46 protein-coding genes and 2 pseudogenes are annotated in these 48,717 nt (G+C 67.1%); 25 read left to right on the top strand and 23 right to left on the bottom strand.

What is annotated here, in order from left to right; translation table 11 throughout:
• The 5 genes from L810_RS35505 to L810_RS35490 form a co-directional block, all read left to right on the top strand.
• Positions 1 to 191 (top strand): SHOCT domain-containing protein (locus tag L810_RS35505; protein ID WP_042977524.1); only part of this gene is annotated, 191 nt, incomplete at its 5' end.
• 9 nt (positions 192 to 200) lie between these two features.
• The gene (locus L810_RS35500; protein WP_042977522.1) at positions 201 to 1,718 is read left to right on the top strand and encodes a DUF4178 domain-containing protein; all 1,518 of its coding nucleotides are present in this window, start codon (positions 201 to 203) and stop codon (positions 1,716 to 1,718) included.
• Entirely contained in the window at positions 1,715 to 1,864 is a 150-nt protein-coding gene (locus tag L810_RS47730; RefSeq protein WP_153489189.1) for a hypothetical protein, read from the top strand. Before L810_RS35500 ends, L810_RS47730 begins: the two co-directional genes overlap by 4 nt.
• On the top strand, positions 1,861 to 2,256 hold the full coding sequence (gene speD, locus L810_RS35495; protein ID WP_021163001.1) for an adenosylmethionine decarboxylase: 396 nt from the start codon (positions 1,861 to 1,863) through the stop codon (positions 2,254 to 2,256). The genes L810_RS47730 and speD overlap by 4 nt, the downstream gene beginning before the upstream one ends.
• 14 nt (positions 2,257 to 2,270) lie before the next feature.
• Complete coding sequence (locus L810_RS35490) at positions 2,271 to 2,657, top strand: hypothetical protein (RefSeq protein WP_021163000.1); 387 nt, start codon at positions 2,271 to 2,273, stop codon at positions 2,655 to 2,657.
• Between the two features lie 173 nt (positions 2,658 to 2,830).
• Here L810_RS35490 and L810_RS44210 read toward each other — a convergent pair whose 3' ends face one another.
• The 3 genes from L810_RS44210 to L810_RS35470 all read right to left on the bottom strand — a co-directional run bounded on the left by L810_RS44210 (position 2,831) and on the right by L810_RS35470 (position 5,294).
• Positions 2,831 to 3,619 (bottom strand): lysozyme inhibitor LprI family protein, encoded by a 789-nt coding sequence (locus L810_RS44210; RefSeq protein ID WP_021162999.1) that lies wholly within the window; start codon positions 3,617 to 3,619, stop codon positions 2,831 to 2,833.
• A 121-nt stretch (positions 3,620 to 3,740) separates the two neighbouring features.
• Entirely contained in the window at positions 3,741 to 4,628 is an 888-nt protein-coding gene (locus L810_RS35475; protein WP_021162998.1) for a DUF4261 domain-containing protein, read from the bottom strand.
• 213 nt (positions 4,629 to 4,841) lie between these two features.
• Complete coding sequence (locus L810_RS35470) at positions 4,842 to 5,294, bottom strand: type II toxin-antitoxin system RatA family toxin (RefSeq protein WP_021162997.1); 453 nt, start codon at positions 5,292 to 5,294, stop codon at positions 4,842 to 4,844.
• A gap of 181 nt (positions 5,295 to 5,475) precedes the next feature.
• Here L810_RS35470 and L810_RS35465 point away from each other — a divergent pair, with 181 nt between their 5' ends.
• Positions 5,476 to 6,516, top strand: coding sequence for a bifunctional nicotinamide-nucleotide adenylyltransferase/Nudix hydroxylase (locus L810_RS35465; protein ID WP_021162996.1), 1,041 nt, complete (start codon positions 5,476 to 5,478; stop codon positions 6,514 to 6,516).
• Positions 6,517 to 6,590: 74 nt separating this feature from the next.
• Positions 6,591 to 8,024, top strand: coding sequence for a nicotinate phosphoribosyltransferase (locus L810_RS35460; RefSeq protein ID WP_021162995.1), 1,434 nt, complete (start codon positions 6,591 to 6,593; stop codon positions 8,022 to 8,024).
• Between the two features lie 165 nt (positions 8,025 to 8,189).
• On the opposite strand, the gene L810_RS35455 is transcribed toward L810_RS35460, so the two are convergent.
• Complete coding sequence (locus L810_RS35455; RefSeq protein WP_021162994.1) at positions 8,190 to 9,647, bottom strand: aminotransferase-like domain-containing protein; 1,458 nt, start codon at positions 9,645 to 9,647, stop codon at positions 8,190 to 8,192.
• A 126-nt stretch (positions 9,648 to 9,773) separates the two neighbouring features.
• Here L810_RS35455 and L810_RS35450 point away from each other — a divergent pair, with 126 nt between their 5' ends.
• Positions 9,774 to 10,661, top strand: coding sequence for a DMT family transporter (locus L810_RS35450; RefSeq protein WP_021162993.1), 888 nt, complete (start codon positions 9,774 to 9,776; stop codon positions 10,659 to 10,661).
• Between the two features lie 58 nt (positions 10,662 to 10,719).
• Here L810_RS35450 and L810_RS35445 read toward each other — a convergent pair whose 3' ends face one another.
• On the bottom strand, positions 10,720 to 11,088 hold the full coding sequence (locus L810_RS35445; protein ID WP_021162992.1) for a VOC family protein: 369 nt from the start codon (positions 11,086 to 11,088) through the stop codon (positions 10,720 to 10,722).
• Positions 11,089 to 11,165: 77 nt separating this feature from the next.
• On the opposite strand from L810_RS35445, the gene L810_RS35440 reads away from it, so the two are divergent.
• Positions 11,166 to 11,672, top strand: coding sequence for a helix-turn-helix transcriptional regulator (locus L810_RS35440; RefSeq protein WP_306415739.1), 507 nt, complete (start codon positions 11,166 to 11,168; stop codon positions 11,670 to 11,672).
• A gap of 27 nt (positions 11,673 to 11,699) precedes the next feature.
• The gene (locus L810_RS49675) at positions 11,700 to 11,867 is read left to right on the top strand and encodes a WYL domain-containing protein (protein WP_441294015.1); all 168 of its coding nucleotides are present in this window, start codon (positions 11,700 to 11,702) and stop codon (positions 11,865 to 11,867) included.
• A gap of 46 nt (positions 11,868 to 11,913) precedes the next feature.
• Here the strand turns inward: L810_RS49675 and lysA are convergent, their stop codons facing one another.
• Positions 11,914 to 13,152, bottom strand: a complete 1,239-nt coding sequence (lysA, locus tag L810_RS35435; RefSeq protein ID WP_042977520.1) for a diaminopimelate decarboxylase — start codon at positions 13,150 to 13,152, stop codon at positions 11,914 to 11,916.
• 109 nt (positions 13,153 to 13,261) lie between these two features.
• Here lysA and L810_RS35430 point away from each other — a divergent pair, with 109 nt between their 5' ends.
• Positions 13,262 to 14,176, top strand: coding sequence for a LysR family transcriptional regulator (locus L810_RS35430; RefSeq protein ID WP_021162990.1), 915 nt, complete (start codon positions 13,262 to 13,264; stop codon positions 14,174 to 14,176).
• Positions 14,177 to 14,238: 62 nt separating this feature from the next.
• A complete protein-coding gene (locus L810_RS35425) occupies positions 14,239 to 14,838 on the top strand; it encodes a GNAT family N-acetyltransferase (protein WP_021162989.1) in 600 nt (199 codons plus the stop codon).
• A 119-nt stretch (positions 14,839 to 14,957) separates the two neighbouring features.
• Here L810_RS35425 and L810_RS35420 read toward each other — a convergent pair whose 3' ends face one another.
• The gene (locus L810_RS35420; RefSeq protein ID WP_021162988.1) at positions 14,958 to 15,530 is read right to left on the bottom strand and encodes a DUF4142 domain-containing protein; all 573 of its coding nucleotides are present in this window, start codon (positions 15,528 to 15,530) and stop codon (positions 14,958 to 14,960) included.
• A 382-nt stretch (positions 15,531 to 15,912) separates the two neighbouring features.
• Positions 15,913 to 16,536, bottom strand: coding sequence for an HAD hydrolase-like protein (locus L810_RS35415; RefSeq protein ID WP_021162986.1), 624 nt, complete (start codon positions 16,534 to 16,536; stop codon positions 15,913 to 15,915).
• A gap of 205 nt (positions 16,537 to 16,741) precedes the next feature.
• Here L810_RS35415 and L810_RS35410 point away from each other — a divergent pair, with 205 nt between their 5' ends.
• Positions 16,742 to 17,185: a GNAT family N-acetyltransferase gene (locus L810_RS35410; RefSeq protein WP_021162985.1), complete on the top strand. Its 444-nt coding sequence runs from the start codon at positions 16,742 to 16,744 to the stop codon at positions 17,183 to 17,185.
• Between the two features lie 52 nt (positions 17,186 to 17,237).
• Positions 17,238 to 17,456 (top strand): DUF1653 domain-containing protein, encoded by a 219-nt coding sequence (locus L810_RS35405; protein ID WP_006480837.1) that lies wholly within the window; start codon positions 17,238 to 17,240, stop codon positions 17,454 to 17,456.
• Between the two features lie 73 nt (positions 17,457 to 17,529).
• Here L810_RS35405 and L810_RS35400 read toward each other — a convergent pair whose 3' ends face one another.
• Together L810_RS35400 and L810_RS35395 are read right to left on the bottom strand one after the other, a co-directional pair.
• Positions 17,530 to 18,741 carry a winged helix-turn-helix domain-containing protein gene (locus tag L810_RS35400; RefSeq protein ID WP_021162984.1) on the bottom strand — a complete coding sequence of 404 codons (1,212 nt, stop codon included), beginning with the start codon at positions 18,739 to 18,741 and terminating at the stop codon, positions 17,530 to 17,532.
• Between the two features lie 381 nt (positions 18,742 to 19,122).
• Positions 19,123 to 20,511 (bottom strand): MFS transporter, encoded by a 1,389-nt coding sequence (locus L810_RS35395; protein ID WP_021162982.1) that lies wholly within the window; start codon positions 20,509 to 20,511, stop codon positions 19,123 to 19,125.
• A 364-nt stretch (positions 20,512 to 20,875) separates the two neighbouring features.
• On the opposite strand from L810_RS35395, the gene treA reads away from it, so the two are divergent.
• Entirely contained in the window at positions 20,876 to 22,639 is a 1,764-nt protein-coding gene (gene treA / locus L810_RS35390) for an alpha,alpha-trehalase TreA (RefSeq protein WP_021162981.1), read from the top strand.
• A gap of 76 nt (positions 22,640 to 22,715) precedes the next feature.
• On the opposite strand, the gene L810_RS35385 is transcribed toward treA, so the two are convergent.
• Together L810_RS35385 and L810_RS35380 are read right to left on the bottom strand one after the other, a co-directional pair.
• The gene (locus L810_RS35385; protein WP_042977515.1) at positions 22,716 to 24,203 is read right to left on the bottom strand and encodes a carbohydrate porin; all 1,488 of its coding nucleotides are present in this window, start codon (positions 24,201 to 24,203) and stop codon (positions 22,716 to 22,718) included.
• Positions 24,204 to 24,311: 108 nt separating this feature from the next.
• On the bottom strand, positions 24,312 to 24,581 hold the full coding sequence (locus tag L810_RS35380; RefSeq protein ID WP_021162979.1) for a hypothetical protein: 270 nt from the start codon (positions 24,579 to 24,581) through the stop codon (positions 24,312 to 24,314).
• Between the two features lie 1,069 nt (positions 24,582 to 25,650).
• Here L810_RS35380 and L810_RS48570 point away from each other — a divergent pair.
• Together L810_RS48570 and L810_RS35375 are read left to right on the top strand one after the other, a co-directional pair.
• Positions 25,651 to 25,788 (top strand): hypothetical protein, encoded by a 138-nt coding sequence (locus L810_RS48570; RefSeq protein ID WP_021162978.1) that lies wholly within the window; start codon positions 25,651 to 25,653, stop codon positions 25,786 to 25,788.
• 116 nt (positions 25,789 to 25,904) lie between these two features.
• Complete coding sequence (locus tag L810_RS35375) at positions 25,905 to 27,551, top strand: Nramp family divalent metal transporter (RefSeq protein WP_021162977.1); 1,647 nt, start codon at positions 25,905 to 25,907, stop codon at positions 27,549 to 27,551.
• Positions 27,552 to 27,678: 127 nt separating this feature from the next.
• On the opposite strand, the gene L810_RS35370 is transcribed toward L810_RS35375, so the two are convergent.
• Positions 27,679 to 28,584: a helix-turn-helix transcriptional regulator gene (locus tag L810_RS35370; RefSeq protein ID WP_042977528.1), complete on the bottom strand. Its 906-nt coding sequence runs from the start codon at positions 28,582 to 28,584 to the stop codon at positions 27,679 to 27,681.
• A 282-nt stretch (positions 28,585 to 28,866) separates the two neighbouring features.
• Here L810_RS35370 and L810_RS35365 point away from each other — a divergent pair, with 282 nt between their 5' ends.
• Positions 28,867 to 29,700, top strand: coding sequence for a helix-turn-helix transcriptional regulator (locus L810_RS35365; RefSeq protein ID WP_042977513.1), 834 nt, complete (start codon positions 28,867 to 28,869; stop codon positions 29,698 to 29,700).
• A 275-nt stretch (positions 29,701 to 29,975) separates the two neighbouring features.
• Positions 29,976 to 31,943: an asparagine synthase (glutamine-hydrolyzing) gene (asnB, locus tag L810_RS35360; protein ID WP_042977509.1), complete on the top strand. Its 1,968-nt coding sequence runs from the start codon at positions 29,976 to 29,978 to the stop codon at positions 31,941 to 31,943.
• A gap of 19 nt (positions 31,944 to 31,962) precedes the next feature.
• Here asnB and L810_RS46250 read toward each other — a convergent pair.
• Both L810_RS46250 and L810_RS35350 read right to left on the bottom strand, forming a co-directional pair.
• Positions 31,963 to 32,154, bottom strand: a pseudogene (locus tag L810_RS46250) (lytic transglycosylase); the annotation flags it as partial.
• A 507-nt stretch (positions 32,155 to 32,661) separates the two neighbouring features.
• Positions 32,662 to 33,060: a winged helix-turn-helix domain-containing protein gene (locus tag L810_RS35350; protein ID WP_021162972.1), complete on the bottom strand. Its 399-nt coding sequence runs from the start codon at positions 33,058 to 33,060 to the stop codon at positions 32,662 to 32,664.
• 402 nt (positions 33,061 to 33,462) lie between these two features.
• Between L810_RS35350 and L810_RS47725 the strand changes: the two genes are divergently transcribed.
• Positions 33,463 to 33,606, top strand: a complete 144-nt coding sequence (locus tag L810_RS47725) for a hypothetical protein (protein WP_021162971.1) — start codon at positions 33,463 to 33,465, stop codon at positions 33,604 to 33,606.
• 222 nt (positions 33,607 to 33,828) lie between these two features.
• Here L810_RS47725 and L810_RS35345 read toward each other — a convergent pair whose 3' ends face one another.
• Both L810_RS35345 and L810_RS35340 read right to left on the bottom strand, forming a co-directional pair.
• Positions 33,829 to 36,039 (bottom strand): xanthine dehydrogenase family protein molybdopterin-binding subunit, encoded by a 2,211-nt coding sequence (locus L810_RS35345; RefSeq protein WP_021162970.1) that lies wholly within the window; start codon positions 36,037 to 36,039, stop codon positions 33,829 to 33,831.
• Positions 36,040 to 36,041: 2 nt separating this feature from the next.
• Complete coding sequence (locus L810_RS35340) at positions 36,042 to 36,503, bottom strand: (2Fe-2S)-binding protein (RefSeq protein WP_021162969.1); 462 nt, start codon at positions 36,501 to 36,503, stop codon at positions 36,042 to 36,044.
• A 181-nt stretch (positions 36,504 to 36,684) separates the two neighbouring features.
• Between L810_RS35340 and L810_RS35335 the strand changes: the two genes are divergently transcribed.
• Complete coding sequence (locus tag L810_RS35335; protein ID WP_027789521.1) at positions 36,685 to 37,608, top strand: AraC family transcriptional regulator; 924 nt, start codon at positions 36,685 to 36,687, stop codon at positions 37,606 to 37,608.
• Between the two features lie 37 nt (positions 37,609 to 37,645).
• Here the strand turns inward: L810_RS35335 and L810_RS35330 are convergent, their stop codons facing one another.
• The 6 genes from L810_RS35330 to L810_RS47720 form a co-directional block, all read right to left on the bottom strand.
• Complete coding sequence (locus tag L810_RS35330; protein WP_021162968.1) at positions 37,646 to 40,312, bottom strand: glycosyltransferase; 2,667 nt, start codon at positions 40,310 to 40,312, stop codon at positions 37,646 to 37,648.
• A 26-nt stretch (positions 40,313 to 40,338) separates the two neighbouring features.
• Entirely contained in the window at positions 40,339 to 41,748 is a 1,410-nt protein-coding gene (locus L810_RS35325) for a UDP-glucose dehydrogenase family protein (RefSeq protein ID WP_021162967.1), read from the bottom strand.
• A gap of 35 nt (positions 41,749 to 41,783) precedes the next feature.
• The gene (gene galE / locus L810_RS35320) at positions 41,784 to 42,773 is read right to left on the bottom strand and encodes a UDP-glucose 4-epimerase GalE (protein ID WP_021162966.1); all 990 of its coding nucleotides are present in this window, start codon (positions 42,771 to 42,773) and stop codon (positions 41,784 to 41,786) included.
• Positions 42,770 to 43,777: a UDP-glucuronic acid decarboxylase family protein gene (locus L810_RS35315; RefSeq protein ID WP_042977503.1), complete on the bottom strand. Its 1,008-nt coding sequence runs from the start codon at positions 43,775 to 43,777 to the stop codon at positions 42,770 to 42,772. The genes galE and L810_RS35315 overlap by 4 nt, the downstream gene beginning before the upstream one ends.
• Positions 43,770 to 44,123, bottom strand: a complete 354-nt coding sequence (locus L810_RS35310; RefSeq protein ID WP_257009018.1) for a hypothetical protein — start codon at positions 44,121 to 44,123, stop codon at positions 43,770 to 43,772. Before L810_RS35310 ends, L810_RS35315 begins: the two co-directional genes overlap by 8 nt.
• Before the next feature lie 1,235 nt (positions 44,124 to 45,358).
• A complete protein-coding gene (locus tag L810_RS47720) occupies positions 45,359 to 45,649 on the bottom strand; it encodes a hypothetical protein (RefSeq protein WP_141667529.1) in 291 nt (96 codons plus the stop codon).
• A gap of 216 nt (positions 45,650 to 45,865) precedes the next feature.
• On the opposite strand from L810_RS47720, the gene L810_RS35305 reads away from it, so the two are divergent.
• The 4 genes and pseudogenes from L810_RS35305 to L810_RS35290 all read left to right on the top strand — a co-directional run.
• A complete protein-coding gene (locus L810_RS35305) occupies positions 45,866 to 46,189 on the top strand; it encodes a hypothetical protein (protein ID WP_021162963.1) in 324 nt (107 codons plus the stop codon).
• 111 nt (positions 46,190 to 46,300) lie between these two features.
• Positions 46,301 to 46,891 carry a hypothetical protein gene (locus L810_RS46235; RefSeq protein ID WP_060280444.1) on the top strand — a complete coding sequence of 197 codons (591 nt, stop codon included), beginning with the start codon at positions 46,301 to 46,303 and terminating at the stop codon, positions 46,889 to 46,891.
• A 74-nt stretch (positions 46,892 to 46,965) separates the two neighbouring features.
• Positions 46,966 to 47,247 (top strand): hypothetical protein, encoded by a 282-nt coding sequence (locus tag L810_RS35295; RefSeq protein WP_011354481.1) that lies wholly within the window; start codon positions 46,966 to 46,968, stop codon positions 47,245 to 47,247.
• Positions 47,248 to 47,291: 44 nt separating this feature from the next.
• Positions 47,292 to 48,596, top strand: a pseudogene (locus tag L810_RS35290) (chemotaxis protein CheA); the annotation flags it as partial.
• Positions 48,597 to 48,717 lie beyond the last annotated feature (121 nt).

Here is a 48,717-nt window from a genome sequence, read left to right as displayed (position 1 = left end):
CGGGTGCCGCGCAACCGGCGCCGGCCGCGCCGCCCGCGCCCGCTGCAGCGCCGGTGGCGGCCGCGCCGGCGGAAGGCACCGACTACGTGCAGCGGCTCGAACAGCTGAAGACGCTGTTCGACAAGGGTCTCGTGACCGAAGACGAATATTCGCGCGCGAAGGCCGAGATCCTCGCGAAGCTCACCCGGTAAGCGTCGCGCATGTTCAGTACCTCGTGCCCCCAGTGCGGCGCGCCGGTCGAGTTTCGCTCGGCGGCGGCGGTGATGGCCGTCTGCGCGTTCTGCCGCAGCACGCTGCTCAAGCGCGGGACCGACGTCGAGCGGATCGGCGAACTGGCCACGGTGCTCGACGATGCGTCGCCGATCCAGATCGGCACGGCCGGGCGCTACGGCAAGCGCACGTTCACGGTGCTCGGGCGCATCCAGATGACCTACGACGCCGGCGTGTGGAGCGAGTGGTATGTCGTGTTCGACGACGGCACGTTCGGCTGGCTGTCGGATGCGTCGGGCCAGTATGCGGTGACGGTGCGCGAGCCCGACGATGCGTCCGGCGGCGCGTGGCCCGCGTTCGGCACACTGGAGCCGGGCATGCGGATCGACCACGGCGGCCGCGCGTTCCTCGTGTCCGACGTGCGGACCGCGCGCTGCACGGGCGGCGACGGCGAGCTGCCGTTCCGCGTCGATGCCGGCTGGGAGGCGCGCGTCGTCGACCTGCGAACCGGCAACGCATTCGCGACGTACGACTATTCCGACGCCGATTCGAACGGCGGGAGTCCGGCCGTCTATACGGGCGAAGCGCTGGAGTTCGATGCGCTCGCGTTCACCGGGCTGCGCGATACCGACAACGATACGCGCGAGAAGCGCGGTGCGGAGATGGTGCCGTTCGCGTGCCCGAGCTGCGGCGCGCCGCTGTCGTATGCGCCGAACGTGGCCGACTACGTGGTGTGCGGCAGTTGCCATGCGGGCGTGCAGTGCACGGCCGAGCAGCAGACCGTGTTCGCGGCACAGCGCAAGCTCGACGCGGTGAAGGGGGCGCTGGAACTCGGCGCGATCGGCACGTTCGACGGCGTGAAGTACACGGTGATCGGGATGATGCGCTGCCGCGTGCCGGGCGACGAGGAGACGTGGGACGAATACCTGCTGCTGAACCCGAAGCGCGGTTTCCTGTGGCTCGTGCAGAGCGAAGGGCGCTGGGAGCGTGTGCAGGTGATCGACCAGTGGCCGACGATCGGCAGCGAGTCCGACGTGACCGACGGCGGCAAGACCTACCGCCTGCGCGAGGAATACGACTCGGAGGTCGTCTACGTGGTCGGCGCGTTCAACTGGCGCGTGCAGGTCGGCGATCGCACGTCGATCATCGACTACGGCTGGCAGAAGGACAAGCTGACGCGCGAGCGCAGCGACGCGGAGATCGTCTGGTCGCGGGCGCGGCCGCTGTCGGGCAGCACGCTCGCCGAACGCTTCGGCACGCCGGCGCTCGCGACGGCCGCGGCTGCGGCGGCAACGGGTGCCGCCGCGTCGACCGGCCTGTTCGGCCGGAAAGGCCCGCACAGTTTCGCGCCGCTGCCGCTCGTGTTCAGCGCGCTGCTCGTGATCCTGAACATGGGCGCACTGTTCTCGTTCAGCGGCCGCTCCGTTTACGTGCTGGTCGGCCTGCTGGTGCTGTGGCTGCCTGAATGGCTGTGGAAGAGTTTTGCGTCGGACGGGGGCAACGCGTGATCCGGTACATCCTCTACGGTGTCTACGGCCTGATCGTCGTCACGCTGTTCAGCTGCGCGTCGATCGGCGGCAGCGGTTCGGGCGGCGGTGGCTGGGGCAGTTCGTCGGCGCGCAGCGGCTACTCGTCGTACGGGTCGCACAAATGACCGCGCGCGACGGGATCGCGCCGCCGCGCGCGAGTTTCGGCGCGCACGTGCTGGCCGACCTGGCCGGCATCGACGCGGCGTTGCTGCGCGACGCCGCACGGCTCGAGACGCTGCTCACCGAAGCGGCGCGGCAGGCGGGCGCGCGCGTGATCGGCGCGCATTTCCATCATTTCGGCGGCGAGCACGGCGTGACGGGTGTCGTGCTGCTCGCCGAATCGCACATCACGATCCATACGTGGCCCGAGCATCGCTTCGCGGCCGTCGACGCGTTCATGTGCGGCGCGGCGCGCGCGGCCGAGGCGGTCGATGCGATTGCCGCTGCGCTCGGTACGCAGGCGCAAGTCCGGCAGCAGGTTGCGCGCGGCGGTGCAGCCACGTGTGCGGGCGTTTGACTCTCGTTGCCGATATGCAGAACCCCATTCGATTCTCCGCGTTGCTCGGCTGGGCACTGCTTGCCGGCCACGCTGGCGCCGATGTGCAGCCGAAGGCGCCGAGTCCGGTCGTGATGGTGCACTTCGATTACGACGAGAAGGACACGGCGCGCCTTCATGCGCTCGAGCAACGGCTGGATCGCGCGGTGAAGCGGGCCGGGGCCGGCGAACTGGGCGAGACCGAACTGCATCGCGACGGCAACGACGGGTATCTGTACCTGTACGGCGCCAGCGCCGACCGGTTGTATGCGGTGGCGCGCCCGATCCTGAAATCGTCAGGATGGCTGACCGGCATGGAGGTGACGTTGCGCCGCGACGCGGGTGCACAGACGTTCCCGTTGCGCCGCGACGGCGCCCGTTAGTGCGAAAGTGCGCCGGGCGGCGCGTCGGGTGCCGCGGCCGTCGCGAATCGGGGCGGAAATGGTGATTTCGTCATGGCCAACGTGGGCGACATGCCGCCGGGGCGTCATCGCGATGACGCATCGCTGCCCGGCGAGTCGTATCCGGGAGGCCGGACACCGTGACGCTCCGGCCGCTAACGATCGAACCGGAACGTCGACACACTGTGCAGCGTCGCGTCGTCGGTGCCGACGATCCCCTGCGTCCCCGCGACGGCCGAGCGCTTGCCGTTGCTCAGCACGGCCCAGTAGCATTCGCCGCCGGCCGCGTGGAAGCCGGTTTCCGGATCGCTGATGCCGCACATGATCGTCGCGCTCATGCCGTGCCACCCGGGACCGGAGATGCGCTCGACTTCCTGCGGGATGCCGGGGCCGTACGACGTCACCCATTTGCCGTCATCCTGCTTCACGAATCCCGCTTCCTTTTCCGCGACCGGCTCCAGTGCGCCGTCGACGATCTCGAACGAGATGAACCTGCTGCTATAGGTCATGTTGCGGCCGACGATCGCGACGCAATGGTCGCTGCCGCCTTCCGGGCACGGCTTTTTCACCTGCCGGTTCGCGAGGTATTCGAACGAGATGCCGAGCGCAGGGTCGCGATAGGTTTTCCAGCCCGCGTGTTTCACCTGCTTCAGCGCCGCCGTGCGGTCGCGGTATGCGGCGGCGATGCAGGCGGCGTCGGCGCAGGCATCGCGCTGCGTGAGCCATGCGCGTTGCGACCGGATCACGGCCTGCTGGTCGGCGGAGATGCCGACTGCATCGTAGTACGCGTTCGACAATGCGCTGTCGGCCGACATGAGTGCCTCGTCGGCGCAGATCAGGTGCTCGGTGCGCGTCGTCGCACGTGCGCATTGGATGCCGTCGGCATGGGCCGACAACGAGAGGCCGATGGCGGCCAGCGCGAGACCAGGGCGGATGCCGAACACGGACGGCTCCTCAACGGGTTCGAACGGTGGCTGTCACGCCGCCGTCAGGTGACGCAATGGCGCACGCGGTTCGCGAAGCGTTGAACCCGTGCGCCATGCAGCGGGATGCGACAGGGCGAAATCAGCGATTGATTTCGTCCGCCGAGATCAGCTCGGCCACCAGCACCGGCGCCGGCCCCTTCAGGTAGTACTCGTGCTCGAGCGGTTCACGCAGCTTCATGAACGTTTCCGCGCCGACCTGCATCGTTTCGCCCGCATGCATGCGCGCGCCGCTTTCGAGCAGGTAATGCATCACGCTGTTGAAGATGCCCGAATAGCGTTCGCCTTCGTGATGACCTTCCGCGAGCGCGGCAAAATCCGGCAGGCCGAACACGTCGGCGCCATAGGTGCGCATCCACACGCCCTGGACGCCTTCGACCTCGTATTTCACGAAGCCGCAGAAGAACAGGTTCAGCGGGATATTTCGCAGCACGTCGAGGCTTTCGTCGCCGAGTTCCTTCGCGTTGAAAACGCCCGCCGGCAGCGACGTGTGCGCGTGCTCGTTCAGCACCGCGAGGCCGTTCTGTTCGGCAAGCGCGCCGGCGACGGCCGCCAGGGCGACGTACTGGTCGAGCGGATTCGCCTCGTGCCCCGCGTAGTAGAGGATCACGTGGCTGCGGCTCGCGCGCACCTGCTGTTTCAGGTCCTGCCCGTAGTGGGCGGGCGCGACGCACGCTTCCAGCGCGTCGGACGGATAGGGCGCATCGAAGCCGACGAGCCGGACGACGTGGTTGCCCCAGCCGGCGAGCCCGAACACCTGCGAGAGCGTCGGCTCGGTTTCGACGCGCGCCTGCTTCATGCTCGGGTGGTACGCGCGCAGTGCGGCCGTCAGCGCGGCGATATCGACCTGCAGCGGGCCGTCGAAGACGACCGTCACGCTCAGCGGATTCTCGACGTCGGGTGCCGCGGCCAGCGCGACGGGGTTTTCGGGTACTTCCTTGCGGCCAAAGAATCGGGATATCAGGCTCATCGGATTATGTTCGTGTCGAAGCCGTTTCAGGGAGGGGGCCCCGTTCTCTCGGTCGGGGCGCGCCGTCAGGGTGACGGCCGCCCGTAGTTTCCACGGGTTCGGCGAATCTGGCAAATGTGAGGTGAATGCGTGGAGGTGGAGCGGCGGCGCGTTCGAATGCATCCGGCAGGCGGGGGCGCAGACACGCCGGGCCGTGCGGCCGGCGCTCGCCGGTCAGTGCGGCAGCGCTTCCGCTTCGGCCCAGCGCTTGAACGAGTCGAGACGCCGGCGCGTCTGCACGAGATAGAACGCGCCGATCAGCGGTTCGAGCAGCCAGCGCAGCCAGGCCGGCTGGGCGCGGAAGTGGTACGTGAATTTCACCTCGGTCGTGCCGGGTGTGCGCTCGGTGAAGTTCCAGCTGCCGCTGAAGCGTTCGAGCACTTTCGGGCCGTCGACCATTTCGACCGCCGCGACCTGCGGCGGCCGGTACGAGATGTAGCGCGACACCATCGTCGCGCCCGACTGGCTGCGGCAGAACGCGTCGACGCCGACGTCGGCCGTCGTGCCGTCGAGCAGATAGGCATCGGTGAGGAAGCTGTCCCACACGAGCCGCCGCGCGTAATCCTGCGACCACGTGAAGAGGCGCCTGCGATCGACGCCGACGGTCCGGCTGACTGAGATCCTCATGATGGCGGGTGCAATGGCGCGGATTGGGATGGATTCGAGTGTAACCCGCCGATTCACGGCATTTCTTCATACTTCGTCAAGTCGAGCAAGGGCTCGATTGACGACCTCCGGGATTTCCCCTACGATTCACACCAACCCTTCGGGAAAGACCCGAAGCGTTTCAATCTCTTGAGGGAGCCTCATGAGTACGCAACAGAACCGGCGCTTCGACGCGCTCGTTTTCATTGGTCGTTTCCAGCCTCCGCATCGTGGTCACCTGAACGTGCTGAAGTCGGCACTGAGCCGGGCCGAGCGCGTGTGCGTGCTGATCGGGTCGACCGACAAGCCCCGCACCATCAAGGATCCATTCTCGTTCGACGAGCGCCGCCAGATGCTGGCTTCGCTGCTCGACGCGTCCGAGCGCGACCGCGTGACGATCGCGCCGTTGCAGGATTCGACCTACAACGACGGCGACTGGGTGCGCTGGGTGCAGGACGCCGTCGCGTCCGCGCTCGGCGACGTCGCGCAGCGCAAGGTCGGGCTGATCGGCCACGAGAAGGACGCCACGTCGTATTACCTGCGGATGTTCCCGCAATGGGAGCTCGTCGACGTCGACGCGACGGAAGACATTTCCGCCACCGAGATCCGCGACCAGTATTTCGCCGAACGCCCCAACAGCTTCGTGCAATGGGCCGTGCCGGAACCCGTGTTCGGCTGGCTCGAGCGTTTCCGCACGCAGCCGGAATTCGCGCAACTGAAGTCGGAAGCCGAATTCATCGCCGCGTATCGCAAGGCGTGGGCGGCCGCCCCGTATCCGGTCACGTTCGTGACGGTCGACGCGGTGGTCGTGCACTCGGGCCATATCCTGCTGGTGCGCCGCCGCAGCGAACCGGGCCGCGGCCTGTGGGCGCTGCCGGGCGGGTTCGTGAACCAGGACGAGCGGCTCGACGCGGCCTGCATCCGCGAGCTGCGCGAGGAGACCGGGCTGAAGCTGCCGGAGCCCGTGCTGCGCGGCTCGATCAAGGATCGCCAGGTGTTCGATCACCCGACGCGCTCGTTGCGCGGCCGCACGATCACGCACGCGTGCCTGTTCAATTTCCCGACCGGCGAACTGCCGCGCGTGAAGGGCAGCGACGACGCCGACAAGGCGCGCTGGGTGCCGCTGAACGAATTCGCGCAGATGCGCAACGTGATGTTCGAGGATCACTTCGACATCGCGTATCACTTCCTGGGGAAGCTTTGATCCGCTGATTCCCCGCATTCCGGTCCGCCGCGACAGACGCGGCGGCACTTCAACGGCCTAGAGGAGCTCTAGCCATGCAAAACGTTCCCGGCGGCTTTGCCGCGGTTCTCGCCAATCCGATCCTCAACACGGATTCGTACAAGGCTTCCCACTTTCTGCAATATCCGCCCGACGCGCAGGCGATGTTCTCGTACGTCGAATCGCGTGGCGGCCGTTACGACCGCACGGTGTTCTTCGGACTGCAGATGTTGCTGAAGGAATATCTGTGCAAGCCGATCACGCACGCGATGATCGACGAGGCGCGCGATTTCTTCACGGTGCACGGCGAGCCGTTCAACGAAGCAGGCTGGCGTCATATCGTCGAACGCTACGACGGTTATCTGCCGGTGAAGATCCGTGCGGTGCCGGAGGGCTCGGTCGTGCCGGTGCACAACGTGCTGATGACGGTCGAATGCGACGACCCGCAGGTGTTCTGGCTCGCGTCGTATCTCGAGACGATGCTGCTGCGCGTCTGGTATCCGGTGACGGTCGCGACGCGCAGCTGGCACCTGCGGCAGACGATCCGCCGCTTCCTCGAAAAGACCGACGACGATCTCGCGCAACTGCCGTTCAAGCTGCACGACTTCGGCGCGCGCGGCGTGTCGAGCGCGGAGTCGGCCGCGATCGGCGGCGCCGCGCACCTCGTGAACTTCATGGGTTCGGACACGGTGCTCGGCGTGCTGGCCGCGAACCGCTTCTATCGCGAGCCGATGGCCGCGTACTCGGTGCCGGCGGCGGAGCACAGCACGATCACGTCGTGGGGGCGCGAACGCGAGGCCGACGCGTACCGGAACATGATTGCGCGCTTCGGTTTGCCCGGTGCGATCGTGTCGGTCGTGTCGGACTCCTATGATCTGTTCGCCGCACTCGACCTGTGGGGCGGCGAGCTTCGGCAGGCCGTGCTCGATTCGGGCGCGACGCTGGTCGTGCGTCCCGATTCGGGCGACCCCGTGAAGATCGTTCTGCAGACCGTGCGTGCGCTGGACGCGTCGTTCGGCTCGACCGTGAACGGCAAGGGGCGGCGCGTGCTGAACCGCGTGCGCGTGATCCAGGGCGATGGTGTCGACGAGCTGTCGATCGAAGCGATCCTTTCCGCGCTCGACGAAGCGGGTTACGCGGCCGGCAATGTGGTGTTCGGCATGGGTGGCGCGCTGCTGCAGCAGGTGAACCGCGATACGCAGCGCTTCGCGATGAAGTGCTCGGCGATCCGGCGCGGCGGCGAGTGGCACGACGTTCGCAAGGATCCGGTCACCGATCAGGGCAAGCGCTCGAAGAAAGGACGGCTCACGCTGCTGCGCAATGTTCGAACCGGCGAGTATCGGACGACGACGCTGCCGGTTGCGTGGGACGACCGGATGCTGGAAGGCGAGTGGGAAGAAGCGCTCGAGACGGTGTTCGATACGGGGCGCCTGCTCGTCGATACGTCGTTTGCCGAGGTGCGGGCGAGGGCGCACGCAGGGGAGGTGTGACGCGGGCGGCGGGGTATCCCGCCGCGTCGTTCGCGTTCAGGCGGCGTGGGCGACGGGCGTGCACGGCACGGCGTCTGCGTCGACTTCTCCCGTCAGTACGTTCGCAGGCGCCGGCACGAAATTGATGTCGCCTTCATCGAAACCATCGAGCGCGCTCGCCTGCCGTCACGATTCGCGGGCGAGCGCGCGCCCCGCCGTGTCCTCCGCCCGCACCGCCTCCATCGCCCGCGCCAGCGCATCGAACACCGCCGGCCCCTTGCAGCGCGACACGTTGAAGCGCATGAACGAGGTCGCGCCGTGCGACGCGCTGAACACGTTGCCCGGCGCGAGCACCACATCGTGATCGAGCGCATGGCGTGCGACACGCGCGGCGTCGAGCCCGTCGGGCAACTCCGCCCACACGAACAGGCCGCCGCGCGGCTCCGTCCAGATCCCGAGGCCCGCGCGTGCGAGGCGCCGGATCGTCTCGCCCATTGCATCCGCGAGACGCGCGCGCAGGCTGTCGAGATGGCGCCGGTACGTACCGTCGACGAGCAGCCGGTGCACGACGTTCGCGCCGATCTGCGCATGGCCGAACGATGTCGCGAGCTTCAGGTCGACGAGCGCCTCGATCCATTCCGGGCGCGCGGCGACGTAGCCGCAGCGGACCGCGGCCGACAGCGTCTTCGAGAAGCTGCCGATCGACACGACGCGCGACAGCCCGTCGAAGGCCGCGAGGCGCGGCGCGGGCGTGCTCTCGAAATCCGCGAAGATGTCGTCCTCGACGATCAGCAGGCCGTGCTCGGCCGCGAGCGTCAGCAGGCGGTGTGCGACGGGCGGCGCGAGCGTCGCGCCGGTCGGGTTGTGCAGCGCCGCGTTGGTGATGTACAGGCGCGGCCGGTGCTCGGCCAGCACCTGCTCGAAGCGCGCGAGATCGGGGCCGTTCGGCGTGTACGGGACGCTGACGATCCGCGCGCGATGCGCGCGCAGCAGCGCCTGGAAGTTGAAGTAGCACGGATCGTCGAGCACGACCGTGTCGCCCGGCTCCAGCAGCAGGCGGCACACGAGGTCGAGCGCATGCGTGCCGCCGTCGGTCAGCATGATCTGCGCGGGTTCCGCGTGGACGCCGTGCTGCGCGAGCCGCCAGGCGAGCTGCTGGCGCAGCGCGGGCAGGCCGAGCGGTGTCGCGTAATCGGTCAGCGCGTCGGATTCGTCGCGCGACACGGCGCGCAGCGCGCGGCGCAGGCTCTCGTCCGGCAGCCACGACGGCGGCAGCCATCCGCAGCCGGGCTTCACGGTCGTCGGCGCGGCCTCGAGCGACTGGCGCGACAGCCACAGCGGATCGAGCTCGCGATCGAGACGCGGGCCGAGATCGGCGAGCGCGAGCGGCGGCGCGTGCCCCGACACGTAGAAGCCCGAGCCGCGCCGCGCGACGAGCACGCCTTCGCTCGCGAGCCGCTCGTATGCATCGACGACGGTCGATTTCGACACGCCCAGCCCGTCGGCCATCATCCGGATCGACGGGACGCGCGCACCGGGCATCAGCGCGCGGCTCGCGATCCGCGCGCGCAAGGTGTCCATCACGGTTTCCACGCGCGTGCGCGACGGTGCGGGCGGAACGGAAAGCGGCGCGGAATGGCTCATGGCGAAGAATGAACTGTACGGACGGTTGTCCAGTACAGTTTGTCGGAATTGTATTGGGCTGTAGCTTACGCGCTTTTCGCGGGCGGCGGATCATCGGTGATCCACTTTCCCCGTTCAGGATTTCCCGTGCAAAAGACGACCGACGGATGGCTCAGCGGCCTGCTGGGCGTGATCATCTTCAGCGGCTCGCTGCCCGCGACGCGTATCGCGGTGCAGGGGCTCGACCCGCTGTTCCTCACGTTCGCGCGCGCGACGATCGCCGGCGCGCTCGGCCTGCTGCTGCTCGTCGTGCTGAAGCAGCGGCGGCCGACCCGCGCCGAGGCCGTGTCGCTGGCCATCGTCGCGCTCGGGGTCGTCGTCGGTTTTCCGTTGCTGACGGCGCTCGCGCTGAAACATGTGACGTCCGCGCACGCGATCGTGTTCGTCGGGCTGCTGCCGCTCGCGACCGCGCTGTTCGGCGTGTGGCGCGGCGGCGAGCGGCCGCGGCTGCCGTTCTGGATCTTCTCGATCGTCGGCAGCGGTGCGGTGGCTGCGTTTGCGTTGCGCAACGGCGGCCAGGCGTCCGTGATCGGCGATGCGCTGATGCTGGCCGCGATCGTCGCATGCGGGCTCGGCTACGCGGAAGGCGCGCGCCTGTCGCGCCAGCTCGGCGGGTGGCAGGTGATCTCGTGGGCGCTCGTGTTGTCGCTGCCGCTGATGTTGCCGCTCACGTGGCTCACCTCGCCCGCGTCGTTCGACGGCGTCGATGCCGCCGCGCTGTGGGGGCTCGCGTACGTGTCGCTGTTCAGCATGCTGATCGGCTTCGTGTTCTGGTATCGCGGGCTCGCGCTCGGCGGGATCGCGAGCGTCGGCCAGTTGCAGCTGCTGCAGCCCTTCTTCGGCCTGCTGCTGGCGGCCGGGCTGCTGCACGAGACGGTGCCGCCGTCGATGGTCGTCGTGACGGTCGTCGTGGTCGGCTGCGTGGCGGGCGCGAAATACTTCTCGAAAGTGGCACCCGTGCAGCGCGCGGGCTGACGCGCGCGCCTGGTAGAGGGAACGGGCGCGACCCGCCGCGGGTCGCGCCCGTTCGCGCTCAATCGTCTGGGGTACACACGCGCAAGCGGTGGCCGTCCGGGTCGAGCGCGACGAACGTCAGGCCGAACACGGCCGTCATCGGCGCCTGCTCGAACGTCACGCCGAGCGCTTTCCACGCTTCGTACAGGCGCCGCACCTCGTGGTCGTCGTCGACCATGAATGCCAGCTCCGAGCGGTGGCCGGCGCCGCCCGACACGAAATCGCGCGCGCGGGTCGACCACAGGCCCAGGTGCAACCCGTTGTCGAACGTGAATGCCGCATAGGTGGGAAACGCGGCGACGGGCGGGCGCCCGAACAGGCGCGCGTAGAACTGCGCGCTGCGCGTCGGGTCGTCGACATACAGGAGAACGAGATTCGGAGAGGTCATGCGGGGCCGTCCCGGGATCGATTAAGATGCGTCCCATTCTATGAACGGATGCTGTCAGAAAATGGCAGCATGGAACGATGACGCGTGCCGAACGATTGCTCGCGCTGCTGCAGGTGCTGCGGCGCCACCGCCGCCCGGTGAGCGGCCGCGTGCTGGCCGGGGAACTCGGCGTCAGCCTCCGTACGGTCTATCGCGATATCGCGTCGCTGCAGGCGCAGGGCGCGGACATTGACGGTGAGCCCGGTGTCGGTTATGTGCTGCGTGCTGGGTTCATGCTGCCGCCGCTGATGTTCTCGCAAACGGAGCTGGAAGCGCTGATGCTCGGTTTTCGCTGGGTCGGGAAGTTCGCCGATGCGCAGCTCACGACGGCTGCGTCCGATGCGCTCGCGAAGATCTCCGCGGTGCTGCCCGCCGAGCTGCGCCGCGAGATGGAATGCACGACGCTGCTCGTCGGCCCGCGCACGATCGTCGATCGGGAAACCGTCGACATGGGTGTCGTGCGCACGGCGATCCGTACCGAAAGCAAGGTCAGGATCCGCTACGCGGACGAGGGCCGGAAAACGGGCGGCGAACGGATCGTGTGACCATTCGCGCTCGGCTATTTCAATGACGTGCGGATCCTGGCGGCGTGGTGCGAAGGCCGGAACGATTTCCGGCATTTCCGGACGGATCGCATCGTCGCGCTCGAACGGCTGGACGTGCGCTATCCGCGGCGACGCGCGGCGTTGCTGAAGGCGTGGCGTGCGGCGGGCGCCGACGTGCGCGTGACGGTGAGGTGAGGGGGCGAGGTGCGCAGGCCGCGCACCCCGTTCCGTCGTGCCGGCCTTACTCGAACGTTTCGAGCGCGAGCAATTCGTCGATCGTCTGCCGGCGGCGGATCAGCCGCGGCGTGCCGCGATCGACGAGCACTTCCGGCGCGAGCGGCCGGCTGTTGTAGTTCGAGGACATCGACGCGCCGTACGCGCCCGCGTCGTGCAGGAACAGCAGGTCTCCGATCTGCGGCTGCGGCAGCTTGCGGTGCGTGACCACGCCGCCCGCGTCCTGCGTGAACACGTCGCCCGATTCGCACAGCGGCCCCGCGATCGCGAGCTCGACCAGCGGCCGTCCGGCCGGCAGCGCGCCATCGTGCGCGTGCACCGACACCGCGTGGTAGCTGCCGTACATCGACGGGCGCATCAGGTCGTTGAAGCCCGCGTCGATCAGCACGAAATCGTGCTTCGGCCGGCGGTTGACGGCCTGCACTTCGGTGACGAGCGTGCCGGCTTCGGCGACGAGGAAGCGGCCCGGTTCGATCTCGATGCGCACCGGGTGGCCGAGATGCCGTTCGATCCGCTTGCGCGCGGCGTCCCACTGGCTGAAGTAGTGACCGACGTCGACGCGCGGCTCGCCGTCGCGATACGGGATCGACAGGCCGCCGCCGGCCGAGATCGCGTCGATGTCATGGCCGAGCGACGTGACGAGGTCGACCATCGCATCACACACCTGCGACAGGTGGCCGTAGTCGACGCCCGACCCGATATGCATGTGGATGCCGACCAGCTTCAGCCCGTACTGGCGCACGATCTCGATCGCGCGCGGCACGTCGTCGATCCAGATGCCGTGCTTGCTCTGCGGGCCGCCGGTGTTGGTCTTGTTGCTGTGGCCGTGGCCGAAACCGGGGTTGACGCGCAGCCACACGCGGTGGCCGGGCGCGTGCTCGCCGATGCGCGCGAGCATGTCGAGCGAACCGGCGTTCACGGTCACGCCGTGCTTCAGCACCGCCGCGAGCGTCGGGCGGTCGATCAGGTCGGCCGTGAACACGACGCCTTCCGGCTCGCCGGCCGGGCTGAACCCGGCCGCGAGGCTGCGCTCGATCTCGCCGAGCGACACGGCATCGACGCACGCGCCTTCCTCGCGCATCAGCTTCAGGATATGGACGTTCGAGTTGGCCTTCTGCGCATAGCGGATCACGTCGAACTGACGCAGTTGGGCGATGCGGTCGCGGATGACGTCGGCGTCGTACACCCACAGCGGGGTGCCGTATTGCTGCGCGAGCGTCGCGAGCTGGCGGGAATCGAGGGACATGGCGGATGAATCGGGTCGAATGAACGGATAACGTGAATGATGCGCCTGTTTATCTATGCAGTAAAATGCGTATTTATTGAAATTCGATTCACATTTGATATAGACGATCATGCTCACGCACCGCCATATCGAGGTCTTTCGCGCGCTGATGGTCACCGGCAGCACGACGCGCGCGGCCGAGATGCTCTATACGTCGCAACCGACGATCAGCCGCGAGCTCGCGCGCATGGAGCAGGTCGTCGGTTTCGCGCTGTTCGAGCGCGCGCACGGCCGGTTGCGGCCGACGATGGCCGCGCTGACGCTGTTCGACGACGTGCGGCTCGCGTATGTGGGGCTTGAACGCGTCGCGGCCACGGCCGCGCGCCTGCGCGAGTTTCGCGACGGTCAACTGTCGGTGATCGCGCTGCCGGCGTTCTCGCACGCGATTCTCCCCGGCGCGGCGCGCCGGTTTCGCGACGCCCATGCGGGCGTCAGCCTGTCGGTCGAAACGCAGGAATCGCCGATGCTCGAAGAGTGGCTCACCGCGCAGCGCTACGACCTCGGGCTGACCGAGCACGACGTCGCGCCGGCCGGCACCGTGCTCACGCCGCTGCTCGAAGTCGACGAAGTATGCGTGCTGCCCGACGGCCATCCGCTGCTCGCGCAGGATGCGATCGATCTGCCGGATCTCGCCGATCGTCCGTTCGTGAGCCTGTCGCTGAACGATCCGTACCGCATCCTGATCGACGAGGCGTTTGCGCAGCTCGGCGTGGCGCCACGCTCGGTCGTCGACACGCCGTCGGCCGTGTCGGTGTGCGCGTTCGTGCGGCAGGGGCTCGGCGTCGCGATCGTCAATCCGTTGACCGCGCTCGATTTCGTCGGGCGCGACCTGCACGTGCGGCCGCTCACCCGGTCGTTTCCGTACCGCGTCAGCGTGATCGTGCCCGAGCACCGGCCGAAAAGCCTGCTCGTCGATGCGTTTACCGATGCGCTGCGCGGCGAGGCGAAGGCGATCCGCCGCCGGCTGGCCGCGATCCTCGGCTGACGCGGCCGTATGATGGGCGTTTCGCCGCCATCGCCGTTTTTTCGTCTTTTCCGGAACCGCTCATGACCGATGCTTCCGCTTCCCTCGAACAACCGATTCTCACCGGCGAACGCGTCGAACTGCGGCCGCTCGAACGATCCGATCGGCAGGCGCTGCTGGACGCTGCCGCGGACGGCCGGTTGTGGAACCTGAAGGTCACGGTCGTGCCGGGCCCGGACACGATCGACGCGTATATCGACACCGCATTGCAGGGGCGTTCGGCCGGCACGGTGATGCCGTTCACGATCGTCGATCGCGCGTCGGGCCGCGCGATCGGCAGCACGCGTTTCTGGAAGATCGATCGCAAGAACCGCAAGCTCGAGATCGGCCATACGTGGTTGAGCGAATCGGCGCAGCGCACGCGTGCGAACACCGAAGCGAAATGGCTGTTGCTGGGTTATGCGTTCGACGTGCTGCAATGCGTGCGCGTGCAGTTCACGACCGACGAGCTGAACGAGAAATCGCGCGCGGCGATTCTGCGGCTCGGTGCGAAGCAGGAAGGCATCGTGCGGCACGAACGGATCATGCCGGATGGCCGCAAGCGCAATTCGGTGCGCTTCAGCATCATCGACGACGAATGGCCGGAGGTGAGGGTGCGGTTGATGGCGAAGCTTGCGACGTAACGTGTCGCGTAAGACGCACGGCGTGCGCCGCGACGCGTCGCCGGAGGGAGGGGGGCGACGCGACGGCAGGGGAAGAAGCCGTGCGCCGCGCACGATGCGCGGCGCGGCGCGGCGGCGCGTTACTGCGCCGATGCGAGGTGGTGGCGCTCCGCGAGCTTCTGCGCGTCGGCGTAATGCTTCTGCAGGATCGGCAGCGACTGGCGTGCGACTTCCTTCAGCTTCGTGTCGCGGCCCGACGCGATTTCGGCCTGGAAGGCCGAGATGGTCTTCTGCTGGCCGGCGAGCGCGACCTGCTCGATGTACGCCTTGTCGAACTCGGCGCCGCGCAGGGTCTTGATGCTGTTCAGCACGGCCGCATCGGGGTCGTTGGCGGGCACGTCGACGCCGCGCGGGCTGGCTGCGCGCATCGCCTGGATGATCTTTTCATCGTCGGCCGACACGCGTTGCGCGAACGCCTTGACCTGGCTGTCCGACGTGCGCGAATCGGCGATGCGCGCCGCGTCGTGCTGCGTCGACACCGTTTTCGTGCCGTCCGTGATGAATGCCTGGTCGGCTTCGTGGATGCGCGTCGCGGTGGCGGCGGCCGGCGCGGCCGGTGCCGGTTGTGCGGTTTGCGCAGTCGCCGTCACGGCGACGAGAAGCAGGCCAGCGGCAGACAAGGCAAGGCGCGAGACGTGGGGAAAGCGGTTCATGGGACCTCCTTTCAATCGGGGCTCTGGTTGAAAAACGGATCGGGTGATCCGTTGCTGTGCGAGAGACCGGGCGCGCCCGGGCCGGATTCGACCGCCGCTCTGCCGCGGCGCCGGTCGAAGTGTTTCCCGGCCCGACTGATTCTAGGAGGGCGATCCGGTAGCAGGTGCTACCGCGCTGTGGTTTGTGTAACGGTTGGTAAGACGAATCGATGAGCACGCGTGCCGGCAGGTATTGCGTACCTGTCGCGTGCGTGGCGGCGGCAATTTTTGCGCGCATGCGGCGTGCGGAATGCACGTGGGTGTCATCCGCCAGTCATCGGCGTGCCGCGGTGACGCGCGTCGAGCGTCGACGCTGGCCGGCATCGCGATGCGCGCGAACGTGTCACACGCGGTCGAGCAATGCGTCGAGACGCGGCAGCAACGGTGTCGTGCAATGTGCCTGCAACGCGTCGGGCGCGGTGTAGCCCCAGGCGACCCCCTGGAATGCGATGCGCGCGCGTCGTGCCGCGTCGGCGTCGCGGATTTCATCGCCCACGTACAGCACTTCGTCGTTGCGCAGGCCGGCTTCATGAACGAGTGCGCGCAGGCGACGTGCCTTGCCGAACAGCGGAATGCCGCACGCGAAATGTTCGACCCGGCTGCTGGCGTGCGGGCCGAGCCGGTCGCGCACGATCTCCTCGGTATTCGACGTGGCGATCGCGATGCGAATGCCGCGCGCGGCGAGCGCGTCGAACGTTTCGCCGACGCCGGGGAACAACGCCACGTGCGCGACGCGCGGCCGCATCAGGCGACGCATGTCGATCGTCACGCGCGGCACTTTCCACATCGGCACGTCGAGCGCGCGAATGATGTCGCGCGCCGACATCCCGCGCAGTGCCGGACGCAGCTCGGGCGTGGCGTCGCGAAAGCCGTGCATGCGCGACGCTTCCGACAGCGCCGCGAGAAAACTGTCGAGCGAATCGGCGAGCGTGCCGTCGAAGTCGAATGCGATGAGGCGGTAGGGCATGAAGCGGCGTGGCAGGTTATCGGGCAGACGACATTGTCACCGAATCGCGGCCCGTCGCCCGTGCGGTCGGTTGCGCCCGCGGCGAAACGGGAGGGTCGAGCAGCGTCTTCGCGTCGTCCGGATGATCGGCACTGTACCTTGTCCCCCGCCGCGCCGCGCGGTATCGTCGACACTTCGCTTTCCACCACCCCGACCGGAGACCGACGTGCCTGCTGCCACCCCCGCCACGCTGAGATTTTCCACCGACAAGCGCGAACTCGACGTCGACGCGATCTTCGACTTCCTGCATCGCGATGCGTACTGGTCGCAGGGTATTCCACGCGACGTGGTGGAGAAGGCGATCGAGGGTTCCCTTTGTTTCGGCGCGTATATCGGCGACCGGCTCGTCGGCTTCGCGCGCCTCGTGACCGATCACGCGACGTTCGCGTACCTGTGCGACGTGTTCGTGCTGCCGGCCGAACGCGGCAACGGCTACGGCCGCGCGCTGATCGACCACGTGTTCGCGCAGGAGATGGTGCAGGGCCTGCGCCGCATCATGCTCGTGACGTCCGATGCGCACGAGCTGTACCGGCCGGTCGGCTTCGGGGCGTGCGCGAACCCCGAGCGGGTGATGGAGATCCGCCGCCCGGACATCTACGCGAAACGCTGACGCGCAGCGCATACAATACGCGCTTTCCGTTTTTGCCGAAGAGAAACCGATCATGACCGAACAGGAAGCCGAACAGCTCGCGACGCATCGCCATTACAAGGGCGGGCTGTATCGCTACATCGGCGTTGCCCGCCATTCCGAAACCGAGGAATCGGTGGTCGTGTACGAACACCTGTGGCCGCATGCGCGCGGGCTGTGGGTGCGCCCGGAAGCGATGTTCAACGGGAACCTCGAAGACGGCACGCCGCGTTTCCGCAAGCTGCGCGACTGATCCTCGGCCGGCCGCGTAAGCCGGCCTTGCGGGCCGGCTGCGTGAGCCGAATGTCGAGCCGAATGCGCGGGTATCAGTCGGCGGCCAGCGCCTTCACCAGTTCCGGCGGTGCGTGCCGGGTCGTGACTTCCGGCGTGCCGTGCCACGCCGCGAGTTTCTTCACCGCCTTCGCGACATCGGCGGCGAGCCCCGTGCCGAACCGCACGCCCGGCTCGACATGCACGGCCTTCAGTTCGAACGTGCGGAGCGTGCGATGCGCCTTCGCGTCGACGCGCCCGACCAGCCGGCCGCGATGCAGCACCGGCAGGCAGAAATAGCCATAACGCCGCTTGTGCTCGGGCGTATAGCATTCGATCGTGTAGTCGAAACCGAATAGCGTCGACGCACGCCGCCGGTCCCATACGACCGGGTCGAACGGCGACAGCAGCGTCGTGACCGTCGAGCGCAGCGTGTCGGCCTCGGCGGCCGGCAGCAACGCTTCGAGCGAGCGATGCACGTAGGCCGGCTCCTTCCAGTCGTCGATCGCCACCGGGATCAGGTCGCCCGCGTCGGCGAGCTGCTCGAGCTCCGCGCGGTAGGAGCGGCGCGGCAGCCGATAGTAGTCGGCCACCCAGTCCGCGCGCACGACGCCGAGTGCACGGCACGTGTAGTCGAGCAGCGCGGGCAGCACGGCTTCGCGCGGCGGCAGGTCGCGCGTGTCGTCCCAGCCGGGCAGCACGCGCTCGCGCACGTCGTACACGCGCTGGAAATTGCGGCGTTCCGACACCATCAGGTCGCCCGTCGTGAACAGCACTTCCAGGTGGCGCTTCTCGGGCTTGCGATCCCACCAGCCGTTGCCCTTCACGCCATCCTCGCGCGCGAAATCGGCCGACCGCACCGGGCCTTCCTCGCGAATCCGCGCAAGCAGCCGTTCGATCTCCGGACGATTCTGCTCGTGCCAGTCGGCCGCATATTTCCAGCCCATCCCCGACGGATCGAGCATCTTGTAGCGCATCAGGCCGAACTGCTCGACCGGCAGGAAGCACGCTTCGTGCGACCAGTATTCGAACAGCCGCGCCTCGGCGAGATGTTCGTCGAGCCACTGCGGCGAGAAATCGCCGAGACGGCTGAACAGCACGAGATACGGGCTGCGCGCGACGACGTGGATGGTATCGATCTGCAGCTGCGCCATCCGGCGGATCGTGTCGAGCACGTCGGCTTTGGTCGCCTTGCGGCGGGGCGGCGTCAGCAGGCCTTGCGCGGCGAGATGCAGGGCGCGGGCGGCGGCGGGCGAGAGCGTAAGCATCGGAGGGTCGGCCGGGAGTGATGGTCGGGAACCACTTTAGCGCGAAAGCGGCGCGCGCGTGCGACGTGCCGATGCAACGTGTCTGACAATGGTTGACAGATACGTTTCGCAAGTTTCCCTATAGTGCAGTCCATGGCGCGACGAAATGTGCGCGCAACGATTCCGCTTCCGACGCACATATGTCCATGGCACGCAGGAAGCGAATCCGGGATTCTCAACCCCCATCGGGAGACCCGGAGCCCTGAGCGGACATCCATGCGGCTGTGCACCGGCCCCGTGTGGATGTCCGCTGATTTTTTTGTTTTTTCCGGTTTGCTTCGCGGGCGGTTTTCCCTGCTGCCCGTTCTGCCCTGTCGCTATTCCCGCTCGTCCGACTGATTGCTACTGGCGCTTGCCGCGCGCGACTTCGTCGCCGGCGCCGGGCGGCAGCCGCCGCGTGATCGGAATCGATGCGAACGAGCACAGCCCGACCACCAGGAACGCGGGCCAGAAATCCGACCACACCATCTTCTGATGACCCTGCAGCCAGTGCGAAACGTGCAGCACGAGGCCGGCCACCGTCACGCCGAGACCGAGCGACATCTGCTGCACGACGCTGCCGAGGCTGGTCGCGCGGCCCGCGTCGCGCGGCGAGATGTCCGCATAGATCATCGAGTTCAGGCTCGTGAACTGCAGCGCGGGGAAGATGCCGCCGACGAGCACGATCAGCCAGATCGCCCAGGTCGCCATGCCGGGGTGGAACACGCCGTACGCGGCGATCGCGAGCCCCGCGAATGCCGCGTTGTAGATCAGCACCGTGCGAAAACCGAAGCGGCGCAGCGTATGCGTGGCGGTCGAGCGGCTGACCGCGCCGCCGAGCGCGGACGCGCACGTGATGAGGCCCGAGTGGAACGCGCTCATGCCGAGCCCTTCCTGCAGCGCGAGCGGCAGCAGGAACGGCACCGCGCCGAGGCCGATGCGGAACAGCGACCCGCCGACGACGCTCGCGTGATACGTCGGGATCTTGAGGAAGCTGAGGTCGAGCACCGGGCGTTCCTTGCGGCGCGCGTACGGCACGTAGAGCGCGAGCAGGACGGTGCCGGTCACGCACATGACGAGGGCGTTCGAGCGTGACGTGAGCGCACCGTCGATCAGCGTGAGGCCCATCAGCAGCAGTGCGGCGCCGCTGGCCGACAGCAGGAATCCGAACCAGTCGAGCGGGCCCGGATCGGGCTCGTGCGTGTTTGCGATGTGCTTGCTCGCGAGGTAGATCCCGTAGATGCCGATCGGCACGTTGATGAAGAAGATCATCCGCCAGTGCAGGTAGGTCGTGATGAAGCCGCCGACGAGCGGCCCGACCGTGGGCCCGAACAGCGCGGGAATCGCGAGGTAGTTCATCGCGCGCACGAGATCCGAGCGCGGCACGGCGCGGAAAATGATGATGCGACCGACGGGCACCATCATCGCGCCGCCGACGCCCTGGATGAAGCGTGCGAACGTGAGCACGCCGAGGGAATTGGATGCCGCGCACATCAGCGAGCCGACGACGAAGATGCCGATCGCGGTGCGGAACACGGAGCGCGCGCTGAAGCGGTCGGCCAGCCAGCCGCAGATCGGAATGAACACGCCGAGCCCGACCACGTAGGCCGTGATCGCAATGTTCAACGTGACGGGGCTGTGCCCGAAGTCCCTCGCCATCGCGGGCAGGGCGGTGACGATGATGTTCGCGTCGACGCTTTCCATGAACAACGCACAGGCAACGATGAGCGGTGCTAGAAAGACGGGCGACATGGGCTGGGCGCGCGGTAAAGACGCCATTATGCCCACAATGTGACCGTTGAGTCACGTACGACAACAGATGTTCCGCATAGTGCAACAGTCGTTCTTTTCGCGGGCGGCGCGGAAAGAACGACCGCGCAAACGCCGCGCATGCATCGCGTTTGTGCACCGCACGCGTCGGGATCGCGTCCACGCGACGCAGGTCGCCTGCGCGAGCCGCGCGAATCGAAACTTGCTTGATGTGCACGTTTCGTGCGACAGTCAGGCCCACTCGCAACACAAAACGACGCGCATCGATCGAGGGCCATCGAGACGAGCGCGCGCGCGAACGAGACCTCGTGCCGACCCACTCACCATCGAAAGGAGGGGACACGTCATGACGTCACGTCGTGCCGCATCGATTGCATCCCGCGTCTCAACGCGCATCCCAACGCGCTTCTCAACCCGCTTTCCGCTCCGTCGCTCACCGCCGCTCGGGCGCGCCGCGCCGCGTCTTCGCTGGGCCGCCGCACTGGCCGTCGCGTATCTCGCCGTTGCCGGCTGCGCCGCGCAGGCCGACAACGCGAACCGGGCCGCCGCGCAGTCGATCGATCAGTCGGCGGCGCCCGCGACGGCCGCGGTTGCCGGCCCCGCGTCGGGCACGCTGCTGCCGCCGCCGAGCCAGCTCTACGGCGACCTGTTCGTCGCCGTGCAGACCGCGCAGATCTATCCCGACCAGAAGACCTTCGTCGACGCGACGCCCGACAGCGATCCCGCGACGATCGTACAGTTGTATCAGCAACAGAAATCGCAGCCGGGCTTCTCGCTGAAGGCGTTCGTCGGCCAGCATTTCACGCCGCCCCCGGAAGGCGGCGTCACGCCGCCGACGAACCAGACGCTGCGCCAGCACATCGACTGGCTGTGGCCGCAGCTCACGCGCACGAGCACGACAGTGCCGCCCTACAGTTCGCTGATTCCGCTGCCGAAACCGTATGTCGTGCCGGGCGGCCGCTTCCGCGAAGGCTACTACTGGGATACCTATTTCACGATGCTCGGGCTGCAGGTGTCGGGCCGCGAGGATCTCGTCGACGACATGCTCGACAACTTCGCCCATCTGATCGACACGATCGGGCACATCCCGAACGGCAACCGTACGTACTATGCGAGCCGCTCGCAGCCGCCGTTCTTCGCCTATATGGTCACGCTTGCCGCACAGGCCGAAGGCGACAAGGTCTACCAGAAATATCTGCCGGAACTGCGCAAGGAGCACGCGTACTGGATGCAGGGCGAAACCACGACGCCACGCGGGCAGGCCACGCGCAATGTGGTCGCGATGCCCGACGGCGCGGTGCTGAACCGCTACTGGGATGCGAGCGATACGCCGCGCGACGAGTCGTATCTCGAGGACGTGACGACCGCGAAGTCGGTGCCGGGGCGTCCGGCGAACGAGGTGTACCGCGACCTGCGCGCGGGTGCCGAAAGCGGCTGGGACTACAGCTCGCGCTGGTTCGGCGACGGCAAGACGCTCGCGACGATCCGCACGACGTCGATCGTGCCGGTCGACCTGAACAGCCTGATGTTCCATCTCGAGACGACGATCGTGAAGGGCTGCGCGCTCACGCGCGACGTGGCCTGCGTGACCGATTTTTCCGGGCGCGCGGCGCGGCGTGCGGCCGCGATCAACCGCTATCTGTGGAACCGTCGCGGTTACTACGGCGACTACGACTGGCAGTTGCGCAAGCCGCGCGACGCCGTGACGGCCGCCGCGCTGTATCCGTTGTTCGCGGGCGTTGCGTGGCCCGAGCGCGCGAAGGCGACCGCGCGCGAGGTGCGCAAGACGCTGCTGCAGCCGGGCGGCCTCGCGACGACCACCGAGAACACGGGGCAGCAGTGGGACGCGCCGAACGGCTGGGCGCCGTTGCAGTGGATCGCGATCGACGGGCTGCGGCGCTATGGCGAACCGGCGCTCGCGAAGGACATCGGCACGCGTTTCCTGTCCGACGTGAAGCACGTGTATGCGACCGAAGGCAAGCTCGTCGAGAAGTACGTGGTCGAAGGCGCCGGCACGGGCGGTGGAGGCGGCGGCGAATATCCGCTGCAGGACGGCTTCGGCTGGACCAACGGCGTCACGCTGAAACTGCTCGGGCTGTACGGCGAGTGACGCGCGGCACTCGCCGCGCGCTTGCACCGCGAGAGCACGCACGGGCCGTCCGGCCCGTGTCTGCATCCGGCGTGCGTCAGAACACGATCGTCGTGCGCACGCCGACCACCGTTTCGTCCCCGATGCGCGCACCGGCCGCGTTCGGGTTCGGGATGCCGCCGCCCGGACGGAAGAAGTGCTGCAGGTCGGCCTGCAACTGCCACCACGGCGTGACCTGGTACTGGTAGGTCGCCTCGACGACCGTTTCCGCGCGGCGTACCGGATAGCCGGGTGTCGTGTATGCGCCGGTGTCGCCGTCGAGGCCGCGCGCATGCGAGCCGATCTTCGTGTAGCCGACCGCGAGACCCGCGACGTCGTTGTCGCGTCCCTTGAACGGCGCCTTCAGCGTCACGCCTGCATTGGCGGCGAAATCGACGGTATTGCGATCGCCCGGTGCGCCCATCACGCGCGCGAACACGCCCACCGAGCGCGGGCTGTCCGGCGACGGCCGCCACACCATCTGGTCCGCGACCGCATAGAAACTGTAGTTGCCGCGATGCGTGGCCGGCATGCCGTTGCTCGCCGGATTCGCGAGCGACAGGCCGTCGGTGCCGTAGCGCGGATCGTTCGCATGCTGCGACTGATACCAGAAGCCGAGCTTGTACGTACCCGGCAGGCCGGCCGGCTGCGGCGCCTTCGGATCGGCGGGCGGCGCGTTCAGCGCGTATTGCACTTCGCCGATCACGAACGCGCCGCTGCGCAGGTTGAAGTTGGTGCCGTGCGCGTTCAGCACCTGCGCATCGCCGTCGGTGCGGCCGGCCGGATTGCCGTCGAACACGCCGACCATCGCGGTCCACGCATCGGCGGGCTTCACGCGCAGCCGCACGCCGAGCGACGACATCGGATACGCGGGGCCGCCGGCCGGCAGATCGGTCGACGGCAGCACGGGCCAGCCGAACGTGGCGTTCATGAAGGCCGACGCGTTCTGGCTCACCATGAATTCCTGGTCGACGCTCTGCTGGCCGACCTTCACGTCGACCTTGCCGTCGAGCAGCGACTGCTGGTACCAGAGCTCCCACAGGCGCGTGGTCGAATTCGCCTCGATACCGGTCGCGGTCTGCAGCGTCTGCAGATAACGTTGCGTGAGGTTGGTGCCGTGAATCTGCAGCGCCGACACGTTGAACGTGCCGCCCGGCAGGCCGATCGCCTTGCCGGTGTCGACGTCGAAGCCGAATTGCGTGAGCCCCTGGTAGGCGCCGCCGCGACCCGTGCCGCCCGACGTGTTGTACAGGTACTCGCTGGTCTCCTGCAGGTTCAGCGTGATGCCGTGATCGCCGAGCACGTCGCGCAGGCCGCCCATGTTGCCGAGCAGGTTCGAGCGTTCCCAAAGGCCGACGGGAGCGGGCGCGGCAGCATCGGCGGCCTGTTGTGCGGGAGCGGCGACGTCACTGGCGCCGGCCGCCGGTTCGGCCGCGGCCGGCGGCGACGATTGCGCGAACGCGGGCGCGGCGGCGAGCGACAGCAGCAGCGCGGCGAGCGCATTGAGGCGGAACGAGCGCGGGACGGGTTCGAGGTAGTTCTTCATGTGGGTTCCGTCGGTGGTTTGATTAGTTACGCTGAAGAAACGAAAACGTGGTGCGGCGAGCTTGACGCGGCGGTACATGGCACATGCCACCGCCGCGCGGGGCGGGGCTTACGGCAGCCAGCCGCCGATACGCCACACCTGCGCGAAGCCGAGGCGCGGCGCGGCCGAGCACAGCAGCGCGACGAGCGCGACCGCGGCCGCCATCACGGCGAACAGCAGGCAGTCGAGCGGGCGGGGCGCTGCCGGCACGTGGGCGAGCGCCGAGCTGCGCCAGTGGCCGAGTGCATGGGCGAGCGGCGAGAGGCCGGAAACGAACGAGCGGTCGCATGCGACATGCACGATGCGCTTGAGCCTGACCGCGAGCGATTGAAGAAACATGACACTGCCTCCGTCCGGTCCGGCGAAGGCCGGACGACGTGATCGAGCGCGGGCGCGTGACGCGGCCTGCGATCGGAGGGTGGAACGTAACGGAGCGTGCAACAGACGAACCGGCGATGGCCGGCCCGGAAGGAAGCGCGCTAACCCGACGAATGCGAGCTAGCGGCGTAAGACATGCGTCTGGCTGCTATCTCGCGATGGCTTGGCCGGCCTGGACCGGCGTCGAACTGCAACTAGAGCATGTGTCCACGGAGGGACTCCTGTGATGAATTGCGGCGGATTGTATTCGCGTCGTTTGCTGCAGCGCAAGTAAAAAACGCATGAAACGCGCCGTGCGTGGCGGATGCGTCGCCGCGGAGCGCGAGGGTGCGAGGCCGGCACGACGAGGCGACGGCCGGGTGCCGCGCCGTTGTTCGCACACATCGGATCGTGACCGTGACATGACGCGCTGAAAGGTTTCGGCACGCCATTTCAAGGGCAATTCTTTCAGTGCCGCGAAGGCGGAAATTTATTTCGGGAAATGGGGTTTGGCGGGGTTGACTTCACTTTCGGGCCGTCCATAGAATCCGGCATCTTCACTCTTGGGGCCGCCGCCTTGGACGCCTGCAGTAGTCGATCTTCGAACGAAATTTCCGCCTGAGCGACCGACGTCCGCGCCTCATCGAAGCCGCCGTTTGTCCCCCGGGCAAACGGTGCGCGCAGCAGTATTCCGCAGCAAATTCCTACGTGCACCCTGATTCGCGCCGGTTAGCGTGATGCGTTTTCGCATGCGCCGCCCGGTTTCACCGCCGCCTGGCAGGCGGCCGCGTTCGCGCACGCCTTTCCCTGGCGCGCGAATGCCGGCCCGCACGCCTGACGGCGGTCAACCGTGTTCTCCGGAACACCGCACAGGAGCCGCCATGAACGACAGTGACAGTTGTCCCTTATGCCCGTTGCACACACAGACCCTTTTGAACCCGGGTCGCAGGGACAATCCGGCCGACTAGCCTGACACGTCGTTCAGGCGCTGGACTGGCCCCGCGCCCACCACGCGGCCGGCACGCTCGCCGTCGCCGCACGGAGCCAGACCATGAACTTCGGCCTTCTGCTGTCGAATCTCCCGCACGTCACGGAATCGCGCAACGACTTCGACGCGATGCTGATGCTCGACGCCCGTCCGCGGGTGTTCTCCCGCCTGTTGAACCGGCTGAAATCGCTGATCCGCTGAAAGAAGCGCCGAGCGCGCCTCGGCATGCGCACGCGCGGCCGCCATCGGGCGGTCGCCCCGCGCGTATCCCAAGGTCGCACGCTCGCCAGATAACCATTAGCCGTACGGAATACATCATGTCCACGCCATCCAACGTTTCTCCACCGATCGCCGTCGAACGCGCCGCCGTGCTCGACGAGGCCCACCTTGGCGACATCCGCGGCGCGCTCGGTACGATCGCGCATCACGACACCGGCACGCGCGGCTCGTGGTGGGCGCGCCTGCGCACGCTGCTCGCGATCATCGGCCCGGGCCTCATCGTGATGGTGGGCGACAACGACGCCGGCGCATTCGGCACCTACACGCAGGCCGGCCAGAACTACGGCACGACGCTGCTGTGGACGCTGCTGCTGCTCGTGCCCGTGCTGTACGTGAACCAGGAAATGGTGCTGCGCCTCGGCGCGGTGACGGGCGTCGGGCATGCACGGCTGATCTTCGAGCGCTTCGGCAAGTTCTGGGGCGCGTTCAGCGTGATCGACCTGTTCCTGCTCAATGCGCTCACCATCGTCACCGAGTTCATCGGCATCACGTTCGTGCTGGATTTCTTCGGGCTGCCGAAGGTCGCCGGCGTGTGCGTGGCCGCGGCGCTGACCATGGCCGCGGTGAGTACCGGGGATTTCAGGCGCTTCGAGCGGTTCGCGATCGGGCTGTGCGTGCTGAGCCTGCTGCTGGTGCCGGTGCTCGTGTCGATCCATCCGCCCGTTGCGCAGATGACGCGCGATTTCTTCGTGCCGAACTGGCCCGCGCACGCGAAGCTGTCGGACGTGATGCTGCTCGTGATCGGCATCGTCGGCACGACCGTCGCGCCGTGGCAGTTGTTCTTCCAGCAGAGCTACGTGATCGACAAGCGCATCACGCCGCGCTTCATGAAGTATGAAAAGGCCGACCTGTGGATCGGCATCGTGTTCGTGCTGATCGGTGCGGTCGCCATGATCGGTTTCAGCGCCGCGCTGTTCAACGGGCATCCGGAAGCCGGCAACTTCACCGACGCGGGCGGCATCATCGCGGGCCTCGAGAAGTATGCCGGCCGCACGAGCGCAACGCTGTTCGCGGTGGCGCTGCTCGACGCGTGCATCATCGGCGCGGCGGCCGTGTCGCTGTCGACGGCCTATGCGATCGGCGACGTGTTCAAGATCCGTCACTCGCTGCACCGCGGCGTGTCCGACGCGAAGGGTTTCTATCTCGTGTATTTCGGCATCGTCGCGGCCGCGGCCACGCTCGTGCTGATTCCGGGCAGCCCGCTCGGCCTGCTGACGGAAGCGGTGCAGACGCTCGCGGGCGTGCTGCTGCCGAGCGCGACGGTGTTCCTGCTGGTGCTGTGCAACGACCGCCAGGTGCTCGGCCCGTGGGTCAACTCGACGAAGCTCAACGTGTTCACCGGTGCGGTGATCTGGGTGCTCGTGCTGCTGTCGATCATCCTCACGGCGTCGGTGATGTATCCGGATATCAGCGGCGAAGCGATCATCGACGTGCTGGTCGGCGGCACCGTGCTCGCGATCACGGGTTATATCGCGACGGTATTGATCCGTCGCAACAAGCGCGTGATCGAACCGGCCATCGATCGCACGTTGCGCGACACGTGGCGCATGCCGCCGCTCGATACGCTCGAGCCGCAGAACATGACGCTGGCGACGCGAATCTGGATGGCCGTGCTGCGCGGCTATCTCGTGATCGCGGTCGGTCTCGTGATCGTCAAGGTGGTGCAGATGACGCTGCTGAAGTAACGCAGGCCGTCTTCGAGGAAGCGGCGCCGGGCCCGGCACCGCGCCGCAACCCGCACATGCCGGCCTTCGTGGCCGGCATGTGCGTTTACGCGCTTGCTTGCGGCACGTCGCACGCGTTGCGCGACGGTCAGATCAATTCGAGCTTCGACGTCAGGTACGTGAGCTGGATCCGGTTCGCGACGCCGAAGCGCTTGCGCAGCTTGCGCAGGTGATAGTCGACGTTGTGCGCGCTGGTGTCGAGGCGCCGGCCGATCTCCTTGTCGGATGCGCCTTCGGCAATGCCGAGCAGCAGTTCCTGCTCGAACGGCGTGAGCCCGTTCACCGCGCGCTCGCGCGAGGTCGAGATCAACTGCGGCGACGCGAACTTGTGTACCGACAGCCCGATCGACAGCGCCTGCTCGATCGTCGCCGGCGTGATCCATTCGCGCGTGCGGCGCGGCGCGGTGAAGCTCATGAACGCATGCAGCCGCGTGCCGGGCACGGCCATCGAATACATGATGCCGCTGCACATCCCGTCGTCCTGCATCGTCTGCAGGAAGCCGTCGAGCGCGGCCGGCGACGCGCGCGGGCCGGCGTCGCGCTCGCGGTGTTCGCGGCGCAACTGCTGCAGGTCCCACACGATCGGCATGTTGCATACGCGTGCGCCGAGCGTGCGCGGATCGACGTCGTGATGTTGGTGGCGCACGTAGTCGCCGCGATAGGTGGACGGCGTGAATGCTTCGTGCAGATAGAGACTTTCTACCCGCTCGTGCGCGAATTCGAGCGCGAAGTACGCGAACGTCGAGAAACCCGTCAGGTGCAGCAGGCTTGCGACGATCCGGCTGCGCTCGGCCGTGCTCTGCGCGTGCGCGAGCGTATCGGCCACGCCGAGTTTCGGCGCGTGCGGCTGCGTGACGTCGCCGCGTTTCACGTCGTCGCACCAGACGACCTGCACGGGGCGCTCCCGCAGCACGTCGGGGCACGCGCCCGGCCCGTGCGACGGGTGGGGAAAGGTTGAGGCGACCGCTTCTTCATGCAATGCAATGTCGGACATGTGCCATCCCTCGGAATCGACGCATAACGCCTGGCGGCGGCCGTATCGTGTATGGCCGTCGCGGCGGTGCGATCGAGCATCGGTGTGATATGCGCGGATCGTCATCCATGACGCAGCGCGGGGCATTGTACAAAAACGCTTGTGTACGCGTAATATGCCGTAATACTAATGGCGGCGGAAGATTCCTATTCGCACGCAAATAACCAAGACCAGAAATCCATCGAGACAAGACCAGATCGTGACGGGGCGCAGGTTCATATATTGGGAAAGGGCGGGCTCCTCATGACATACGCTGACGGCGCACCACGCGTCGAGTGGTTTTCGCAGGCCGATATCGCAACGGCCGCGGCTTATTCGAATGAATATCAGGCAATCGGGCACGACGTTTTTACCGGCGCGCAAATCGAATTCGGTAAAACCGACCCGGCTTTGGCCGATTTCGCGTTATGCCATGCGCGCTTGCGGCAAATCGGTTTCAGCACGCTCGGTTATGGCGCTTTCGAAATGATCGGGCGGCGCATCCTTTGCGCGCACCTGCTTCGCGACCTCGCTCCCGCGACGTTCATGCAGCCGTTTTTCGAGGGCATGCTCTACGAGAGCGACCCGCGGTTCGCGCAGGTGCGGCAGAGCGGCTTTCCGGTTGCGTGGCAGCTCGACGAGATCGAGGCGGCCGCGCAGGGCAGCGGCGACCGCAAGATGCTGGCGCTCGCCGGCCATCTGCGTGCGCACGCGATGAACAGCGGCGTGCTGTTCGGCCTGTCGGCGCCGCGCCTCGACCTGCGTGTCGCGGTGAACGTGACGTCGGAGACGCACGGCACCGAATGGATCGACGATCGCGTGATCGGCGGTGCGCTGTCGGTCAGCCTCGCGGTGCATCGTGTCGCGCTGCCGTTCCTCGAGGCACGCATCGCGCGCATGCGCGGCTTCGCGCTCGGCGACGAGCAACTACAGGTGCTCGACCGTCTCGTGCATGGTCTGTCCGACCAGGAGATCGCGAGTGCACTGCGCACGTCGCTGCACAAGGTCGGCCACCATATCCGCTCGCTCGAAAAACTCTTCAACGTGCAGAACCGCGCGCAGCTCGCATACCTGGCGGCCCGCCGGCTGCCGTCCTGACGCCGCGCGTCCGTCGCGTTCGTCCCCGTTTTTTCCGTGACCGATGAACGTCGGGCCGGCCCATGCGCGGCCGGCCCGACGGGCGGCTGCGGCCGCGCGCGCCGACGCGCTCCGCACACGATGCTTGACAGCGTTTTTTTCGAGTGATTGGCGAGTTCACCTATGAATTATTGCTGATTTATTTCTTCGTAATATGGCCCGGTCGTCACGCCGGACGGCGGGCCGCGAGGTTGCGCCGTGCGTGACGGAACTGGTCAACAGGGGCGGACAAATCAATGTGCGGAATCGACGGCTTTTTGAATAGCGTCGCCTGCGATGAGGAGACAGCGCGCGGCACACTCGCGCGCATGACGGCGAGCCTTGCGCATCGCGGGCCGGACGGGCAGGGGATCTGGGTCGACCCGGAAGCCGGCATCGCGCTCGGCCACCGGCGGCTCGCGATCGTCGACCTGTCGGTACACGGCCGACAGCCGATGGCATCCGCGTGCGGTCGCTACGTCATGGTCTTCAACGGCGAAATCTACAACCATCGCGAACTGCGCGCGGAGCTCGAGCGCGCGGGGCGCGCACCGGCGTGGCGCGGCCACTCCGACAGCGAGGTGCTGATCGCGGCGATCGTCGCGTGGGGTGTCGACGCGACGCTGCGGCGCGCGACCGGCATGTTTGCGTTCGCGCTGTGGAATCGTGCATCGCGGGTGCTGACGCTCGCGCGTGACCGGATCGGCGAAAAACCGCTCTACTACGGCCGGATCGGCGACGCGCTCGTGTTCGCGTCCGAACTGAAGGCGCTGCGCGGTTATCCGGGCTTCGACGGCGCGATCGATCGCGATGCGCTGTGCCTGTACCTGCGCCAGTCGAGCGTGCCCGCGCCGCATACGATCTATCGCGGCATCCACAAGCTGCCGCCCGGCACGTATATCCAGTTCGAGCATGCGCGCGACACGCCGCGCCTGCGTGCGTACTGGACGCTCGAACAGGTGATCGAGGACGGTCGCGCGCAGCCGTTCGAGGGCAGTGCCGACGACGCGGTGGGCCAGCTCGACGCGGTCCTGCGCCAGGCCGTCGCGCGGCAGATGGAAGCCGACGTGCCGCTCGGCGCGTTCCTGTCCGGCGGCATCGATTCGTCGACGATCGTCGCGCTGATGCAGGCGCAATCGTCGACACCGGTCGATACGTTCACGATCGGCTTCCATGAGGCCGGCTACGACGAGGCCGGTTATGCGAAGGCCGTCGCGCGCCATCTCGGCACGCGCCATACCGAGCTCTACGTCACGGCCGACCACGCGCTCGGCGTCGTGCCGAAGCTGCCGTCGATCTACGACGAGCCGTTTTCCGATGCGTCGCAGATCCCGACCTTTCTCGTGTCGGAGCTGACGCGCCGGCACGTGAAGGTGAGCCTGTCCGGCGACGGCGGCGACGAGCTGTTCGGCGGCTACACGCGCTATTTCCTGACGCCGCGCCTGTGGCGCAAGCTGCATCGCGTGCCGGGCGCCGTGCGCGCGCGGATCGCCGCCGCGCTGCATGCGTTGCGGCCCGATCACGCGGATCAGCTTGCGGCCGTCGCGCAGGGGGCGTGGGGCGGCGTGGAGGCACGCGAATCGGCGGCGCGCATCGGCGATCGCCTGCACAAGCTCGGCCACGTGATGACCGCCGAGAGCCGCATCGGGCTGTACCGGCTGCTGATGTCGTCGGTGCATCATCCCGAGCGCCTCGCGCTGTCGGGGCAGGAGCCGGCGACGCCGCTCGATACCGTATCCGCGTGGCCCGCGCACCTGAGCTTCGCCGAGCAGGCGATGGCGATCGACACGCTCACGTACCTGCCGACCGACATCCTCGCGAAAGTCGATCGCGCGGCGATGGCGGTGAGCCTCGAAACGCGCATGCCGTTCCTCGATCATCACGTCGTCGAATTCGCGTGGCGCGTGCCGGCGCACGTGCGCTTGCCGGAAGGGCAATCGAAGGCGCTGCTGCGCCGGCTGCTCGACCGCTACGTGCCGTCCGCGCTGATCGACCGGCCGAAGCAGGGCTTCTGCGCGCCCGTCGATCACTGGCTGCGCGGCGCGCTGCGCGACTGGGCCGAGGCGCTGCTGCGGCCGTCGCGGTTGCGCGAGGAAGGCTATTTCGATGCGGATGCGGTCGAACGTCTGTGGCGGCAGCACGTGACCGGCCGGATGAACTGGCAGCACCAGCTGTGGACGGTGCTGATGTTCCAGGCGTGGCTGGAGGCACAACGCGCCGCATGAGGCGGCGCGTTGCGCGTCGCTACTGATCGAGGCAGCGCATGCAGCGCCGCTTCGCGTCGTTCGAGTGGAGGCCGCGACACATCGTCATCACGGGCCGGGCATGGCACGAAGGCGGATCGGCGGAGGCCGCCGGCGAAGCTTGCCGGCGCACGCGATCGGGCGGCGTGGTTGCAGCGGCATCCATCCGGCGCTGGCGTGCGGGCGGCGTGTCGCGACCGGCGCTGCCGTCATCCGGATCGCCCGGCGTCATCGACGCGGCGTGAAGCGTGGTGTCGTTCGCCGCGTGCGCAACGGGCGGCGCGGTGCACACGAGTGCGACCAGCGCGGCCAACGCGCAAAGGCAGGCGACGGCGATTCGCGAATCGCGCATCTTCATGATCGTTCCGTTCGTTCCGGGCCGGCGGCGCGGAGGGCGCGCGGCTACCGGGTCGATTGTAGGGACGGCGAGGGTCGTGTGTCACGCCGGATTCCGTAGTCGCGGGCATCGGCGGGGGCACGAGTGGACGCGACGACGCGTGACGAAACGCGGTGTCGTGCGGCCGCCTGCGCCCAAAAGCGACCGCCGCCCGGAGGCGGCGGTCGGGTCGCGACTGGCTGGCGGGCCGGGCGGCGTGCGGGCCGCGCCCGACGGGCGTGCCGCGAAGCGCTGCGGATCGGCGCAGCGCGGTGGGGGGAGCTTGGCAGGCGAGCCGCATGCATGCGGCTCGCGGGTAAATCGTCAGGCGTAGTCGGCGGCCATCACGGCTTGCGGTGTCGCGCGCAGGATCGGCGCGGCTTCGTGGCGCTCGACGTGCGTCATCGCCGCACCGAACAGCACCAGGCGATAGCCGACCGCATAGATCGGAATGATCCGCAGGTTCTTGTCGTGATCGAGTTGCAGCTTCGAGCGGATACGCGAGATATGGGTGTCGAGCGTGCGCGACGACACGCCGAGTTCACGGCCCCACACGGCTTCCTGGATTGCCTGCCGCGGCACGATCTTGTTCATGTTGTCGAGCAGGAATTCGACGACGTCGAATTCACGCGGCGTGACGTCGACGATCTTGTTGTCGATTTCGATCGTGCGGCGCACGAAGTTGATTTTTATGTTGTCGATGTACAGGTATTTGCAATCCATGGTGGCCCTCGCATGTCCATAAAGGAGTGTTTGCGGGTCCTGTGCTGCAACTTCCGGGCCAGGGAAGGGATCGTCGTGTCACGACAGGGGGCGGCACCCGAGCGGACGGCACTCTGGCCTTGAATTTAAAAGAATTTTCAAGGAGCGGCGTGCCGCAGGTAGGGAAAGGGTCAGAGCAAAGGTGAAGGATTGTTACGTAGCATCGGCGGCCGACGTTACGGGCGTTACATCTGACGTAACGCGGGGGAGCCGGGGGCAACATGTGCGCGATCCAGGGCGGCGGCAGGGGATGGGAACACGACATCGAACCCTACACGGCTCGATGGAAAATCAATATGAATCAGTGACATAAGTGGCCAAAATTGCCGACATCGAACCCTACATGAAACCCTGCACGGAAGCATGACGACCGTCGCCACCTTCGAGCCGTTGTTTCCCGAAGATCGCGTACTCGATCCGCTGCTCGAGCAGGCCGCCGAACTCGTCGATTCGTCGCAGCGGTTGCTTGCCGTACGCGATACCCCGCTGGCGACTGCGCTCTGCTGACTTCGCCTTCGCATCGCGGTGAACTTTCGTTCGGATTGCCGCTGAGCAGCCTCCGGTTTCTGTTTCCGAGGCTTTGGCCGGAAGTCGAGCAGGAGTAAGGAGGGCGGACGGGCCGCGCGAGGTCGGGCGGCGTCGGCTCGAACAAGCACGACATTCCCGCGATGCATTGAAAACGCCGGCCGCAGGGCGTCTCCGCCCCGCGGCCGGCGTGTCGCCCCGCCGTCAAGCCTTCGCGCTATCCGCCGAATCGAACGGCAGCACGTAATGCCGCTTGCCCGTTGCCGCGAAGATCGCGTTCGCGACCGCGGGCCCGACCGGCGCGACGCCCGGCTCACCGACCCCGGTCGGCGCTTCGGCCGACGGCACGATATGCACCTCGACCTTCGGCATCTCCGCGATGCGCAGCACGTGGTAGCCATCGAAGTTGCGTTGTTCGACCTGGCCGTCCTTCAGCGTGATCGCGCTGTGCATCACCGCGCCGAGCCCGAAGCCGATGCCGCCCTCCATCTGCGCGGCGACGATGTCGGGATTGATCGCGATCCCGCAATCGACCGCGCACACCACGCGCTCGACCTTCACCTTGCCGTCCGCGTCGACCGACACCTCGGCCACCTGCGCGACATAGCTCTTGAACGCCTCGGCGACGGCGATCCCGCGCCCGCGGCCCTTCGGCAGCGGCTTGGCCGGATCCCAGCCGGCCTTCTGCGCGGCCAGGTCCAGCACCGCGCGCATGCGCGGCTCCTTCGCGAGCAGGTCGCGGCGGAATGCGTACGGATCCTTGCCCGCCGTGTGCGCGGCTTCGTCGATGAACGCCTCGACGGCGTACGCGGTGTGCGAACTGCCGACCACGCGCCACCACAGCACGGGCAGGCCCACCTTGGTGGTGGTGAGTTCGACCGACACGTTCGGCACCGCGTACGGCAGGTTCGCCGCGCCCTCGACCGAGGTGGCGTCGATGCCGTTCTTGACCATGAACGCTTCGAACGGCGTGCCGGCGAGAATCGACTGGCCGACGATCCGGTGGCGCCAGCCGACCAGCTTGCCGTCCTCAGTCAGCCCCGCGTCGAGCTTGTGGAAGTACATCGGCCGGTAGAAGCCGCCCTGGATGTCGTCCTCGCGCGTCCATTGCAGCTTGACGGGCTTGCCGTCGGCGCCGAGCGCCTTCGCGATCGACACGGCCTCGACCACGTAGTCGGACCACGCGTTCGCGCGCCGGCCGAAGCTGCCGCCCGCGTACAGCGTGTGGATCCGCACCTGTTCGGGCTTCAGGCCGGCCGTCCTGGCCGCGTTGGCCTGGTCGACCGTCTGGAACTGGTCGCCGGCCCAGATTTCGCAGCTGTCCGCCGTCAGCTTGACGACCGCGTCGAGCGGCTCCATCGGCGCGTGCGCGAGATACGGGAATTCGTACGTCGCGCCGATCTTGCGCGCGGCGCCCGCGATCGCCGCGTCGGCATCGCCGTCCTTGCGCGCCGACGTGCCCGGCTTGTCGGCGAGCTGCCGGTATTCGCGCATGATCTCGTCGGAGCCGCGCTTTTCGGCGTGCGCTTCGTCCCATTCGACCTTCAGCGCGTCGCGACCCTGTTTCGCGGCCCAGAAGCCGGTTCCGACGACCGCGACGCCGCCCGGCACCTGCACGACCGACACGACACCCGGCACGGCCCTGGCGGCCGTCGCGTCGAACGATTTCACCGTGGCGCCGAAGCGCGGCGGGCGCTGCAGCAGCGCGACCCGCATCCCGGGGAAGGTCGTGTCGAGCGTGAAATGCGCGGTGCCGTTCGATTTCGGCGACGCGTCGACGCGCGGAATCCGCTGGCCGATCAGCTTGAAATCGGCCGGCTGCTTCAGCACGACCTTGTCCGGCACCGGCAGCTTCGACGCATCGGCGACGAGCGTGCCGTATGCGGCCTTCTTGCCGCTCTTCGCGTGCGTGACGACGCCGTTGGCGGTGGTCAGCTCGCCGGCCGGAACCTTCCAGCGGGCCGCCGCGGCCGACACCAGCATCGCGCGGGCCTTGCCGCCCGCTTCGCGCAGCTGCTGCCACGAGTTCGCCATCGCCGAGCTGCCGCCCGTGCCCTGCATCGTGCCGAACGCGAGGTTCGCGTAGCGTTTCGCATCGGCCGGCGCGCTTTCGACGCGCACGGTCGACCAGTCGGCATCGAGCTCCTCGGCGACGATCGTCGCGATGCCCGTATAGGCACCCTGGCCCATTTCGACGTGCTTCGCGATGACCGTGACGGCGCCGTCGGGCGTGATGCGCAGGAACGCATTCGGCGCGAAGTCCGCGGCGGGCGCGGTCGCGGCCAGCGCGCGGCGGCCGAGGCCGGCCCATTCGAAGCCGATGGTCAGGCTGACGGCGGCCGCGGCACCCGCGGCCTTCAGGAACGTGCGGCGCGACGGACGCACCGACCCGGTGTTGTCGAGTTCGATCGTCATGGTCAGGCTCCCAGCGTCGCGGCCGCGTCGTGGATCGCCGCCCGGATGCGGGCGTAGGTCGCACAGCGGCACAGGTTGCCGTTCATCGCGGCGTCGATGTCCGCGTCGGTCGGCTTCGGGTTCTGTTCGAGCAGCGCGGTGGCCGACATGATCTGGCCGGACTGGCAGTAGCCGCACTGCGGCACCTGCAGCTTGACCCAGGCGGCCTGCACGGCCTGCGCGGGCTTGCTCTGCAGTCCTTCGATCGTGGTGATGTGCTTGCCCGCGATGCCGGCGAGCGGCAGCACGCACGAGCGGACGGCCTGGCCTTCGAGATGTACCGTGCACGCGCCGCACTGCGCCATGCCGCAGCCGAACTTCGTGCCGGTGAGTCCCGCGTGTTCGCGAATCGCCCAGAGGACGGGCATCGACGGATCGGCGTCGAGCGTGACGTTCTTGCCGTTCAGGACAAACGAGGTTGGCATTTTGATTGTCTCCGTGGGGAAAACCCGGCATGCGCCCGGTTAGCGGGCAGTGTGCGCGAGGCGCCGGTTTTTGCGTCTACCCAATCCTGCAAATTTATTGAACAATCCTGCAAATCCCCGGCAGGCTCAGGGCGGTTTCGCTATGCTCCCGCGACATGGGGAAATCTATCGAGGAAGTGTCATGGACATGACCGATATCGTGACGTCGCGCGAATCCGGGCGGCGCGAGCTGGCGACGCTGATCGGCCGTTTCGCGCCGGCGGACGGCTCGCATTCGACGGCCGTGCCGGGCCTGATGCTGCACCGGCATTCGCGGCCGGTCGATCTCGGCTGCGGCGTGTCGCGCGCCGCGCTCGTGATCGCCGCGCAGGGCGCGAAGCGCGTGATCGTCGCCGGCCAGGCTTACGAGTACGACACGCAGAATTGCCTGATTACATCGATCGACTTGCCGATCCTGTCGCGCGTGACGCACGCGTCGCCGGAGGCGCCTTACCTGTGCCTGTCGCTGACGCTCGATCCGCAGCGCATCGTCGAGCTCGCGGCCGAGATGCGGCTGCCCGAACCCGACGCGGGCCCCGAAGGCGAGGGGATCGCGCTCGCCGAGCTCACGCCGCCGCTGCTCGATGCCGCGCTGCGCCTGACGCGGCTGCTCGATACGCCCGCCGACATTCCGGTCGTCGCGCCGCTGATCGAAAAGGAACTGCTGTACCGGCTGATGACGAGCGGGCAGGGCACGCGGCTGCGGCACATGGCGATCGCGGGCAGCCAGACGCACCGGATCGCGCGCGCGATCGAATGGCTCCGCGATCACTTCGCGGAGCCGATGCGCGTCGAGTCGCTCGCGCAGGCGGTCAACATGAGCGTGTCGTCGCTGCACCACCATTTCAAGCACGTGACGACGCTGAGCCCGCTGCAGTACCAGAAGCAGCTGCGGCTGCACGAGGCGCGGCGGCTGTTGCTGCGGCAGGGCGGTGATGTCGGGTCGGTGGCGGCCGTCGTCGGCTACGAAAGCGCGTCGCAGTTCAGCCGCGAATACAGCCGGCTGTTCGGCGCGCCGCCGATGCGCGACGTCGTTCAACTGCGGAAGAAGGAACTGCTCGGCTGACGGCCGGCAGCCGGCGCGCGGCCGGTCGCCGGTCATTTCATCGGGCGACCACCGTCGTCTGCAGGAACGTCGGCGCGATCCGCCAGTCCGGCACGTAATGCACCGGCCACGCGCCCGGCGTATCGACCGCGTTGAAATACACGACCGCCTTCAGCAGCGGATAGCGCCACAGCGACCGCTGGAGTTCGTCGAGTGCCTCGCGCTTGCGCGAACCGGACCCGTCGACGCCGAGCTCCGTGATCATCACCGGCAGCCCGTAATCGGTCACCCGCTCGTATTTGGTCCGCAGGATGCTCGCGGCGGACGCATGGCCGCCGGCCGGCCAGGTCGCGCAGCGCGGACAGTCGAACACGGACAGGCCGACGGCGTCCACATAACCGCGGCCCGGAAAATAGTCGTCGAGGTTCCGGTTGCCGGCCGGCGACCACACGTAGCGGAGCTGGTCGGTCATCGTGCGGCACGTGGTCACGACGCGCCGGTACGCATCCACGTAGGCCGGCGCATCGCCGATGGCCCACGGATAGCGCCCGGTGTCGGCCTCCATCTCGTGGCCCCAGCGCACGAACACGGGGCCCTTCAACGCGGCGAGCGCCGAGCAGGTGGCTGCGATCTGCGCGTCGTAGCGCCCGTGCGCGATATCCGCGAGCAGCGCACCCGGGCGCGTGTCGCCCGCCGCCCAGGGCTCGACGGTCAGCATCAGCGAGCGGTTCCGTGCCTGCGCATTCCGGTAGGCTGCGTCGATTTCCGCGCGGATGTCGGGCGCGTTCCACGACACGAACACATGGTCGAACGCGAGATCCCGGTTGGCCGCGAGCGTGTTGTCGGGATCATAAGCGCCGAGTTCGGGCTGCTTCACCGGCTCGCCCGGCGCGGGCGCGACCACGGCCGGCAGGCCCGAGCGCCACATCATCGCCTGCCAGCCTTTCGGCGCGCGCAGCCCGATGCCCGCGAGCAGCATCGCGAGCGCGAACACGAACAGCGCGTTGCGCACGGGCAGGCGGCTGAAGAACATCTGCCGGAACGCCGACCATTCGAGCCCTTGCTCCCTGCCGTGATTCACCGCGACGACGGCCGCGATCACGAGATACAGGATGCTCGTCAGTGTGGAGAACAGATAGAAGCCCGCAGCATTGCGCGGGTTCTCGACCGTGACGACGGGCAGGCTGCAGAACAGCGAGATCAGCAGGTACGGCGCGACCACGCGCAGCGGCGCGTCCTGTTCGATCGTGCCGCCCTTCGGCGTGACCTTGAACGGAAATTCCTTGCCGCGCACGAAGTCGAACACCGCCGACGCGCAGCCGAGCACGACCCACGGCCAGCGCGCGAACACGAACGACAGCCCTTCCCACGACAGCAGCTTCGTATTCAGCGGGCGGCACGACTGGGTCGAACGCGTGGCCCAGGTCACGACGCACAGGAGCAGCACGGCCAGCGGCAGCGCGTAGGTGAGGTACGTGAGGTAGTCGACGTGCGCCCACACGCGGCCGGTGAGCAGCGCGACGACTGGAATCACGACGCCGCCGGCCATCGCGAGCGCGCACAGCGGGTACCACAGCTGGCAGAACAGGAACTGCGCCTTCAGCTTCAGCGGCAGCCCCGTGAAATAGTGGCGCGTGTAGCGCAGCATGATGATCATCACGCTCTTGGACCACTGGAACTCCTGCGTGGCGAGGTCGCCGAACGTGCGCGGTCCTTCGCCGTTCGCGATCGCGTTCAGCGCGTGCATGCCGCGCCAGCCCTTCGAATTAAAGATCATCGTGGTCGAGTGATCCTCGGCGAGCTCGGGCCCGAGCCCGCCGATCTCGCGCAGCGCACGGCAGCGCACCGCATAGTGCGAGCCGATGCACAGCGGCGCGAGCCCGCCCGCATAACCGGCCTGCATCGTGCCGTGCAGCGGCCCCTCGACGTTCACGCGCCCGCGTGCGCTCCAGCTCCCGGCCGCGTTGCTGTCGCAGATGCTCGGTGCCGACACGTAGCCGACTTCCGGATCGACGAACGGCCGCAGCATCTCCTCGAGATAGGTGCGGGTCGGCACGTGGTCGGCGTCGAGCTGCGACACGAAATCGTAGTTGTCGTAGCCGACCATGTCGTAGAAGTACGCGAGATTGCCTTCCTTGCATCTGGTGCGGCGCGGCCAGCTCGCGCGGTGGTACGCGGCGATGCCGCGCCGCGTCGACACGAATACGCCGTGCTCGCGGCACCAGTCGAGCGTTTCGGGCGACGGGTCTTCATCCGCGAGCCACGTATCGTGCGGGTAGGTCTGGTCGAGCATCGCGAGCAGCGTCGTGCGGACGATGTCGAACGGCTCCGACGGCGCCTTGGTGACGACCATCGCGACGCGCCAGTCGCGCGGCACCGGCAGCGCGGGGTTCGGCACGACCGCCGAGCGGATGATGAAGATGAAGTAGCCGGGAATGAAGGTGGTCCAGAACAGCACGAAGCAGTTGACGCCGAAGCGGAATGCGTCGACGTAGTGCTCGTCGCGCAGCCACCAGCGCCAGAAGATGCCCAGCGCGACGAACCAGCACAGCGCGAGGATGTGGAAGACGATCCTGGTCCCGCTGTCCATCAACGGGACGACGAGCGGGACGTCTGCCTGCTGCGAGTCGGTGCGAACGGCCTCGGTGTCGGTTTCGTTGGTATCGGCGGTATCGGCGGTATCCGGCACGGAGCCGCCGGCAAGCGACGCGACCAGCTTCTTCATGGTGTTCTCCCGTCAAGGTCAGATCATCAGTCTTGAAGCAGGCCGCGTTGCGGCCGGGTGTCCTCGCTGGCGTGCTGTTGTTCCGGTTCCGGCTCCGGGGCCGCCGGCGCGCGTTCGCCGCACGAGCGGCCCACGCGTTCGTAGCGGCGAAAGCCGCTGTCGACGGCCAGCCGTTCGCTGAACAGGTTGCGCATGTCGAGCATCACGGGATCGGCCATGTGATCCGCGAGGTCGGCGAGATCGAGTGCCTCGAACGCCTTCCATTCGGTCATCACGACGACGGCGTCCGCGCTGCGCACCGCGTCGATCGCGGAACCCTCCATGAATACCTGCGGCAGCAGCCGCGACGCTTCGTGCGGACGCGCCGGGTCGTACGCGCGGATATGCGCGCCCGCGCCGACGAGCAGCTGGATCACGTCGATGCTCGGGCTTTCGCGCACGTCGTCGGTCTGGCCTTTGAACGTGAGGCCGAGCACCGCGATGCGCTTGTCCTTGATCGAGCCGCCGCAGGCCTTCTCGATGCGGCGCAGGATCTGCTCCTTGCGCAGCGCGTTCGATTCGATCGCCGCGCTGACGATGCGCAGCGGCACCGCGTGTTCGGACGCCGTCGCCTTCAGCGCGCGCGTGTCCTTCGGAAAGCATGAGCCGCCCCAGCCGGGGCCGGCCTTCAGGAACGATGCGCCGATGCGGCGGTCGAGGCCCATCCCGTTCGCGACCAGTTCGACATCGGCGCCGACCGCTTCGCACAGGTCCGATATCTCGTTGATGTAGCTGATCTTCACCGCGAGGAACGCATTCGCCGCGTATTTCACGAGTTCGGCCGTTTCGATCTCGGTCGCGAGCACGAGGTGGCCCGTCGCTTCGAGCGGCGCATAGATGGCCTTCATGATCTCGATCGCGCGCGGATGCTCGGCGCCGAACACGACGCGGTCCGGATGCATGAAATCGTCGATCGCCGAGCCTTCGCGCAGGAATTCCGGATTCGATGCGATCGCCGCGTCGACGCCTGCCGGCGCGTGGCGTTCGACGATCTGCTTGACGACGCGATTGGTGCCGACCGGCACCGTCGACTTCGTGACGACGACCGCGAAACCGGTCAGGTTCGACGCGATCTCGCGCGCGGCTGCCTCGACGTACTGCAGGTCTGCCTGGTCGGTGCCCGGCAGCGTCGGCGTGCCGACCGCGATGAATACCGCGTCGCGGTCGCACACGCTCGCCGCGAGGTCGCTGCTGAAGCGCAGCGTGCCGCGTTCGACGTTGCGTGCGACGAGTGCGTCGAGGCCCGGTTCGTAGATCGGCATGAGGCCTTCGTTCAGCGCGTCGATCTTGCCGCGATTGTTGTCGATGCAGACGACGTCATGCCCGAGATCCGCAAAGCACGCGCCGCTCACCAGCCCGACGTAACCGGTGCCGACGATGGCGATCCGCACATTCATGGTGATTCCCCTGGGTGGCGTTCAAGGAAACTGGCTCACTTGCCGGATTCGACTTGCAGTGCTTTCTGAAACCAGGCCGCGGCGTGTTCGACCATTGGTTCGATCGCGGTGAAACGCGGCCGCCAGCCGAGCACGAGCGCGGCTTTCGTGGCGTCGGCGTACAGCTCGGGCGGGTCGCCCGGGCGGCGCGCGGCCGTCACCGTCGGCACGCGGCGGCCCGTCACGGCTTCGACGGCGCGCAGCGCGTCGAGCACCGACGTCCCTTTGCCGGTGCCGAGATTCAAAGCGACGCTGTGGCCGCCGCCGCACAGATAGGCGGTCGCCTGCAGGTGCGCGTCGGCGAGGTCGCTCACGTGTACGTAGTCGCGAATCGCCGAGCCGTCGGGTGTCGGGTAGTCGGTGCCCATCACCTGGAACGCGTCGCCCGTGCCGAGTGCCGCGCGGATCGCGAGCGGCAGTGCGTGCGTTTCCGGTTCGTGGCATTCGCCGATCATGCCGTCAGGGTCCGCGCCTGCCGCGTTGAAGTAGCGCAGCGCGACCCACCTGATTCCGTACGCGCGCTCGAAATCGGCGGCCATCCGTTCCATCGCGTACTTGGTGAAGCCGTACGGATTGATCGGCCGCTGCGGCGTGCGTTCCGAGATCGGCAGCGCATCCGGAATGCCGTAAGTCGCGCACGACGACGACATCACGATCCGCCCGACGCCGGCCGCGCGCATCGCGCTCAGTAGCGTGCAGGTGCCCGTGACGTTGACCGTGTAATAGCGCTCGGGCGTGAGCACCGATTCGCCGACGTAGGCGAGCGCGGCGAAATGGATCACGACGTCGGGCCGATGCACGGCGAATGCCTTCGACAGCGCGTCGCGATCGAGAATGTCGGCCGCGACGAGCGGCCCCCACCGAACGGCGTCGCGATGGCCGGTCGACAGATTGTCGTAGGCGACCGCCTCGTGTCCCGCCGCCGCGAGCGCCTTGCAGGTATGGCTGCCGATATAGCCCGCTCCGCCTGTCACGAGCACCTTCATGCCGTGGCCCCGGTCATGCGCAGCACCGGCTCGAGCCACAGTTCCCGGCTGAAATAGTCGACGGTCCGGCGCAGCCCTTCGTCGAGATCGACGGCCGGCCGCCAGCCGAGCTCGGCCGCCGCGATCGAGATGTCGGGCCTGCGCTGGTGCGGATCGTCGATCGGCAGCGGCCGGAACAGGATCTCCGATTTCGAGCCCGTCATCGCGAGCACTTTCTCCGCGAGTTCGAGCATCGTGAATTCGCCGGGGTTGCCGAGGTTGACCGGCGTGCCGATGTTGCGCTCGGCACTCATCAGGCAGAAGAAGCCGTCGACGAGATCGGTCGCGAAGCAGAACGAACGTGTCTGCATGCCGTCGCCGTAGATCTCGAGCGGCGCGCCGTTGAGCGCGCCGACGATGAAGTTCGATACGACGCGGCCGTCGCGCGGCGACATTCGCGGGCCGTAAGTGTTGAAGATGCGCGCGACGCGTACATCGATGCCGTGCATGCGGTAGTAGTCGTAGCACAGCGCCTCGGCCGCGCGCTTGCCTTCGTCGTAGCACGCGCGCGGGCCGATCGTGTTGACGTTGCCGCGATAGGTTTCCGTCTGCGGATGCACGGCCGGGTCGCCGTAAATCTCGCTGGTCGACGCCTGGAACACGCGCGCGCCCGTCTTGCGCGCGAGCGCGAGGCAGTGGTGCATGCCGAGCACGTTCGTCATCATCGTGTGGACGGGATCGATCTGGTAGGTGGGCGGCGATGCCGCGCACGCGAGATTCCAGATCTCGTCCACCTGCAGTTGCGGCAGGCCGAGCGAGACGTCGCCCTTCACGAACTCGAAGCGGCCGGACGCCTTCAGGTCGGCGACGTTGAGCTTGCGCCCCGTCAGCAGGCTGTCGATACACGTGACGGATGCGCCTTCCATGACCAGGCGCTCGCAGACATAGCTGCCGAGAAAGCCGGCGCCGCCCGTGACGAGGACACGCTGCCCGGCGCGCGTCTCGAGCGTGACCCTGTCATTCATGGCTTTCACCTTCGTCGTTCAGCTCGGGGAACAACACGTCGATCAGCTCGACGGCGGCGCGCACGCGTTCCATCCCGCTGCACGGGTGTCGCTTCGGCAAGCGCCGGTTCGCATGTACGGAGGTTGACGAAGCGCCGCGACAGGCACTCCGGTTTCGCTGACTACCCCGTTGAAGCTTGAACGACGCAAGCGTCGATCGATCGGTGGTGATCTTCATCGCCTTTTCCCCGATACGCTGATTGACGAGCAGGCCGCCGTTCGTGATCTTGTGCCACGGCGTGTCGCTCGGTGAGAGCCGGATATCAGGCAATCGGCATGCCATGAACGATGTCGGCACGATGCGCACGGTCGCGGCGGCGAGATTGCAGCGTGATATGCGCGCTTCTGTTTCATGCGTGAATCGTGGGGCCAGAAAAGCCCGCAGGCCGATTGCCGGATCGATGCGATTCGATACGACGAAAAACGCGATAAATCAGGCTTTTGCGGGATTGGCTCAGTCAATCAGATGTCGAGCGGGAATGTTTCATCAATGAGAAATGAGCGGATAAAGGATTGAAAACGCTTCTCGAACGTGCGGCCAATCTGGAGATCGGGTGGGTGAAAGGATGGGGAATGAAAGTGAAAAAATGTTGTGTGGCGTCCGGATGAGGTCGCGTTTTTTCATTTGTTTTAATTATTACGCCGGTGCGAAAGTTTTAATTTTTACGGTTATTTCTACGCTTGAGCGGCGTGTGATCCTGTCGGTATTTTCACGAATGAATCAAATTCGTTTCGGTCATCCGGAGAAACGCGTGCCGACGTGATGCAGGAGGCTGATGTACCGGGCTCTCCGGGCATTGTATCGGCCGAATCGATTCTCGTTTGTGATGGCACGCGAGGGGGCCATTTGCGTGTCGCCCCACGGTTCGCAAGCGGAAATGCCGGCGCCGCCGGCCTTGCGCGGCCATGTGCTTCTCAAGTTTGAAACACTCGTTCATCTGACCATCAGACGCACGGCCGCGAGCCGGATTCGTCCGTCAAATCCGGCAGTTGCGTCGTGGCGCTCGACAAGCGCCGAGGGCGTCAAACCGCCATTGCGATACATTCCTGAAACAAAAAATGTCGTTCCCGGCGATGCGGGCTGCCGTGGCGGCCGTTTGCCGTGCGCAATCTCCGGTGGAATAACGTGTGGCACGCTGCTTGCGGTACTGGACGCACCGGCGGGCGGTCGACACGAAGCAACGAACAGGTGGGGCGGCCAACTCGTCAATAAGCAGTCGGGGAAACGGCGATGAAGACCATAAGCTGTAGGTTGATCGGCGCGTACTTTGCGCATCAGTGGGGTAGTCGGAAAGGCCGGGGTGACGCTCGCGACGCTGTGCCAGCATCGCGGGTTGCGCTGTCCCGGTTTCTTGCCCGCCGCGCGCTTCGCGTGATGGCGCGGTTGTCGCGCCGCACGGCAGTCGGGCGACAGCGACACTCACTTTCATTCAGTTCATCGGGATGGATCAGGCTGTTCGTGCCGGACAGCGTGATGCCGATTCGTCTTCGGCCGTGCAGGGCCGCTTCGATCGCGCCTGGCCCATGCCGGCGCCGGCCGGATTAGATCGAACGCCCGTCGGCCGGATTATCCGGAAGACCTTTCGTCGACAGCTCAGGGAGACGACATGCCACCTGGCTGCAATGCAGGCCCGTTGTCGCCTGAATAAAAGGTGTATTTTTCAACGTCGCTGCATTTGCGGTGGTTAATGTATTCGCGAATTTTCGATTCCGGCATGGAGTGCCGCGTACCGGCACGCCGACCGGCGGGGTATCGAATATCGCGGGCCGGAAAGATATCTGCATCTTTCTGGTTTGCCAGGCAATGGTGTTTTTAATAAATCCAATGTTCATAAAAATAATAGAAAACACCTACCAAAAAAATTTGGATAACTAAAAAACACGAGACTAAGCTTCGTCTGGCCAAATTCGCAAAAAACAGAAATTGAAAAGGCAGCATGATTTCTTAATTTGATAGTGATCCTTAATTTCGAGGATTGCTCAAGTCAGGAAGGTTGATGGCGTGCGATCTTCCTGACTCACTCCGTCCACGCCGTTTTGGAGTCGACCATGAAGAAGCTTCTGATTGCAGCAGCAGTTCTGGCGGTTTCGGGTGCAGCGTTCGCAGGCAGCGGCACGGTGTCGAGCAGCAGCTCGTCGAGCGGCGGTTCGACGATGGCAGGCGTTGCCGGCTTCGGCCATTTCACCGCGACCGATTCCGGCTCTGCACTCGGTGCAGCCGGCGCACTTGCAGGTGGCCCTGGCAGCGGTTCGATCTCGTACACGAACCACACGCAATCGTCGTCGGTTAGCGGTTTCGGCTTCGGCGGCGCACAAGCAGGCGGCACCAGCGGCGCGAACGCCGGCTCGATCGGCTGGACGGTTCACCACTAAGCCGCGACGCGTAGCGTTCGTCATTGGCTGGCGGTACGGATGCCGGGTTCCGCTCGATGGGGGTAGACCCGGCTCCGCCACCGCCGAACTTACTCACGGCAAGGAATTGCTATGAAAGCCAAAGTCATTTTCGCGACAGCGCTCACCGTCATATCGTCGGCTGCATTGGCAGCGGGTTCCTCCACGACCAACCAGACACAGTCCGTTGCGGCGGGTGTTTCCGGTTCGGTTCTGGTCGGCTCCGGCAGCTATACCAGCAATTCGACTTCGACGGCGGGCGCGAACGCGGGCAGTACGGTGACACCCGCTGGTTCCGCCGGCACGGCGTCCGCCTTCCACAACACGACCTCGACGGCCAGCGGTTCGGGCACGAACGGGGGCGCGTTCGCGGCAGGCGGCGGTATCGGTGCCGCAGGCTCGTACGGTGGAAACAGCAAAACGAACGAGAACGCGAATGCGCTGTCGGGAGGGGTGAGTGCCACGATCGTGCTGGGCGCCAACCACTACACGGCCAGCAGCGCGAACGACCAGGGCAATGCCAACGCGGGTGCCGCTGGGCTGACCGGCAGTGCGGGGTCAGGCGCGATCGCGGGTTCGAATCACTACAACTCGTCGACCGTGTGGAGTACCGGTCCGGCCGGCTCGCCGTCCGCATCGGGCGGAAGCAACGCCAGTTCAAGTGCGACCGGAAGCAGTCATTAGTCAGGTGTGGGGGGACCAGTTTCCCAGCGACGCTGGTCTCTTTTGCCCACATTGTTGTCACGTAAGGAGTTGGCATGAAGCAGAAACTGATTGCCGCCGCTCTGATGCTCGCGTCTCTGACGGCGTATGGCGCTGACCGTATTGCCAACGACGTGCAATCGAATTTGCAGACGTCAAACAACCCTGACCAGACAACCAAACCGTCAGAACAACAAACGCTTTCTTCGGGCAGTGCCATCGGCGGACCAGACGCCCAGCAGTGGCAGGGCATGTCGGCCGGCTCGTGGTCCCAGCTGGGCAACGGCTGGAAGCAGTTCGGGGAAGCAGGCAAAGCTGAAGGGAATCAGGGGAATTAGTACGGTTGCCTGGGTGGGAGGTAAAACCTCGTCCGGAGAGTGAAATGAACAGCAACAGGATCAAGGTGGCATGCGCTGCGATGTTCGCGATGACCACGATCGGCGCCCAAGCGCAAACCGCCGATTCGACTTCGAGCGCGCAGTCGTCGACGTCGTCGACGGCAGTCAGCCAGGGCGGCGGCTCGAGCATGAACACGAACACCACGAGCTCGCGCGGCGGCAACGCCACCAGCTCCAGCGGGGTTCGCAGCAGCGGCAATTCGAGCGTGAACGTGAACGTGACGATGCCGTCCAGCACGAGCGGCGGCACGAACGTGACGCCGCAGTCGCTGCAGTCGTCCGGCGCGCCCGGCACCAACCCGTACAACACCCAGTCGTCGGAAAACGTCAACTACTCCGGCACGCAGACGATCAAGACGAACCCCGCGATCCAGGCGCCGGGCCTCACGACCACGCTGTCCGATACCTGCATGGGATCGGTGAGCGTCGGCGTGTCGTTCCCGGGGTTCGGCGCGACGGGCGGCACGACGCTGGTCGACCAGGCCTGCGTGCGGCGTCTCGACGCGCGTGAATTCCGTGCGATGGGCCTGACCGACGTGGCGCTCGCGCTGCTCTGCCAGAGCGACGCGAACCGGCGTGCGGTGGAAGCGACCGGTCATCTGTGCCCGGGCACGACGACGCCGCTCGCACGTTCGAACGTGGCGCCGAGCGTGGAAGCGACGGTCGCCGACGACGTGAAGTACCGCGATCCGATCGTGCGTGACCGCATGGGCTTGCCGCCGCTGGGCGCTGCCGCGCCCGCACCGGCGCAGGCCCGCCCGGTGGCGACGACCTCGGTGCAGGCGGCGCCCGTGTCGGTGCCGGTACCCGTGCCCGTGCCGTCGATCGCGCCGGTTGCCGCCGCGCCGGCCGTTGCTGCACCGGCCGTTGCTGCTGCCGCGCCGGCAGTGGCGGCGCCGGCTGCTGCTGCCGCAGTTCCTGCTGTTGCCAAACCCGCCGTTGCAGCCGCGGCACCGGCCGTCGCTGCAGCGCCTGCGGTGGCCGCCGCACCCGCTGTCGCGGCCGCGCCCGCAGCCTCGGTCGTACCGGCGGCCGCGATCGCCGCCGTGCCGGCTGCCGCCGTGCTTGCCGCGCCGGCCGTTGCGGACAAGGCATCGCCGGTGCCTGCCGCGCCGGTCGCCGACACGAAGGCCGCCGAACCCGTGCAGCCCGTCGCCGACAAGGCACCGGAGCCCGCACCGGCGGTTGCCGACAAGGCACCGGAGCCCGCACCGGCGGTCGCCGACAAGGCGCCCGAACCCGCACCGGCAATCGCCGACAAGGCCCCCGAACCCGTGCAGCCCGTCGCCTGCGTTGTCGCTGGTCTTGGAAGCCACTTCCTTGACCATTTGCGCGCCCATGTTCTGGAGCTTGTCCTTCAGCTCGATTTCCTTCGCGACCGACACACCGTCCTTGGTGACCGTCGGGCCG

Origin of the sequence: Burkholderia sp. AU4i (genome assembly GCF_000466765.1) — a bacterium.
GTDB lineage: Bacteria > Pseudomonadota > Gammaproteobacteria > Burkholderiales > Burkholderiaceae > Burkholderia > Burkholderia cepacia.
Note: the sequence above shows the minus strand (reverse complement) of the source record. Positions and strands in the feature narration are given on the sequence as shown.

Excerpts from the sequence above, each read along its gene's own strand:
- treA (WP_021162981.1), top strand. The coding sequence starts at position 20,876 with ATGACGTCACGTCGTGCCGCATCGATTGCATCCCGCGTCTCAACGCGC.
- L810_RS35415 (WP_021162986.1), bottom strand. The coding sequence starts at position 16,536 with ATGCCCTACCGCCTCATCGCATTCGACTTCGACGGCACGCTCGCCGAT.
- lysA (WP_042977520.1), bottom strand. The coding sequence starts at position 13,152 with ATGTCCCTCGATTCCCGCCAGCTCGCGACGCTCGCGCAGCAATACGGC.
- L810_RS35425 (WP_021162989.1), top strand. The coding sequence starts at position 14,239 with ATGACCGATGCTTCCGCTTCCCTCGAACAACCGATTCTCACCGGCGAA.
- L810_RS35395 (WP_021162982.1), bottom strand. The coding sequence starts at position 20,511 with ATGTCGCCCGTCTTTCTAGCACCGCTCATCGTTGCCTGTGCGTTGTTC.
- L810_RS48570 (WP_021162978.1), top strand. The coding sequence starts at position 25,651 with ATGAACTTCGGCCTTCTGCTGTCGAATCTCCCGCACGTCACGGAATCG.
- L810_RS46235 (WP_060280444.1), top strand. The coding sequence starts at position 46,301 with ATGAAAGCCAAAGTCATTTTCGCGACAGCGCTCACCGTCATATCGTCG.
- L810_RS47725 (WP_021162971.1), top strand. The coding sequence starts at position 33,463 with ATGACGACCGTCGCCACCTTCGAGCCGTTGTTTCCCGAAGATCGCGTA.
- L810_RS35455 (WP_021162994.1), bottom strand. The coding sequence starts at position 9,647 with ATGAGCCATTCCGCGCCGCTTTCCGTTCCGCCCGCACCGTCGCGCACG.
- L810_RS35475 (WP_021162998.1), bottom strand. The coding sequence starts at position 4,628 with ATGAGCCTGATATCCCGATTCTTTGGCCGCAAGGAAGTACCCGAAAAC.
- L810_RS35325 (WP_021162967.1), bottom strand. The coding sequence starts at position 41,748 with ATGAATGTGCGGATCGCCATCGTCGGCACCGGTTACGTCGGGCTGGTG.
- L810_RS35385 (WP_042977515.1), bottom strand. The coding sequence starts at position 24,203 with ATGAAGAACTACCTCGAACCCGTCCCGCGCTCGTTCCGCCTCAATGCG.
- L810_RS35470 (WP_021162997.1), bottom strand. The coding sequence starts at position 5,294 with ATGAGGATCTCAGTCAGCCGGACCGTCGGCGTCGATCGCAGGCGCCTC.
- L810_RS47720 (WP_141667529.1), bottom strand. The coding sequence starts at position 45,649 with ATGAACATTGGATTTATTAAAAACACCATTGCCTGGCAAACCAGAAAG.
- L810_RS35295 (WP_011354481.1), top strand. The coding sequence starts at position 46,966 with ATGAAGCAGAAACTGATTGCCGCCGCTCTGATGCTCGCGTCTCTGACG.
- L810_RS35305 (WP_021162963.1), top strand. The coding sequence starts at position 45,866 with ATGAAGAAGCTTCTGATTGCAGCAGCAGTTCTGGCGGTTTCGGGTGCA.
- L810_RS35370 (WP_042977528.1), bottom strand. The coding sequence starts at position 28,584 with ATGTCCGACATTGCATTGCATGAAGAAGCGGTCGCCTCAACCTTTCCC.
- L810_RS35445 (WP_021162992.1), bottom strand. The coding sequence starts at position 11,088 with ATGACCTCTCCGAATCTCGTTCTCCTGTATGTCGACGACCCGACGCGC.
- L810_RS35465 (WP_021162996.1), top strand. The coding sequence starts at position 5,476 with ATGAGTACGCAACAGAACCGGCGCTTCGACGCGCTCGTTTTCATTGGT.
- L810_RS35345 (WP_021162970.1), bottom strand. The coding sequence starts at position 36,039 with ATGACGATCGAACTCGACAACACCGGGTCGGTGCGTCCGTCGCGCCGC.
- L810_RS35420 (WP_021162988.1), bottom strand. The coding sequence starts at position 15,530 with ATGAACCGCTTTCCCCACGTCTCGCGCCTTGCCTTGTCTGCCGCTGGC.
- L810_RS35500 (WP_042977522.1), top strand. The coding sequence starts at position 201 with ATGTTCAGTACCTCGTGCCCCCAGTGCGGCGCGCCGGTCGAGTTTCGC.
- asnB (WP_042977509.1), top strand. The coding sequence starts at position 29,976 with ATGTGCGGAATCGACGGCTTTTTGAATAGCGTCGCCTGCGATGAGGAG.
- L810_RS35405 (WP_006480837.1), top strand. The coding sequence starts at position 17,238 with ATGACCGAACAGGAAGCCGAACAGCTCGCGACGCATCGCCATTACAAG.
- L810_RS35365 (WP_042977513.1), top strand. The coding sequence starts at position 28,867 with ATGACATACGCTGACGGCGCACCACGCGTCGAGTGGTTTTCGCAGGCC.
- L810_RS35380 (WP_021162979.1), bottom strand. The coding sequence starts at position 24,581 with ATGTTTCTTCAATCGCTCGCGGTCAGGCTCAAGCGCATCGTGCATGTC.
- L810_RS35375 (WP_021162977.1), top strand. The coding sequence starts at position 25,905 with ATGTCCACGCCATCCAACGTTTCTCCACCGATCGCCGTCGAACGCGCC.
- L810_RS35490 (WP_021163000.1), top strand. The coding sequence starts at position 2,271 with ATGCAGAACCCCATTCGATTCTCCGCGTTGCTCGGCTGGGCACTGCTT.
- L810_RS35460 (WP_021162995.1), top strand. The coding sequence starts at position 6,591 with ATGCAAAACGTTCCCGGCGGCTTTGCCGCGGTTCTCGCCAATCCGATC.
- L810_RS35440 (WP_306415739.1), top strand. The coding sequence starts at position 11,166 with ATGACGCGTGCCGAACGATTGCTCGCGCTGCTGCAGGTGCTGCGGCGC.
- galE (WP_021162966.1), bottom strand. The coding sequence starts at position 42,773 with ATGAAGGTGCTCGTGACAGGCGGAGCGGGCTATATCGGCAGCCATACC.
- L810_RS35340 (WP_021162969.1), bottom strand. The coding sequence starts at position 36,503 with ATGCCAACCTCGTTTGTCCTGAACGGCAAGAACGTCACGCTCGACGCC.
- L810_RS35315 (WP_042977503.1), bottom strand. The coding sequence starts at position 43,777 with ATGAATGACAGGGTCACGCTCGAGACGCGCGCCGGGCAGCGTGTCCTC.
- L810_RS35400 (WP_021162984.1), bottom strand. The coding sequence starts at position 18,741 with ATGCTTACGCTCTCGCCCGCCGCCGCCCGCGCCCTGCATCTCGCCGCG.
- L810_RS35430 (WP_021162990.1), top strand. The coding sequence starts at position 13,262 with ATGCTCACGCACCGCCATATCGAGGTCTTTCGCGCGCTGATGGTCACC.
- L810_RS35335 (WP_027789521.1), top strand. The coding sequence starts at position 36,685 with ATGGACATGACCGATATCGTGACGTCGCGCGAATCCGGGCGGCGCGAG.
- L810_RS35330 (WP_021162968.1), bottom strand. The coding sequence starts at position 40,312 with ATGAAGAAGCTGGTCGCGTCGCTTGCCGGCGGCTCCGTGCCGGATACC.
- L810_RS35350 (WP_021162972.1), bottom strand. The coding sequence starts at position 33,060 with ATGGATTGCAAATACCTGTACATCGACAACATAAAAATCAACTTCGTG.
- speD (WP_021163001.1), top strand. The coding sequence starts at position 1,861 with ATGACCGCGCGCGACGGGATCGCGCCGCCGCGCGCGAGTTTCGGCGCG.